We start from the raw sequence: 57,671 nt of genomic DNA, 5'->3' as shown, positions 1-57,671 counted from the left end.
CATCGAGCATATTACTATGAAAATGATGAAAATACTGGATTAATAAGTCAAAAATACCGATGGATAATACACAATATAAAATTAACTGAGAATAATGTAAAGCTTCAAAATTTACCATACGAATACTTTGAAGAGCTAATAACACCACTTTTAAACAATAAAATATACAGAGCTATAATCCCTAAAATCGAAAATATTTCTTTGAAGGATAAATTAGCTAATGTAGATGTGGTTTCATTGATACTTTTTCCGATTTTTGTGAGAAACAATTTTCATGGGTTTTTAGGATTTGATGATACCCAAAATGAACGAATATGGTCAGAAGATGAAGTTAATATTTTACAAACATTAGCCAGTAATATCGCCTCTTCTATTGAACGCCTTGCTAACGAAACAGCTATAAATGAAAGTGAAGAAAAGTTCCGATTATTAGCCAATAATATTCCCGGAACCGTTTATTTATCTAATTATGATGAAAATAACACTAAGATTTACATCAATGATGAAATTGAAAAACTAACAGGATATGCAAAATCAAATTTCCTGAATGATCAATTATCCTTTATTGACTTAATTCATCCAGAGGATAAAGCAATTACAATTGCAGCACAAAAAAATGCTATAGAAAACAAAAGAGCCATTCACTTAACGTACCGAATTATACATAAAGACAATCATATTGTTTGGGTAGAAGAGTTTGGAGATGCCATTTACAAAGATGGAAAAATTGCATTTATTGAAGGTATTTTTATTGATATTACGGAGAGAAAACAAACAGAAACCGTTGTACAGCAAAAGGAATTAGCTGAAGCTGCCAACAGAGCAAAATCAGAATTTTTGGCAAATATGAGCCACGAAATTAGAACACCTTTGAACGGAATTATTGGTTTTACTGATTTATTAATGAAAACTAATCTTGGAGTAACCCAAGAAAAATATATCACCACTGTAAATCAATCGGCACATTCTTTATTGGACATCATAAATGACATTCTGGATTTCTCAAAAATTGAAGCCGGAAAACTGGATTTATTTATAGATAAATATGATATTGGAGAAATGTTAGGTCAAATTATTGATTTAATATTATATGAATCCAATCAAAAAAAATTAAACTTAAAACTCAATATAGCCTCAGATATTCCTAAATATTTTTGGGTAGACAGCGTACGTTTAAAACAAATATTGATTAATCTGCTTGCCAATGCTGTAAAATTCACTGAAAAAGGTTCTATACATTTAGATGTAACCGTTATTGAAAAAATAGACGATTCTAATGCTAAAATTCGTTTTGCAGTAATTGACACCGGAATCGGAATTTTAGAACAAAATAAAAAGAAAATATTTCAGGCATTTTCCCAAGAAGATAGCTCAACAACCAGGAAATTTGGTGGTACAGGATTGGGATTAACCATTTCAAACCAATTATTGGGTTTAATGAACAGCCGTTTGCAACTAGAAAGCAAAATTGATTCAGGCAGTACTTTTTATTTTGATTTGAATTTAAAAACTAGCAACGAACCAGTAGAAAAAGGCAGCTTATTTGAAACTGATTTCGATACTATTAAAAATATAGTCGCTAAAAAAAACCTCAGCATCAAAAAAATCAAAATAATGATTGTTGAAGATAACAAAGTAAATATGTTACTGCTAAAAACAATCATTAAAAACTTATATATAAATCCGGTCATATCAGAAATTACAAATGGTAAAGATGCAGTTGATCAATTTGAAGCATTAAATCCAGATATTATTTTTATGGATATCCAAATGCCTATTATGAATGGGTATGAAGCGACACGATTAATCAGAACTTTAAAATCAGGACAAAATGTGCCTATTATTGCTATAACTGCGGGTACCGAAAAAGAAGAAAAAGAAAAATGTCTCAATGCGGGAATGAATGATTATATCCCAAAACCAATTATAAAAGGAATTATTGAGGAAACTATTTCTAAATGGACTACTTAACATCTTCTAAAAAAAATATTTATCCTTTAAATTATTATACTTTTATGTATATTCATTTTTTAAAAACAACTAAAAATAACACAATATGAAATGGAGTGGTAGACGTTCAAGTGAAAATTTTGAAGACCGTAGAGGAATGTCTTCTGGAGGAAAAACAATTGTAGGAGGTGGAATTATTGGTATTATTATCTTGTTATTGAATGTTTTTGGTGGAGAAAATGCCCAAATGCTAACTCCAATTCTTGAACAAATGAATCAAGGAAAAAGTGCTCCCACTGAACAAAGAGCCTTAACTGCAGCCGAAATTGAAGAAGGCAAATTCATAGAATCCATATTAGTAGATACTGAAGATGTATGGGGAAAAATATTTCAAGAAAACAACATGCAATATGAAAGACCAAATTTAGTATTGTTTACTGATGCCGTAGAAACGGAGTGCGGTAATGCCACATCTGCTTCCGGACCTTTTTATTGTCCTGGTGACCAAAAAGTGTATATGGATTTAGCATTTTTTGAAGAACTAAAAACTAAATTTGGTACTCAAGGAGGTGATTTTGCAACTGCTTATGTTATTGCCCACGAGATTGGTCATCATGTGCAAACCTTGTTAGGAACTTCCGCAAAAATGAGACAGATGCAAAAAGGAAAAAGTCAGGCTGAAGCTAATAAATTATCGGTTGCCCTAGAATTGCAAGCTGATTTTTATGCTGGCGTTTGGACACATTACAATCAAAAAATGAATAATTTCTTGGAAGAAGGCGATATTGATGAAGCTTTAAGTGCGGCCCATGCTGTCGGTGATGATGCAATTCAAGCAAAAATACAAGGACATATTGTTCCCGAATCCTTTACTCACGGAACTTCCGCACAACGTAAAGCTTGGTTTATGAAAGGATACAAAACGGGAGACATCAAGCAAGGAAATACTTTTGCAGAAATAGACTAAAATTTATTTTAAAAAACATTCAGATAAAAATAGGGCTATTTGCCCTATTTTTTGTTTCTAACAGATTAAAACGAAGTACAATGATTTTATCTAAACAAAATCAAGCAATCAAAAGCACATCGAAAAATTAGCAGTACCTTTGCCCCCAATTAAAAAAGTAACCTAAATACTAGTGTTTACTTTATAAACACCATTTATGTCATTTAACTCATTAGGTTTATCTGATGCTTTACTTAAAGCTATCAGCAAAAAAGGATATACAACTCCTTCTCCAATACAACAAAAAGCAATTCCACCCATTTTAGAAGGTAAAGATGTATTAGCATCCGCACAAACGGGGACTGGAAAAACAGCCGGTTTTACACTACCTATTTTACAAATATTATCAGTAGGGCAACACTTAAGTCGCAGACCTATTCGTGCCTTAATATTGACTCCAACCAGAGAATTAGCCGCACAAATATTGGCTAATATAAAAGAATACAGTGAATTTTTAGATTTACGCAGTACCGTTATTTTTGGTGGCGTTAACCAAAATCCACAAGTGACACAATTGCGTCAGGGAATCGATATTCTTGTTGCTACTCCAGGTAGATTAATCGATTTGCAGAACCAAGGTTTAATATCACTTGCAAAAGTTGAAATCTTAGTTTTAGATGAAGCGGATCGTATGCTGGATATGGGTTTTTTACGAGACATTGAACGAATCTTGAAAGTATTGCCTTCAAAAAGACAAAACTTACTATTTTCGGCAACCTTTTCAAAAGACATCAAGAAATTGGCAATGGGCATTTTGCACAACCCAGTTCATGTTGAAGCAACTCCGGAAAACACAACTGTAGATGCCATTATCCAAAAAGTATATCCTGTTGCCAAAGAGAAAAAAACAGAACTGATCATTAAATTGATTACAGAAGGAAACTGGAAACAAATTTTGGTTTTTACCCGTACCAAACAGGGTGCCAACAAACTGACGGAAAGCATGATTAGCGCCGGAATCAAAGCAGCAGCCATTCACGGAAACAAAGGCCAAGGTGCACGGACCAAAGCACTAGCAGGTTTCAAAGACGGAAGCCTGACCGCTTTAGTGGCTACAGATATTGCAGCGCGAGGATTAGACATCCCATTATTACCCCATGTTGTTAATTTTGAATTGCCTAATATTCCTGAAGATTACGTTCACCGCATTGGTAGAACCGGCAGAGCTGGAGCAAGTGGAGAAGCGATTTCGTTATTCAGTCCGGACGAAACCGTCTTTTTACGTGATATAGAAAAATTGGTAGGTTTAAAATTGCCAATAGAAAACATCAAAGGTTTTGAGCCAGATCCTAACGCTTCAAAAGAACCTATTAAACAAGGGCAAGGCAGACAGCAACGCAATTCGACTCCTAAGAAACCAAAAACAGATACCACAAATCGTAGCAGTAACAATAGTTTTGGTCCGAGACGTCCAAGTCAAAATAATGACCGACGTTCTAATAGGTAATAACTAAAAAGATACATTTTCTTTTTTTAGGAGCAGTATGATTTCGTTTTTTAAGGAAGTCACCTCCCGCTATACACTACAATCTCCCGATGAAAAATCGGGAGGATTTTCGTTACTATCGGGGCTACAAACCACTTGTATTAATTTCAAGTAAATCCATCACCTCTCTTATATTGACAACAGTAACCAGCTATTTTTATTATCACACCCAAGAAGGAAAATAATTAAACTAGAGCATATATCAAAATTAATATCAGGTTTTGAAACACCTCAAAAAAAGCTACTTAAAAAACGATAATATATATAATTGTATTCCTGATTTACTGATAGCATTACAAAATAAAGAGGAACTGGAAAGTTTTGCTTTTGACCTAAAAAAAGATTGTATTTTACCCGCGATTATTCTATACATCATACATACAAATTAAATGATGTTTCTTCATTTTTCTTGACTCTCAAATCTCGATACTATTTTTAATAGTCCAGAGTTTTTAAAACTAACACGCCAAAAGATTAAAAAAAGGAAAAAGATATTAATGATTCTTTCTTAAGATTCATTAACAGCCTCTAGCCTATCCTTTTTGATTTATAATTTCTAGAGAAAATTAGGGTTATACTAGAGAAAGGAAAAGAGCAGAAACAGATTATTTTACGTGAAATACTCGAAAATAGTAAACAACATTGTAGTAAATAAATTATTGAACAGTATACCAAATTAAACAAATCCAAAATAAAGCTTTAAAACCAACCGTCAATGAAAATCTACTGCTAGAAATTTTGTGGATTGAAATTTTTGGTAGAGGAATTGTCTATTTACTAAAATTAAATTCAAGTGCATCTAAAGTTATATGGATCTCAGAAAAAGATGTGATAATTGATAAATACGATGGCTATGCTTTTGATTAAATGCTATATTCTACATTCATTTTCAAAAAAAGAAAATATTCATTTTAGGAGAGAGAAGCAAAGACGATGTGGAGTAATCTATTCATTAGTGAATCTAGGCAGAAGTAACATTTTAGCTTAAAATCAGTCTCTTAAACTTTATTTGAAGAAAACGTTTTCGTAAAATAGAATAATTCTCGTTTAATTTTCTATTTAATTTTTGAAAATTAATAATTATTATTAATTTTTATTTAATTTGCGAGTCAATTCAACATTCGAATAATGACTTCTATAACCAGACTTTTTGATTTTCCCTATTATCAACAAGATAAATATACTTCAATTCCAGATGCTTTAACAACTAAGCAAAATGGAGTTTGGATAAAAACTTCTACTCAAGAATACATCGCTAAAGCCAATGCTGTTTCGAGGGCGCTCTTGAAAATGAACGTTCAAAAAGACGATAAAATTGCCATTATTTCTACTAATAATAGAACCGAATGGAATATTATGGATATTGGCGTGCTGCAAACCGGCGCACAAACCGTTCCTATTTACCCAACCATTTCCGAAGATGATTATGAATATATCCTGAATCATTCCGGTGCCATATATTGTTTTGTATCGGATGCCGAAGTACTGCGCAAAGTAAATTTGATTCGAAATAAAATTCCGAATGTAAAAGAAGTCTATTCGTTCAACGAAATTGAAGGTTGCAAAAACTGGAATGAATTATTGATTCATGGTGTAGACACAGGCAATCAAAGTGAAGTTGAAGACCGTAAAAACAATGTAAAAACAGAAGATTTAGCGACTATAATTTATACTTCGGGAACCACCGGAAAACCAAAAGGAGTTATGCTTTCGCATAAAAATATTGTCTCAAATGTGCTGGACAGTGCTTCCAGAATTCCTTTTGAAGCAGGAAAAAGCCGTGCATTGAGTTTCCTTCCTATTTGCCATATTTTCGAAAGAATGATTTTGTATTTATACCAATATTACGGAGTTTCGGTATATTTTGGGGAATCAATTGATAAAATCAGTGATAATCTAAAAGAAGTTAGACCAACAGTAATTACTGCGGTTCCAAGACTTTTGGAGAAAGTGTACGATAAAATTTACGCCAAAGGTACAGAGTTAACAGGTATCAAAAAGAGTTTATTCTTTTGGGCGATAGATTTAGGATTGCGTTATGAACCTTACGGTAAAAATGGTTTTTGGTATGAGTTCCAACTCAAAATTGCCCGCAAACTTATTTTCAGCAAATGGAAAGAAGGTTTGGGTGGCAATCTTGATTTAATGGTATCTGGTAGTGCCGCTTTACAACCACGATTGGCTCGAATATTTGCTGCAGCAGAAATTCCAGTAATGGAAGGATATGGTTTAACCGAGACTTCTCCGGTAATATCCGTTAACGATATTAGAAATCATGGTTTCAAAGTGGGGACTGTGGGTAAAGTAATTGATAATGTCGAAGTGCTAATTGCAGAAGACGGCGAAATTCTTTGCAAAGGACCAAACGTAATGATGGGCTATTACAAAGATGAAAAGCTAACTAATGAAGTAATTACTGACGGCTATTTTCATACTGGCGATATCGGAATTTTTGACGAAGAAGGATTCTTGAAAATTACAGATCGTAAAAAAGAAATGTTCAAAACCTCCGGAGGAAAATACATTGCGCCACAATTAATTGAAAATACAATGAAACAATCCCGTTTCATTGAACAAATAATGGTGATTGGTGACGGACAAAAAATGCCGGCAGCTTTCATTCAACCAAGTTTTGATTTTATTAAAGAATGGGGCGTTATCCATGGAATTGATGTTGGAAAAAGCAATGAAGAAATTGTTTCAAACGAAAAAGTTATTGCCAGAATTCAAGAAGAAATAGATAGCCTAAATGAAAAATTTGGAAATTGGGAGAAGATAAAACGTTTTGAACTTACACCTGACGTGTGGTCTATTGAAGGCGGACAGCTTACTCCTACTCTAAAACTAAAACGAAAAATAGTGATGGAGAAATACATTGATTTATTCCATAAAATCTACAACTAGCCTTTGATAAAAACCGTTCCGTTATGAAACTAAAAGTCTTGATTTGCTCCGTTATAAGTGTGTTCTTTTTTTCTAATTGCCAAGAAAAACAAAAGGAAGATTCCATAAAAGCAAATTATTTAGACTTTTCCAAACGGGACGACCAGCTGACTGGCGGTATCAAAATGATTCCGATTAAAACACCAAAAGGCACCTTTAACGTTTGGACAAAACGAGTAGGCAATAATCCGAAAATAAAAGTGTTGTTGCTTCACGGTGGACCGGGATTGACGCATGAATTATACGAATCTTTTGACGGCTATTTCCCTAACGAAAGCATTGAATACATTTATTACGACCAGTTGGGTTCGTATTACAGTGACCAACCCAATGACAATAGTTTGTGGACCAATGAACGTTTTGTGGAGGAAGTGGAGCAAGTACGTATCGCATTAGGCTTGGACAGTTCTAACTTTTACTTGATGGGACAATCTTGGGGCGGAATCCTCGCAATGGAATACGCTTTGAAATACCAAAAAAACCTGAAAGGTTTGATTATCTCCAATATGATGGCGAGTGCAGCGGAATATAACGCTTACGCAAAAGACGTGCTGGCACCGCAAATGGATCCTAAAATCCTAAAACAATTACAGGATATTGAGAACAATAATGATTTTGATAATCCAAAATACAGTGAATTGCTTTTCAAACATTACTATACCGAACATATTTTGAGAATGCCACTGGAGAAATGGCCAGAATCCATCAACAGATGTTTCAAGCACATTAACCCTAATGTATATGTTTATATGCAAGGCCATAGTGAATTTGGTATCACCGGAAACGCTACACTTAAAAATTGGGATGTAAAAGCCAGACTAAAAACCCTGACAGTTCCTACCTTAAGTATTGGTTCTAAATACGACACGATGGATCCCGAACACATGAAATGGATTGCCAACGAAGTTCAAAACGGGCGTTTCTTGTTTTGCCCTAACGGAAGTCATCTTTCGCAATACGATGACCCAAAAACCTATTTTCCAGGTGTAATAAAGTTCTTGAAAGATGTGGATAGCGGGGAGTTTAAAAAAGGATAGACTTTATTCGAAATAATACAAACTCATCAATTGCTGATGAGTTTTTTTTTTTAATCTAAAACAAAAACACAATCACTCATTTCATATTCAATTGTTTTTTAACACTTTATCTGTTATTTTGTTATTTTTTAATACCTTTATTGTATTAACCAATAAAACCAAACATTATGAATGTAAAAAACTTTTTAGTTTCGGGTATTGTAGGTGGTATATTCCAATTTCTTTTAGGATGGTTGTTTTACGGAATCCTATTTAAAAACTCATTCCCTACTAATGGAAAAGAAAACATGCTATTCATATTTTTAGGATGCATGACTTTTGGATTTTTCGTCTCTTACATTTTTACGAAATGGGCTGGAATTTCGAATGTAGCGACAGGTTTAAAAGCCGGTGCCGTTATTGGATTATTCATGTCCCTATACAGTAATTTCTTTATGAATTCTATGACAGCTGAAATCAATTATCAAACTATGGGGTTAGATGTTGTAATCACTGTTATTATGGCCGCATTAGTGGGCGCAGTAATTGCTCTGGTTAATGGGAAACTAAAATAAAATATAAAAACACACCAGTAAACTCCTCATTTTATGGGGAGTTTTTTAGTTTAAATAAAAAATCACAAAAAAATATTTCAATATATTATGCATGCATAGTATTTTTTTATTATATTTGAAATCGATATAGTTACATATGAAAGATAAAACAATAGATTATATTTTACGTGCCACCTGGCAAGCAGTAGCCAGAATGTATAACGAAGAAGCTTCAAAATACGATGCGAGCATGGCAACAGGTTTTGCTTTGTTGAGTATTGATAAAGAAGGTGGGACGCCATCCACTTCTTTGGGGCCAAAAATGGGAATGGAAGCCACCAGCTTGACCAGAACCTTAAAATCTATGGAGGAAAAAGGATTAATTATCCGAAAGAAAAATCCTGAAGATGGCCGTGGCGTATTGATTTACCTGACAGATTTTGGTAAAGAAAAAAGAGAATTATCTAAAAATACGGTGCTGAAATTCAATGAAACCGTAAAACAACACATCTCTGAGGAGAAGCTGCAACATTTTATTGAAGTGGCCGAAACCATCAACGAATTAATTCTAGACAAAAATATATTTAATCACACGAACGCCAGCGAACTGGCGGAGCAAACTGAAAAAACAAATACAAACGAAGTATGAAGCGCACAATTAAAAAAGTTGCAGTAATAGGATCCGGAATTATGGGTTCAGGAATTGCCTGCCATTTTGCCAACATTGGAGTTGAAGTGTTACTGTTGGACATTGTTCCAAGAGAACTTACTGAAGCAGAAGCTAAAAAAGGCCTCACTTTAGAAAGCAAAATTGTAAGAAACCGATTGGTGAACGAGCATTTAGCCAATTCATTAAAATCGAAACCATCCCCTATTTACAATCAGAAATTTGCCAGCAGAATCACTACGGGAAATACTACTGATGATATGGCAAAAATTGCCAATGTAGATTGGATTATTGAAGTTGTGGTAGAACGTTTGGACATCAAAAAAATGGTTTTTGAGCAAATTGAAAAATTCAGAAAACCGGGAACTTTGGTAACTTCAAACACATCGGGAATTCCGATTCACTTTATGAGTGAAGGACGAAGCGACGATTTCCAAAAGCATTTCTGTGGAACTCACTTTTTTAACCCTGCGCGGTATTTAAAATTATTCGAAATCATTCCTGGTCCACAAACAGCAACGGAAGTTTTGGATTTCCTTACTGATTATGGTTCTAAGTTTTTGGGTAAAACTTCGGTCGTTGCCAAAGATACTCCGGCATTTATTGGGAACCGAATCGGGATTTACGGAATTCAAAGTTTGTTTCATTTGGTAAAAGAAATGGGATTGACAATTGAAGAAGTGGATAAATTGACCGGTCCGGTTATTGGAAGACCAAAATCAGCGACTTTTAGAACTGTAGATGTAGTTGGATTAGATACTTTGGTACATGTTGCCAATGGAATTTACGAAAACTGTCCAAATGACGAACAACACGAATTGTTTAAACTTCCAGAATTTGTAAACAAAATGATGGAGAACAAATGGTTGGGAAGCAAAACGGGTCAAGGATTTTATAAAAAAGTAGACAAAGATATTTTGTCTTTAGACTTAGATACTTTAGAATACCGTCCGGCTAAAAGAGCTTCTTTTACCACTTTGGAATTGACAAAAACGATTGATAAACCAATTGACCGTTTTAAAGTTTTGGTAAAAGGAAAAGACAAAGCGGGAGAATTCTACAGAAAAAGCTTTTCAGGAATGTTTGCTTACGTTTCGAACAGAATTCCTGAAATCTCAGATCAATTATATAAAATTGATGATGCCATGAAAGCCGGTTTTGGATGGGAAAATGGTCCTTTCGAAATTTGGGATGCCATTGGTGTTGCCAAAGGAATCGAAATCATGAAAGCCGAAGGTCTTGAACCAGCTGCTTGGGTAAATGATATGTTGGCTTCTGGAATTTCTAGTTTTTACTCTATTAAAGAAGGAGCAACTTTTTTCTACAATATCCCTACAAAATCACAAACTAAAGTTCCAGGTCAGGATTCATTTATCATCCTGAACAACATTCGCGAAAGCAAAAAAGTGTGGAGCAATAGCGGAGCGATTATACAAGATTTAGGAGACGGAATCTTGAATTTAGAATTCCAGTCTAAAATGAATACGATTGGTGGTGATGTTTTGGCCGCCATCAATAAAGCGATTGATTTATCTGAAAAAGAATACCAAGGTCTGGTTATTGGAAATCAAGCAGCGAATTTCTCTGTTGGAGCCAATATCGGAATGATTTTCATGATGGCAGTCGAGCAAGAATATGATGAGTTGAATATGGCTATCAAAATGTTCCAAGACACGATGATGCGCGTGCGTTATTCTGGAATTCCAGTTGTGGTTGCGCCACACGGAATGACTTTTGGCGGTGGTTGCGAAATGAGTTTGCATGCCGACAAAGTTGTTGCTGCAGCGGAAACGTATATGGGATTAGTGGAATTTGGTGTTGGAGTAATTCCCGGCGGTGGCGGATCGAAAGAAATGGCCTTGCGTGCAGCGGATTTATTCCATAAAAATGATGTTGAGTTGAACGTATTGCAAGAATATTTCTTGACTATTGCTATGGCAAAAGTATCTACTTCTGGTTATGAAGCTTTTGATACCGGACTTTTACAACACGGAAAAGATATTATTGTGGTAAACAAAGACCGTCAAATTGCTGAAGCGAAGAAACACGCTTTACTAATGGCCGAAGCCGGTTACACACAACCAATTCGCAGAAGCGATGTGAAAGTTCTTGGAAAGCAAGCTCTTGGAATGTTCTTAGTAGGAATGGACCAAATGGAAGCCGGAAAATACATCTCGGAACACGACAAGAAAATCGCTAACAAACTAGCGTATGTTATGGCTGGTGGTGATTTATCAGAACCAACTTTAGTAACCGAACAATATTTATTGGATTTGGAACGTGAAGCTTTCTTATCGCTTTGTACCGAAAGAAAAACATTGGAGAGAATCCAATTTATGTTAACCAAAGGGAAACCTCTAAGAAACTAAAAAAATGAAAACAGCCTATATAGTTAAAGCATACAGAACAGCCGTGGGTAAAGCCCCAAAAGGTGTGTTTAGATTTAAACGTCCTGATGAATTGGCGGCAGAAACCATTGAATTCATGATGAATGAGTTGCCTGATTTCGACAAAAAACGTATTGATGACGTAATGGTAGGAAATGCAATGCCGGAGGCGGAACAAGGGTTAAACGTGGGACGATTGATCTCTTTGATGGGATTGAAAATCGAAGATGTTCCTGGTGTAACCGTAAACCGTTATTGCGCGTCAGGATTAGAAACAATTGGTATGGCTACAGCCAAAATCCAATCTGGAATGGCGGATTGTATCATCGCTGGTGGTGCCGAAAGCATGAGTTTTATTCCAATGGGAGGTTACAAACCAACTCCGGATTATGCTGTTGCAAAAGCAGGAAACGAAGATTATTATTGGGGAATGGGACTAACTGCGGAAGCGGTTGCCAAACAATTCAATGTATCTCGTGCCGACCAAGATGAGTTTGCTTATAACTCTCATATGAAAGCCCTGAAAGCGCAAGCCGAAGGTAAATTTGACAAACAAATTGTTCCCATTACGGTAGAACAAACGTTTATCAATGAAAATGGTAAAAAAGAAACAAAATCCTATATCGTAAATAAAGATGAAGGACCTAGAGCAGGAACTTCTGTAGAAGCTTTGGCAGGTTTAAGGCCGGTTTTTGAAGCGAACGGAAGTGTAACTGCTGGAAACTCTTCTCAAATGAGTGATGGAGCAGCTTTTGTTCTAATCATGAGTGAAGAAATGGTAAAAGAATTGAACCTTACTCCTATCGCCCGTTTGGTAAACTTTGCTTCAGCAGGAGTTGAACCAAGAATCATGGGAATTGGACCAGTAAAAGCAATTCCAAAGGCTTTGAAACAAGCAGGATTAACATTGAATGATATTGATTTAATAGAACTTAACGAAGCTTTTGCGTCACAAGCATTGGCAGTTACGCGCGAATTAAACCTAAATCCGGATATCATCAATGTCAATGGTGGAGCGATTGCATTAGGTCACCCACTGGGTTGTACTGGAGCAAAATTGTCTGTTCAATTATTCGACGAAATGGAACGCAGAGGAAGCAAATACGGAATCGTAAGTATGTGTGTGGGAACTGGGCAAGGAAGTGCAGGGATTTACGAACTTTTGTAGTCATAGATTACTATCCCTTTATTGAGGATTTAGATTATAAGTAAAAAACATTAAAAAAATAAAAAAATGGCAGATATAATTGAAAAAAACGTAACCCGTGGCGGTCAGTTTTTGGTAAAAGAAACAAAATGCGAAGATATCTTCACTCCAGAAGATTTTTCGGAAGAGCAATTAATGATGCGTGACTCTGTAAAAGAGTTTGTGGACAAAGAAATTTGGCCAAATAAAAATCGTTTTGAAAGTAAAGATTATGCATTTACAGAGGAAAGTATGCGTAAAGCTGGTGAACTTGGACTTCTTGGAGTTGCTGTTCCAGAAGCTTACGGTGGATTAGGAATGGGATTTGTTTCCACAATGCTTGTGTGTGATTATATTTCGGGAGCAACGGGATCCTTCTCAACTGCTTTTGGAGCACATACCGGAATTGGAACAATGCCAATCACTTTGTACGGAACAGAAGAACAAAAACAAAAATACGTTCCTAAATTAGCATCTGGTGAATGGTTTGGTGCCTATTGTTTGACAGAACCAGGCGCAGGATCTGATGCCAATTCTGGAAAAACAAAAGCAGTTTTATCTGAAGATGGAACGCATTATAAAATCACAGGACAAAAAATGTGGATTTCGAATGCTGGATTTTGCTCTGTATTTATCGTTTTTGCTCGTATTGGTGATGATAAAAATATTACTGGTTTCATATTAGAAAACACCGCTGATAACGGAATTTCTATGGGTGAAGAAGAGCATAAATTAGGGATTCGCGCATCTTCTACGCGTCAGGTTTTCTTCAGTGAAACGAAAGTTCCTGTTGAAAACCTGCTGTCAGAAAGAGGAAACGGTTTCAAAATAGCAATGAATGCTTTGAATGTAGGTCGTATCAAATTAGCAGCAGCTTGCTTAGACGCTCAAAGAAGAGTGATTACAAGTTCTGTACAATATGCTAATGAAAGAATCCAGTTTAACACTCCAATCTCTCAGTTTGGTGCCATTCGTGCAAAATTAGCAGAAATGGCAACGAGCTGTTATGCCGGAGAAAGTGCTTCTTACAGAGCAGCAAAAGATATTGAAGATAGAATTATAGCTCGCGAAGGAGAAGGATCTTCTCATCAAGAAGCAGAGCTAAAAGGAGTTGAAGAATATGCTATTGAATGTTCTATTCTTAAAGTGGCCGTTTCTGAAGATGTTCAAAACTGTGCCGATGAAGGAATTCAAATCTTTGGTGGAATGGGATTCTCTGAAGACACTCCAATGGAAAGTGCTTGGAGAGATGCCCGAATTGCTCGTATCTACGAAGGAACAAATGAAATCAACAGAATGCTATCTGTAGGAATGTTGATTAAAAAAGCAATGAAAGGACATGTTGATTTACTTGGTCCTGCATCAAAAGTACAAGAAGAATTAATGGGAATTCCATCATTTGAAACTCCTGATTATTCTGAGTTATTTGCAGAGGAAAAAGAAATGATTGGCAAATTGAAAAAAGCATTCTTAATGGTTGCTGGTGGAGCTGTTCAAAAATACGGTCCGGATTTAGATTCACACCAACAATTATTGATGGCAGCTTCTGATATTTTGATTGAAATCTACATGGCTGAAAGTACTATTCTTAGAACTGAAAAATTAGCGAAAAAAGAAGGCGAAGCCAAAGTGCAAGAGCAAATTGCAATGGCAAAATTATACTTATACAAAGCGGTAGATATCGTTACTCAAAAAGGAAAAGAAAGTGTAATCTCTTTTGCTGAAGGTGATGAACAACGCATGATGTTAATGGGATTACGTCGTTTTACAAAATACACGAACATGCCAAATATTGTAGGATTAAGAGAAATAATCACTTCAAAATTAGTGACTGAAAATGAATATTGTTTTTAATTAGAAGATAGTTTTTAGTAATTTTATTTGTTAAAAAAACCGCCTTGTTCCTGAAAACAAGACGGTTTTTTTTATTGCTTCCGTAGTTAAACTACTTCGCTTCTATTTTCTCAATTGCTGTAATATCGCCATTATATGAAATCGTACTACGGTTATTGGAACTAATGGAAAGTGTCGCACTGCCCTCAAAGAAAACAGAAAGCAACAACGTATAGGTATCCTTCTCTCCTCTGACAACTGCTTTTATCTGATAGGATTTTTTACCTTTCTCGACGCTAAATTCTCTAGGCGTTCCTTCAAAATGTAATCCTACATCACTTCCATAACCAACTCCACTAAATGCTCTGCCAAAAAAAGGCATCTCGCTCTTGATATTATCAGGACGAAATTGTACATAATTAGGATTCGTAGTCAAATCCATCGTTCTAAACCCTTGAGGCAAAGCTGTTCTGCCAACAAAAACAAACTCTTTAGAATCAACCAAAGCCGCTATTTGTTTTTGCTTCTCTATTTTGCGCTCTTCTCTTAATTGTTTCTTACTTTTTTCTTGGCTGTAACCAGCAGCCATTATAAGTGACAAAAAAATTACTGAAATTGTTCGTTTTATTTTCATGACATTCATTTTTAATGTTTTGACGGTAATGTTTCAAAAACTAATATTAAATATATGCTAATAGGTTCTGAAAAGCAGGTTAAACTAAAACTCTAAATTTATTTTTTCTCAAAACGCATCATAGCGATATCGCCCATGATAAAATTTAAAGTTTTTCCATCTTCTGAAATGGAGTAAGAATCACTTTTCTCTAAAGTTGATAAGTACACACTTTCACCTTGACCATCAAGACACATCATTCTGGTTACCGCCATTGGCTCTTTGAAACTGATTGTACTTCCATTAACACTTAATTTTCCCGTGTAATTGTTACAACTGGTATTTCCTGAAAAACGATTTTCTTTCAAGTCAAAGATAATAGTTGGTTTTTTATTTGGGTACAATCCATTAAAAGCTATTCTTGGTCCTGTAACATAATTCAATTCCCAAGTTCCTTCAAGTGAAGCTGTTTTACCTGTGATTGTTTTAACCGAATTGCAAGAAATAAATGCTAAACATATAACCGTAAGCGACAGAATTATTTTTCTCATGTGATCCATTTTTGATTTTTATATTTTTTTCTATAGTTCAAAAACATTGCCAATGTGTCGTTTTTTTATAAAAAATTACAAAAAAAGAGTCTTACAAAACTATCTTTTAAATCCTTCAAACCTTAAAATCAGAAATCAAAATTTAACTCTTTTTCACCTCTACAACTTCTACCTTAATTGCGACAGCATACCCATTTGGAATAATTTTATTTCCATGCGCATTAGCATATACTTTAGTGAATTCAGCACCAAAATATAGGATTATTGCCGAATAATACACCCAAATTAAAATGATGATAATGGAACCCGCTGCTCCGTAAACAGTTGCAACAGTTGAACTTCCTAAATAAAATCCAATGGCAAATTTACCAAACATAAAGAAAAACGAAGTGAAACTGGAACCTATCAAAGCATCTTTCCAGTCTATATTTCCATCAGGCAACGTTTTGAAAATAATTGAAAACAGAATTGTAGTCGTTGCAAATAAAATTAATACATTGAAAATATAAAATATATAAACCGTAGTATCAGGAAAGTAAACAAGCAATCGCGTGTTAATAACATCCATCACGGTATTAACCATCAAACTCACCATCAGTAAAAAACCAACAGAAGCAATCATCGAAAATGACATTAGCCTATTTTTAATAAATTTCATCACTCCTTTATTGGGCTTTGCTTTTAAACCCCAGATAAAGTTGATGGAACTTTGTATTTCGGCAAACACACCTGATGCGCCTATAAGTAACATAATCCCTCCAAAAACAGCCGCAAATGTATTGCTATCCGACAATTCAATATTCTTAATTGTTTCTTGAATTTGGATTGCAGCTTCATTCCCAACCATCCCATTAATTTGCCCAAAGAATCTTCCTGTGACCGCTTCTCTTCCAAAGAAAAAGCTAAAAATTGACAAAATAATAATTAACAATGGAGGCAACGAAAAAATCGTATAATAGGACAATGAGGCACTTAATTTTATGGCATTGTCATCATCAAATTCCTGATAGGTACGCTTCAGTAAACTCCAACTTGTCAAGGCTATTTCTTTATGTTTCATTTTTATATTTTTAGATTCTTTCAAACGAAAAAATTTAGATATTCTGATTTTCATTTATTTACAAAAAACAGAATCCCTTTTTAAGGCTATTCGATTTGAGTATGTTCCCAAAATTACAAAGATATTTTATATAAATCTGAAATGAAATTTACATAATTCCTATACATTTATAGGTGTTTCAAATATGTAGCAAACAAAAAACTAACCAAATTTTAAGTCTTTATTAACCCATCCCTATGTTTTAATGTTTAAATTTATGTCCTACTTTAATAACCTTTTTAGGATAAATTTTCAACCTATGGAAAATAATAATACACGAAGAAATTTTTTAAAACAAACAGCAATACTTTCGACAGGAACAATCATTGGTTCTAGCTTATTTAATACTGCTTTTGCATCTGAAAACCCTTTAAAATTAGAAAATCAAATATCGGAATTAGACACTCTGGATTTTCAAGGAAACTATAGCCTTCCAAAATTACCGTACGCTTACGATGCTTTAGAGCCTCATATTGATAAAATGACCATGGAAATTCACTATAGCAAACACCATCAAGCTTATGTGACAAACTTGAACAAGGCGATTGAAACTTTGGATAAAAACTTAGTTGAACATTCTAAATCACTGGAAAGCATATTCGGAAAAATGTCGAAATTTCCAGAAGCGATTCGCAATAATGGCGGCGGACATTACAATCACAGTTTGTTTTGGAGTTTAATGAAACCAAATGGCGGTGGTACTCCAAAAGGAAAATTAGGGGAAGCAATAACTGCTACTTTTGGTTCTTTTGATGAATTTAAAAAACAATTCAGTGATGCTTCCATAAAACGATTTGGTTCCGGTTGGGCTTGGTTAGTAGTTCAAGATGGCAAATTAGTTATCGGTTCAACACCAAATCAAGACAATCCATTAATGAGTTTGCGTGGCAAAGGATTAAAAGGGAAACCTGTTTTAGCTTTAGACGTTTGGGAACATGCGTATTATCTAAAAAATCAAAACCGCAGAGCTGATTATATTGCTTCTTTTTGGAATGTAGTCAATTGGGATGCCGCTGAAGCTTTATTCAATTCTTAAATACCAATAGAAGCCCTGTTTTAATAGTAATTCAGGGCTTCTTTTATATAGACACCTTTTGTATCAAAATCCTATTTTTATTAATATCCATTGTCAATCATTGCAATGTAAATACGGCTTGATTCTGAGTGTTTTTCATCAAAAATTATAACAATTAAATTTATCTTGTTTAAAACTAAAAAAACAATACTAATTAATTGTAGTATCTGTGTTAAACTAAAAAGCACCGTTAAAACTACCGCAAAAAAGTATAGCTTTGTACCTTCAAATTAAAGCAATGATTAACCCTTCGGCATCAGGTTGGATAGATAAATTTTTTATTGAACAAAAAATTTCAGAGAAAACGGTTTCTAAAACTACGGATACATTTTATCAAAAAGTTAGAGAAACAGGATTTATTTATGGCCATATAATCACATTTGATACCGTAAATACAATTGAAACCAAAGGTTGGTTTAAAGAAGAGATTTCTAAAGTTGCACTATTAAATACTTTATACGGTGTTTTTTGCTTGACCAATGACGAAATCAGTTCCGAGAATTTCATTAAACAAACAGTTACGTTTTACAATCAAATGAATCCACAAGGTTTCAATTTGTTTAAAAAAATACTGCCTAAAAATTCCCTTTCCTTAACGCTGGAAAAAATAATTGATGAGCGTGTCCAAACGAACGATAGTATCATCAGTAAAAATTTCTCCCATCTGGTAACCAATGCGTTGCTTTTTATAGATGTTTTGGCTTTTCGCCAATACTTAATACATGGCGAAATTCCGGAAAAATACCTAAAGAAAATTGAAGAGACAATTGTAAATATTGTGACACTCGCTTTAAAAATTAAATCTAAAAAATCACAATACGATGCTTTATTGATAAAACTTTTTGAAGCTTCCATACGCTACAGTAAATTTTCCCGAATCTCTGTACAAAGTCTGGAAACACTGCAATTGGATTATTTTACGAATGAATTAGAACAATATTATTTGATAGATATTGCCGGAATGGCTTTATGGAGTGATGGCAAAATAGAGAATAATGAGGCTTACTTTTTGCATTCATTGGCTGAAACAGTATCGGTTTCAGATGATTTTGTAAAGCAAAGCATAGAGAGCACCGATGCTTTTATAACGAAACATAAAAAAGAAATACCGTATTTCAACTATTCAAATCCTGTCAAGCATTTTTACGATCAAACGACTCAAAGTGTTGTTACGCTCATAAGCCGTAATAAAAACAGATTGATAAAGGAAATTGTGCAAAGCAAAGAGTTAATGGTATTATTAGCCTATTCTACTCGAAGAGATTTGGACGAAAAAGAAAAGAAAAAAGTCAAAAAACAACTGTTGGAAATTTGTAAAACCGTTCCTTCGTTGACCATATTTTTACTTCCAGGAGGTAGTTTATTGTTGCCTATTTTAATCAAATTCATCCCTACTTTATTACCATCTGCATTTAATGAAAATCTGGATCTGGATAACGAATAAAAAAAGCCGCTAAACGCGGCTTTTTTTATTAGAATTTCAGTTGGTATACTTCGTCCAAATCTTTATCGGAACTGATGTTAACATCTAAATCCGTTACAAAACCGGAATTAAGTCCGTAAGCCCATCCGTGTAAGGTTAAATCCTGACCGTTCTTCCATGCGGACTGTACAATTGATGTTTTGGCTAAGTCAAAAACCTGCTCTTTTACATTTAATTCTACAAAAGTATTAAAACGCTCCGTTTCATCTTCGATAGAATTTAAATAGGTGCTGTGCAAACGATATACGTCTTTTATATGGCGAATCCAGTTATCAATAATTCCAATAGAATCATTCCCCATTGCTGCCTTGACACCTCCACAACCATAGTGGCCACATACCAGCACATGTTTTACTTTCAAGACATTCACGGCGTAATCCAATACGCTCAACATATTCATATCACTATGCACCACCATATTGGCAATGTTTCTATGTACAAAAACTTCTCCTGGTTTTGCTCCTACAATTTCATTGGCAGGAACCCTGCTGTCTGAACAACCTATCCATAATAATGGCGGAGTTTGACCTTTGGCAAGATCTTCAAAATAATTTGGGTCGCTCGCTAAAGAAGTTTCGACCCATTTTTTATTATTCTCTAATATTTTTTTATAAAAATCGCTCATAATTATTTTGATTGTTAATCTGATTAATTTTAAATTGTTTAGAATATACAATCAAATTCAAATATATGAAATTTTAAAATATTAATGTCTCAATTCCGCTATTGTGAAACCTAGATTTTCATCATCTTTAATGTATTGAACATCATCATAGAAAACAACTTCACCTGTTTCAATATTGTGCATAGCTCCAATTATTCCTATCTCACCATTTTCAACCATTTGCTCCAAAATAAAACTTCTTTCAATAATGTTTTTTACACTACGCTTTACGTTAATTTGAGCAACATTCTCTACAAACGAAGGGTTTTTAGCATTTCTTTCAGTTAAAGTTTCCTTTTCTTGATAAACTGCTGGTTGAATTTTTGATAACAATTCAGTAAGATTTCCCATTTCTACATGGTCGCAAGCACCTTTTACAGCACCACATTTGCTATGTCCAAGAACAACAATAAGCTTAGAACCTGCTACTTTACAGGCAAACTCCATACTTCCCAGAATATCTGTATTTACAATATTACCAGCAATTCTTACCGAAAAAACATCACCTAAACCTTGATCAAAAATGAGTTCTGCAGAAGTTCTACTATCAATACAACTTAAAATTGTTGCAAACGGCCATTGACCATCACGAGTATCATTAACTTGCTCAAGTAAATCTCTATGCGCTTTTAGATTATTTACAAATCTGTTATTTCCTTCTTTTAATATTTCTAACGCCTTTCTTGGTGTAATTGCAGATTGCAATTCTTTATTTAATGTCTTCATTTATTTAAACTTTATTTGTTATTTATGCTCAACAAAAACGTGCTTTTCTGCCTCTCCAGTATTTTCTAACTGATAGGCTTTTTTAAATCCTTTCAGTTTCACTTTTATATTATTATCTACTGCTCTCGTAGTTTTAAATTCATGGATTAAATCCAAAATATCATGCGCAATATAAACGGTATCTTTTGCATCAATTATTACCTTAGAATTTTCCGGAATATGACTTAATGTCTGTTTGATTGCGGCTTTATTCAAGAAAGAAACTTCTTGAGCCAAATCAATATGAATCACATCACCATCTGCATATTCTTCTTTTCTAAAATAGTAGGCTCTCTTCAGATTTCCTTTTAAAACAAAAATAATACTGATAACAATTCCAAGAGCTACACCTTTCAATAAATCCAAAAATACAACTGCTAATAATGTGGCAATAAAAGGCACAAATTGATACTTTCCTTTTTTCCAAAAATGTTTAAATGTAGCTGGTTTAGCCAGTTTATATCCAACCAATAACAGAATTGCCGCTAAAGTTGCCAATGGTATTTTATTCAAAATTAACGGAATAGTCAATACACTTATCAATAATAACAAGCCATGAATGATGGTAGACATTTTAGATTTGGCTCCGGCATTATTATTAGCTGAAGAACGGACAACTACGGAAGTCATCGGCAAACCACCCAAAAGTGCACTTATCATATTTCCAATTCCTTGCGCTTTTAATTCCACATTGGTATTCGTATAACGTTTTTGAGTATCCATTCTATCAGAAGCCTCTATACACAATAAAGTTTCTATCGAAGCAACAATGGCTATAGTTAACCCAACCACCCAAACTTTAGGATTCATAACCCCAGAAAAATCAGGAGTTACAATAATTGCTTTAAATTCTTCGAAAGAAGAAGGAACAGGTAAGGAAACTAAATGCTCTTTTCCAATAGCTAAAACACTTCCTGTACCAATGAAAATCTCATTCAAAATAACACCAAGAGCAACAGCTATTAAGGCTCCGGGAACTAATTTTAATTTTTTCAAAAATGGAACTTTATCCCAAGAAATCAAAATGGCCATAGATACCAATGTAATAACAATTGAACCTATTTGGATATAATCCAAAATACTAAACAGTGCAGAAAAGGTATTGCTGCCATCCATTTGTGAGAACGCTTGATCCCCTTCAAAATCATTGTCGTAACCAAAAGCGTGAGGCAATTGTTTCAGAATAATAATAATTCCAATACCCGCTAACATTCCTTCAATAACATTCGTTGGAAAATAATTAGAAATACTTCCTGCTTTAGCGAATCCTAATATTAATTGTATCAAACCTGCTATAAAAACTGCAGTTAAAAAAATATCAAAAGCACCTAAATCCGTTATTGCCGTAAGGACAATTGCGGTCAGACCCGCAGCAGGCCCAGAAACACTTATGTTAGACGTACTTAAATAGCCTACTACTATTCCTCCGATAACTCCAGAAATAATTCCTGAAAATAAAGGAGCACCAGAAGCCATTGCGATACCTAAACACAATGGTAGCGCCACCAAGAAAACCACTAAACCAGAAGCAAAATCAGATTTAAGGTTAGCAAAAAGATTAATTTTTTTTGTCATAATACCAAACTAAAAATTGAATACAAAGAACTGTTCACATGATATGTGTGAAAATTGATTTTAAAAAATAAATCAAAAATTATGTATTAAACTTCGTTTGGTGGGGGAATAAATATCGATGATGTGATATTATCGTGTTTTGATAAATTCTCAGATAGAATAGCGCTGGACGATAATTTTGATGAAGTGATAACTTCAGTAGGAGATTCTAAATAAAAAAAAGTCTTAATTTCTTTGTGTGCATGTTCTTCTTCGGAAACACTATAAAAAATGGAAATATCTGCACTTTTCTCAATCACTGTAACTATTGTTGGAGTGATGAGAAAAGCGATAAATACAATTAAAAATATTTTAGATATCATTTTCATGTGCGCAAAAATAGAATTAAGTTTATTAAATAAGCAATCGTTTCCTAAATTTAAAAAAAAATTAACATTAAATAAAACACAAATACCTCAATTCGATTTATAACACTTGTTTTAATTCTCACTTAACTATAAACTCTCTTCTAACCAAGCTTGCATCATCCAGATTGTCTTTTCTTGTTCTGAAATAAAATCACTCATCATGGAATTTGTACCTTCATCATTAATTTCTCCAGCTTTGTTAAGAATCTCTCTTTCTATTTTTAATAAATGCGACAATGAAGCAACAATTAAATGCACTGCTTTTTCATCATTTGAAATATTTTTACCTACAACTAACTGATTATTATTTATGTAATCTTCAAAAGTATGAAGTGGTGTCCCGCCAACAGTCAGAACCCTTTCGGCTATTAAATCAATTTTTATTTGAGCATCCGTATATAATTCTTCAAACTTTACATGCAAATCAAAAAAACGTTTGCCTCTGATGTTCCAATGAATTCCTCTTAGATTTTGATAATAAACCTGAAAATTTGATAACAAAATATTCAATTCACTAACAATCAATTCTGATTCTTTTACCGGTAATCCTAAAATATTTGTTTTCATGTTATCTTTTCAACAAAAATACACAAGAAAACGGTACTTTACACTATAAGTTTAATTGATTGTTTTTATATTTGCATCAGATATTATTATAAAATGACAATTACTCAATTAAAATATGTTCTTGCCGTAGCCGAACACAAAAATTTCACTCTTGCTGCCGAAAAATGTTTTGTAACTCAACCTACATTGAGCATGCAAATTCAAAAAATAGAAGAGGAATTGAGTATTCAGATATTTGACAGGACAAAAAAACCGATTCAGCTTACTGACATAGGTCAAAAAATTGTAAATCAGGCAAAAAATATCGTCAATGAGGCCGATAGAATTCAAGATATTGTAGAACAGCAAAAAGGATTTATTGGTGGTGAATTCAGATTAGGAATAATCCCAACCATTATGCCTACGCTGTTGCCAATGTTCTTGAATAATTTCATAAAAAAATATCCTAAAGTAAAACTCATAATCGAAGAGTTAAATACTGATGAAATAATAACAAAACTAAATAACGGTCATCTTGATGCCGCCATTGCCGCAACACCGCTGATGGAGGAAAAAATAAAAGAAATTGTATTGTATTACGAACCCTTTGTAGCATATATACCAGAAAGTCATCATCATTTTCAAAAGAAAGAAATAGAAGTTTCAGATTTAAACTTAGATGAAATCTTGCTACTGCAAGATGGACACTGTTTTAGAGACGGTATTTTAAATTTATGCAAAAATGTAAGTAAAAGTGAAATGAGTCGTTTCCAAATTGAAAGCGGAAGTTTTGAAACTCTTATAAAACTAGCTGATGAAGGTTTAGGGACAACATTACTTCCCTATTTACATACATTAGATTTGAAAGAAACTGACAAATTAAAATTAAGACACTTCAAGGAGCCTAAACCCGCCAGAGAGGTCAGCCTAATATTTCCAAAGAGCGAATTAAAAATACAGATAATTGATGCGCTTAGAAATACAATTGCTGGAGTTATAAAAGGTGCTATCGTATTTCAAAATGTTGAAATTATAAGTTCACTACCTAAAAAATAAAAAAAGGAACCGTTTTGCGGTTCCTTTTTTTATGAATTTACGATTAATAAACATTGTTTTAATTCCGGTTTTCCTATTGTGAAATTTAATAACCATTCTCGCAATTGCTCCATTTCGTATGGTAATAATGTTTTGATGGCCTTTTCTAATTCCTTACAAAAAAGCAATGGATCAAAACTCACTCTTTCTAAAATTGATTTTGTATAATCATACATGATTTTTGACATAATAAACGTTGATTTTAGTTAGATTTGGATTCTAATGTGTCGTAAAAATACATTTTTTTTTATTACAACATAACTATTTAACTTAGTTTTAATTTTTTTAATTTTAATTCATAGATTTTAGTTCAAAAAAATAAATCACTGAAAACAAACAACTTAAATAGCGAGCATCAACTTTTTCTAGCACGAAACATTTCTCTTTTTCCAGGTGGTCCAGCAAGTTTTTCAACAGTAAAGCCTACTTCAATCATACTCCTTTTTACAACGCCTCTGGCAGCATAAGTAACAAGTACACCATTCGCTTTAAGCGCCTTATACATCTTCTCAAAAATAGCGGTACTCCATAATTCAGGTTGTACTCTGTACCCAAAAGCGTCAAAATAAATCAAATCAAATTGATCTACATCATCAATTTCTTCAAAAAATTGCTTTCTTTTCGTAAGTGAAAAATCTTCTCTTAAATCAATTTTTTCTCCCCAATTACTTTCATGCATTTTATCGAAAGTTGCACTTTCTTGACTTGCATTCAATTCTGTGACATAATTCATTAACAAAACTTCGTCTACTGAAATTGGATAAGCTTCTACCCCAACATAATCAATCGATTGCTGCAATTTTTTTGACTCCAGTAAAGTAATAAACGCATTTAAACCGGTGCCAAATCCTATTTCCAAAATAGAGACATTTCTGTTTGGAAATAATGAAAGGCCGTTTTTAATAAATACATGCTGTGCTTCCTGTATGGCACCATGTTTAGAATGATAACATTCGTCCCATTCTGCTATATGGATGGTAGTTGAACCATCAAGTGTTTGGATTATTTCTCTTTTCAAAATCGGATTTTGAGGTTATAATGGATTAAAAGCTATAATGTTTGTCCAAAATTAATCAAAATCTAATACGTTTGCCTCTGAAAAATCTATATTTATTGTATAATCAATAGAAATGGGCATGATTTTTTTGGTTTTTTTAAAATGTAAACAAATCTTAGTTAAGTACTATAATTAATAGTTTTTTGACAAGTGTTTTGTTGATTTTTATTTAATTTTGCAAAGATTAAACTTCAACTTATAGAAATCCAGTTTTTTAAGCTCCAGTTTGTCATTTAAAAAAAATCAAAAAACAATACATTACTATGAGTACTACTCAAACCAACAAAATTGAAACAATAAAAGCTTCCTCTACAAAAATAAACGAGGTTGATTTTTCAAACTTAAGCTTTGGTTCTGTTTTTACAGATCATCTATTTGAATGTGATTATAAAAATGGAGAATGGCAAAAACCCGTCATTAAACCCTACGCACCATTTTTGTTAGATCCGTCTACAAGAGTTTTTCATTATGGTCAAGCAATTTTTGAAGGTATGAAAGCTTATAAAGATGAAAATGATGACGTTTGGCTTTTTAGACCTGATGAGAACTACAAGCGTTTTAATACATCTGCAGTTAGAATGGCTATGCCAGAAGTTCCTGAAGAGATATTTATGAGCGGTCTGAATCAATTATTACAATTAGACGAAGCATGGATTAAAAAAGGAAAAGGAAATTCTATGTACATCAGACCATTTATGATTGCAACTGGTACTGGAGTAATTGCTAATCCTTCTGATGACTATAAATTCATGATTATATTATCGCCAGTGAGTTCTTATTATTCTGGCGATGTAAAAGTACTTATTGCAGAACATTTCAGTAGAGCTGCAAATGGAGGAATAGGAGCTGCAAAAGCTGCCGGAAATTATGCCGCTCAATTTTACCCAACTAATTTAGCAAATAAAGAAGGTTTCCAACAGGTAATTTGGACTGATGATGCAACGCATACCAAACTGGAAGAAGCAGGTACTATGAATGTATTTTTTAGAATAAATGATACATTACTAACTGCTCCTGTAAGCGAAAGAATTCTTGACGGTGTGACTAGAAAAACACTTATTGATTTAGCAAAAAGTATAGGTATGAATGTAGAAATTCGTTCCGTTTTAGTATCTGAACTTGTTGAAGCTGCTAAAAATGGAACTTTGAAAGAAATTTTTGGTGCAGGAACCGCTGCTGTAGTAAGTCCAATTTCTGGATTTTCTTATCAGGATGTTTATTATGAATTGCCAAAAATTGAATTCACAATGGCTTTACAACTAAAAACTAAATTGGAAAACATTCAAAATAAATTAGAAGAAGATACTTTTGGATGGACTGTTAAAGTATAATTCTAAGGTTTTATAATATTAAAAAAAGCGATTTTCAATATGAGAATCGCTTTTTTTATGGCTTGATAATTAAATAAAACTTTAAACACTATTCTCCGTTCTCCAATATTTTAGAGAAATCAGGTTTAAAATAATTAGGCCCTTTCATGACTTTTCCATCTTCACGATAAATGGGTTTGCCATCTTGCCCTAACTTACTCATATTACTGCGTTGAATTTCGTCAAAGACTTCTTCAATTTTATGCTGCAAACCATGTTCGATAATGGTTCCGCAAAGGATATACATCATATCACCCAATGCATCCGCAATTTCTATCAAATCATTGTTTTGAACTGCCTCAAGATATTCTTCGTTTTCCTCTTTCATTAAGTTGTAACGAAGCGTGTGTTTACTTTCCCCTAAATTAGCTGTAGGAATTTCACTGTGCCCAATTTTAAAAGCCGTATGAAATTCTTTAACTGAGTTTATCTGTTTTTGCATCTTTTTATTTTGTTAAATGAAAAGGCAAATTAGCAACTATTTCTAAACTATTACCTAAATTTGCCGGAAATAATTTAAACTATGTTTAGTCAAGGTCAATTAGTGTTTGCAGGCTTATTTTTTGTTGCATTTGTTATTGCTGCAATTTATGCCTATCGAAAAGATTTAAAAATCCATAAAGAGTTTTACAAGGGGAATTACAAGATTCTAATAGGATTTGGAATTTTTATTGGAATTTTATTTTTGATAAAAGTATTTTTCAAACGTTAGTTTTTTTAAACCAAACAAATGATGTCCACTATTTAGTGGACTTTTTTATTTAATTTAAAACACTAAACAACAGATGCTTAACAAATAAAATCACTATCCTTATTTAGTTTTTTATTCGAAAAAGAATCCGTTGAAAAGAATCGAAAATTGTAAATTCTACTTAAAATTCAAACCAAAAACAAACAGACAAACATCCCTTGTTTAGAAAATAATCCATATTTATTTAACACTTTCGATGACTTGTAAATAAAATCTTTAACTTTACAAAAATTAACAAACCTGTATATTATGAGGATTTTAAAATACTTATTTCTTTTACTATTGCTAAGTTTTGTGGCGCTATCCATTTTTGTGGCAACTCAAAAAGGAGATTTTACCGTAGACAGAAGTCAAATCATAAATTCTCCAAAATCCACCGTATTTAATTTTGTTAATGATTATAGAAACTGGGAAGATTTTAGTTCCTGGATTGTTGAAGATCCTGAAATGCAAATTACCTATCCTAAAAAAACAATTGGCCCCGGAGCTTCCTTTTCATGGGAAGGAAAAGAAGGCACAGGTAATATGTTGACCCTTTTTGTAAAAGAAAATGACAGTATTTCTCAAAAAATGAATTATGATGGAACTTCATCATCTGTTTTTTGGAGTTTTAAAGATACAATCGGAGGAACAAAAGTAACATGGAAAACTACCGGAAAAATGAGTTTTACCATGAAAGTTTATACGGCTTTTAATGGAGGTCTAAATAAAATTATAGGGGAAACATATGAAAAGAGTTTAGCCAACTTAGACAAAACTCTTGATTTTGAAATAAATACTTATGCCGTAAAAGTAAACGGATTGGTAAAAAAACTTGGAACGTTTTATTTGAGACAAACCTTTACCAGTGAAATTTCAAAAGTCATTAAAAATGCTCAAATCGTATTCCCAAAAATGATTGCTTTTTGCGAACAAAATAATGTCGAATTAAACGGAAAACCATTTATAATTTATCACACTTATGATCCCGTAAAAGGATTGACTAAATTATCGTTTTGTGTACCTATAAAAACCCAAATCTTAACGAGTTCAGGAAGTGATATTTTAACTGGAAAACTGGAACCATTCGAAGCCATTAAAACTACTTTAACCGGAGATTATTCGCATACGAAAAAAGCTTTGGATAAAGCAACAACACACATTAACACCAATCGAATTGTTCTTGACCCTACATTTTCTCACTTAGAGAATTTTACCATCAGCAAAACAGAAATTAAAAACCCTTCAAAATGGGTTACAGAAATTTACTATCCAATAAAACCCAAAGTAATTCCTGTAACTACTTTTACTCCTGCTGCTGTCAAGAAAGAAGAGGCCGTAAAAACGCCTACACCAGTAATAAATAAAGAAGAAGAACAATCTGAATTTTAATCTTTTATAAATAGATTAAACCTTTTTGATAAATTCTATTCTAACTCTTAAATAATCACTTTGCAAGAAGAACAGGAATTTATAAATCAATTGTTAAACTCTAAAACGCAAAATCAAGCGTTTCAGCAGTTATTACAAGATTATCAAAGACCGTTATACAATCATATTCGTAACATCGTTTTGAATCACGATGATGCTGATGATGTATTGCAAAATACTTTTATAAAAATATTTCAAAATCTGAAAAATTTCAAAGGAGAAAGCAAACTTTTTTCATGGATCTATCGCATAGCAACTAATGAATCCTTGACATTTTTGAAACAAAAATCAAAAACGAGTGGCATTTCATCAGAAACTTTACAAAACAAAACTATTGATAATCTGGAAGCCGACGTGTTTTTTGACGGAAATGAAATTCAAATAAAATTACAAAAAGCGATTGCATTATTGCCTGAAAAGCAACAATTGGTTTTTAAAATGAAATATTTTCAAGAACTGAAATACGAAGAAATCTCAGAAATTCTGGGAACCACTGTTGGTGGATTAAAGGCATCTTATCATCTTGCCGTAAAAAAAATTGAAGCTTTTGTTTCGACAAATTAAACCTTTTAGCTGTAACACTGTCTAAAGCATATTATGAAAACATTTAAATTAGAGAACGAACCTAAAATTGAAACTGGATTTAAAACTCCAGACCATTATTTTGAAAATTTTTCAATCAAAATGATGGAGCAATTACCTAAAAACGAGCCAAAAGTAATTTCTATTTTCCAAAAAAGAAAAACTTTAATTATGATGGCAGCAGCAATTTTAGTACTTGCTTTGATGATTCCAATTTTAAGTCCTTCTTCGACAAACACAAAAGAATTAGACGCTGCGGCTTTAGAAAATTACATTACGTATCAATCTAATGTAAACCAATATGACTTGATAAGTGTACTAGAAACTGAAGATATTAATAACATAAAAACCGGTATTGTTTTAGGAGATGATGCGATTGAAGATCATTTGTCAACAAATTCAAACTTAGAAAATCTTATTTTAGAATAAACTAGACTGTAAAGCTTTCGTTTAAAGCCATAATTAAATAAATACGAAATGAACATAAAAAAATTATTACCAATACTATTACTATTCGTTTCTTTTAACTTTTACGCTCAAGGCGAAAGTATGAAAGAGAAAAAAGAACAAATAAAAGCTTTAAAAGTAGCTTTTTTTACGACTGAATTAGACTTAACAACTAATGAAGCCGAAAGATTCTGGCCAATATACAATACATTTGATGACAAACAGTTTGAACTGAGACATCAAAAAATGAAAACGTATATGAGAAGAATGAATGATGGCTCGCTGGATAAAATAACTGAAAAAGAAGCAAATACCTTTTTGGCCCAAATTGAAGATACTGAAGAAGAGTTATTTTTATTACGAAAAAAATTCATGCAAAATGTGAGAACAATTTTACCAGCCGTAAAAATAGTTAAACTAAAAAAAGCTGAAGAAGATTTCAATAGAAAATTGCTACAACAATACCGTAACAAAGGTCAAAAAAAATAATCTTTTTTATTTTTATTAGTTCAAAAAAAACACCCTAAACTCTGATTATATTAGACTTAGGGTGTTTTTCATTATTTAAAACTGATGCGAATCATTTTATTTTGTCCCGCTGCAATTGCTGTGTGGTTATCTATAAACCTTATTGTATTAAGAGTAGAATCGGTAGAAAATTGTTTCCATGAAGTACCACCATCCGAGGAATAGTATATTCCTGAGAAACCAACTGTTACCAGCCCTTTACCGTTACTTTCAGGAACATATTGCACACAAGAAGCATATCCAAAACCTTGATTTTCTGCTATTAGCTTCCATGTTTTTCCACCATCAGCAGTGATTGCTTTATTAGAAAAATTTTGATTTCGCACTTCATAATCTCCTCCGGCAACAAATCCAGTTTGAGCATCATAAAAATCTGCCGTAAAAATTCCGGTCATTGATTTCCCCTGAACTATTGGAGTATCATACACTTTCCATGAATTTCCTTTGTCAGGAGAATAAAAAACTCTAGATTTTTTTCCACCGGAAACAATCCAAGTATGATTTCCTTTGATTATAATATTAGTGTTGCTTGCCGCAAAAGCTGCTTCTCCATCCATCACTTTTGGTAATTTATCCGATGAAACTTTATTCCATGAATTTCCGCCATCACGAGTAATAATTACGTTCAGACAATCAGCAATTGGATCTCCCATCGCTATCCCTTCTTTATCATTCCAAAACTGCATACTATCAAAAAACACTTTCTCGTGATTTTCCTGATACACTAATTTTGTTTCTTTTCCGTCTTTTGAAATTTGATATAACAAAGCTGGATTCCCAACATTTAGAATAAAAATATGCTTTTTTGTTTTGGCATTACTTCTAAACTCAAGCTTCAAGGAATCTTTGATAATCTTGCTTTCAAATTTTTGATTATTATCCAAATTAAAAAAACCAAATCTCCCTTTATCAGCTGCAAACCAAATTTTATTTGCATCAATTAAAACAGCCCTGATACTTATTTTATCCTGAAATAATGTATCTACCACAATAGACTTAAATTCAGCATTAGCATCATTTTTTATAGCAAAATCAGCTGTTTTACAGGATATCAAAACAATTGAAATCAATAGAATCAAAAAAGAAGTTCTCATTTTCTTATACATTTTAGGGCTAATTTACAATTAATAATAAGAATAGTAAACATGGTTTAAATTAATTGGCACAGTAATTGGATAATCAAAAATAAGGATAAACTTAATTCAATTAATTATGAAAACGAAACTACTACTATTGAGTTTATTGACTACTGTTTTCGCAACACAAATACAGGCGCAAGATAGAACATCAGTAAATGCAATGAATAATGAAATCAGTGACAATCTTGATCTGAGAGCTGTTGCTTCTATTTTTGGTGACTCTAGAAATCTACAAGATTTTGAAAGACGCCTGAATGACCCTGAACTACAAATATCAAATTTAGATTTAAATGATGACAATGAAGTTGATTATTTGAGAGTTATTGAAACTGTCGAAAATCGGACTCACGTAATCATCATTCAATCTGTTATAGATACGGATGTATATCAAGATGTAGCTACAATTGACGTTGAAAAAGACAGAAATAACAACATTCACGTTCAAGTTGTAGGAGATGTGTACATGTATGGTCAAAATTACATTTATGAGCCTGTGTATTATAGTACTCCACTAATTTATGCTTCATTCTGGTCTCCTAATTACCGTCCTTATTATTCTACATGGAATTGGGGGTATTATCCTTCTTATTATTATGCATGGAATCCATTTCCAATATTCAGATACAGAAATAACATCAACATTAGCTTGAACATTAACAATAATTACAATTATGTTAATTACAGAAGAAGTGAGCGCGCAATCGTTTTACACAGCTCTAGACGTTCAAATGGTTATGAAAGACAACACCCGAATTATTCCTTCTCCAGAAGAAATGCTAATGTAACTAACCGTTATGAATTAGATCAAAGAAGAGGTTCAAGAAACGAGGTTGGTTACTCTAACAGAAGAACAGGAAATCAAAGAGATTATTCTCAAAACAGAACTGGTTCATCAAGAGAAACAACTCCACAAAGGTCAGGTTCATCAAGAGATTACTCTCAAAATAGAACTAATCCTTCGAGAGAAGTAGGTCCACAAAGAGGAAATTCTCAAAGAGATTATTCTCAAAACAGAACTAATCCTTCTAGTCAGGCAACGCCACAAAGAGGAAATTCTCAAAGAGATTACTCTCAAAACAGAACCAGTCCTTCAACTCAGGCAGCGCCACAAAGAGGAAATTCTCAAAGAGATTATTCTCAAAACAGAACTAGTCCTTCTACTCAGGCTGCGCCACAAAGAGGAAATTCTCAAAGAGACTATTCTGAAAACAGAACCAGCCCTTCTACTCAGGCAGCGCCACAAAGAGGGAATTCTCAAAGAGACTATTCTCAAAACAGAACTAGTCCTTCTACTCAGGCTGCGCCACAAAGAGGAAATTCTCAAAGAGATTACTCTCAAAACAGAACTAGTCCTTCTACTCAGGCTGCGCCACAAAGAGCAGAGTCACAAAACAGAGGTAATTCCTCAAGAGAATCAGCTCCACAAAGAAGTGAATCTCAAAGAGGAAATTCTTCAAGAGAGAACAATAGAAGATCTTAAAAAACTTCAATAGAAAACTTTAAAAACACGGCTCATAACGCCGTGTTTTTTTTTATTGTATAAAAAGCGTTAATTTATTTTAAAAGTGTAAATTTGACCAGTTTTTTAAAAAAAAATTTCATGAGCACTTCACACAAAGACCTCCATAGTAAATGGACATTAGGTGGGTTATTAATTTCATTAGGAATAATTTACGGAGATATTGGAACTTCACCATTATACGTAATGAAAGCCATACTTGGGGATCATGTTATTAATGCTGATATTGTTTTAGGCGGAATTTCATGTGTTTTTTGGACACTTACTTTACAAACCACTATAAAATATGTCATCATTACACTAAGTGCTGACAATCATGGAGAAGGTGGAATTTTTGCTTTATACGCTTTAGTCAAGAAAACAAAAATCCAATGGCTAATAGTCCCCGCAATAATCGGTGGAAGTGCATTACTTGCTGATGGAATTATCACTCCTCCTATCTCAGTATCATCCGCAGTTGAGGGAATCAGAACCTATTACCCTGAAATTAATACAATCCCAATTGTTATAGGCATCCTATTTGTGCTTTTTACCATTCAACAATTTGGAACCAAATTAGTCGGTAAGTTTTTTGCCCCAATGATGATGATTTGGTTTGCAATGCTTGCAGTACTTGGGATCGCACAGATTTCTCAAAATACAGAGGTTTTAAAAGCTATCAATCCTTATTATGCCTATCATTTATTAACTATTCATCCAGAAGGCTTTTTTGTTTTAGGCTTTGTATTCCTTTGTACTACCGGTGCCGAAGCTTTATACTCAGATATGGGACATTGCGGACGAAAAAACATCAGAATCAGTTGGATTTTTGTAAAAATCGCTTTAGTGCTTAATTATTTTGGGCAAGCTGCCTATTTGACACACCACGAAGGAGAAACATTGCAAAGTTTGGGTGGAAAAAATGGAAATCCATTTTATCTAATAATGCCTGACTGGTTTCAACCTATTGGAATCGTAATAGCTACGCTTGCTGCTGTAATTGCTTCACAAGCATTAATCAGTGGATCATTTACATTGATAAATGAGGCGATGCGATTAAATTTTTGGCCTAAAGTAAAAATCAAATATCCTACTGAATTAAAAGGTCAATTGTACATTCCTTCGATAAACTGGTTATTGTTTTTTGGTTGTGTCGGAATCGTATTGCACTTTGAAGAATCCAGTAATATGGAGCATGCTTATGGTTTAGCCATCATTTTATGCATGATAATGACCACTATTTTACTTAATTTTTATTTGATAATGAAAAGAGTAAAATTATATTTCATTGTACCACTGATTACCATTTACTTAATAATCGAATTCAGTTTTCTGGCAGCAAATATCACTAAGTTCGCTGATGGAGGTTATGTAACTCTTTTTATAGCTATTGCATTGATATCAGTAATGACTATTTGGTATTTGGCAAAGAAAATCAACAAGAGTTATACTAAAATTGTTAAAATTGAAGATTATAAAAAAGTACTTGTTGAATTAAGTGTTGATTTATCGATCCCAAAATATGCCACACATTTAGTCTATATGACCAATGCAGGAAGAGTGGATGAGATAGAAGAAAAAGTGATGTATTCTATTTTACAAAAAAGACCTAAAAGAGCTGATATTTATTGGTTTGTCCATGTGAATATATTGACTGAACCCTATAAAACCGAATATAAAGTAACCGAAATTGTTAAAGATGACTTGTATCGTGTAGACTTTAATTTAGGATTTAGAGAGCCTACAAAAATTAACTTGATGTTTAAGGAAGTTATCAAGGACATGGTGCAAAAAGGAGAAATGGATATTACCAGCAGATACGAATCTTTGAATAAAAACAACATCATAGGTGATTTCAAATTTGTATTGTCTGAAAAATTCCTTTCTAATGATAGTGACCTAAGATGGCATGAAAAAATAATTATGAACTCTTATTTCTTAATTAAAAAATTGAGCTTATCAGAAGAAAGGGCGTTTGGTTTAGACAGTAGCTCTGTAAAAATAGAGAAATTCCCAATGGTGCTTCATGCACCTGAAAAGATAGGTTTGACAAGAGTAAAATAAATATCTTTTCATTTAAAAATATAAAAAAACACTGTTTTGAGAACAGTGTTTTTTTTTCAAAAAAATTAAAAAACAACATTCATTATTAAAAATATAACATTCAATCAATTAATAGTACCTTTGCACCTCAATTATTTAAAATGAGATTACACAGAAATTTAGTTTACACAACAATAGATGCATTAAATGCCATTTTTAATGAAGGCGAATATGCTGATAAAGTGGTAGCAAGATCCTTAAAAAAAGACAAACGTTGGGGAAGCTCTGACAGAAAGTTTGTTGCCGAAACCATCTACGAAATTGTACGTTGGAAAAGATTATACGCAGAAATCGCGGAAGTAAAAGAACCATTTGACAGAGATAATCTTTGGAGAATGTTTTCTGTTTGGGCAGTATTAAGAGGTTATCCTATTCCTGATTGGCGTCAGCTGGAAGGAACTCCGGAACGAAAAATAAAAGGACGTTTTGACGAACTTTCTAAAGTGAGAGCTTTAAAAGAATCTATTCCAGACTGGATGGATGAATTGGGAGTTAAAGAATTAGGCGAGAAAGTTTGGGCAACTGAAATAGCAGCTCAAAACCAACCGGCAAGAGTAATTTTAAGGGTAAATACACTTAAGACTACAAGAGAAGCGCTACGTGCTATTTTGATGGATTTAAACATTGAAACTGAAACATTAAAGAATCAACCTGACGCTTTAGTGTTAAAAGAAAGAGCCAATGTTTTCTTGACTGATGCTTTCAAACAAGGTTTCTTTGAAGTACAAGATGCCAACTCACAATTAGTGGCGGCTTTCCTTGATGTAAAACCAGGAATGCGTGTTGTTGATACGTGTGCAGGTGCAGGTGGAAAAACACTTCACATTGCTTCTTTGATGGAAAACAAAGGGCAATTAATCGCTATGGATTTGTATGAAAGCAAATTGAAGCAATTAAAAATCAGAGCCAAAAGAGACGGTGCTTTCAATATTGAATACCGCATTATTGACTCAACAAAAATTATCAAAAAACTACACGAAAAAGCAGACCGCGTTCTAATTGATGCGCCATGTAGCGGTTTAGGAGTTCTAAAAAGAAACCCAGATGCAAAGTGGAAATTGAAACCGGAATTTATCGATAACATCCGTAAAGTACAATCAGAAGTTTTAGAAAGTTATTCTAAAATTGTAAAACCTGGTGGAAAATTAGTTTACGCTACTTGTTCTATATTACCATCCGAAAATCAAGAGCAAATTGCTCGTTTCTTAACTACTGACATTGGTAAACAATTCAAATTTATTAAAGACCAAAAAATCTTGGCTTCAGAGTCAGGTTTTGACGGATTCTATATGGCTTTGTTAGAACGTAAAGAAAACTCCGAACAGAAAGAAAAAAGAGTACAAAAAGAAATAGAATAGATTTTAGTCTCTATAATTCACAAAAAAGTCCTCGAAAATCGAGGACTTTTTTTATATCATTATTTTTTCAGCTCAATCTTTTTCCAATTTTAAACCTTAAACTAAAAAAACTCTACAATTTTTAATTAATCATTCATTGAGATTAAAAATTCTTCATTATTCTTCGTTTTCTTGAAACGATCATTAATGAAATCCATCGCTTCCACTGGATTCATATCCGAAAGGTATTTTCTCATAATCCACATTCTTTGCAATGTTTTTTGATCCAATAACATATCGTCACGTCTTGTACTTGAAGAAGTCAAATCGATAGCCGGGAAAATACGTTTGTTAGCAATTTTTCTATCTAATTGCAATTCCATATTACCAGTTCCTTTAAATTCTTCGAAAATAACTTCGTCCATTTTCGAACCAGTTTCAGTCAATGCAGTAGCGATAATACTTAATGAACCACCATTTTCTACATTACGGGCAGCTCCAAAGAAACGTTTTGGTTTTTGCAATGCATTTGCATCCACACCACCACTTAATACTTTACCTGAAGCTGGCTGAACTGTATTATATGCTCTGGCTAAACGCGTAATGGAATCCAATAGAATCACTACATCGTGACCACATTCTACCAATCGTTTAGCTTTTTCAAGAACGATATTGGCAATTTTCACATGCTCTTGTGGTTCTCTGTCAAAAGTAGAAGCGATTACCTCACCACGCACACTACGCTGCATATCGGTAACCTCTTCCGGACGTTCATCAATCAATAAAACGATTAAATACACTTCAGGATGATTTGCCGCTATTGCATTGGCAATTTCTTTAAGCAACATCGTTTTACCCGTTTTGGGTTGCGCAACAATCATTCCACGTTGTCCTTTTCCTATTGGTGAAAACAAATCGATAATTCGTGTTGAAATAGTGCTTTGCTTTTCGGCTAATTTAAATTTTTCTGAAGGAAAAACAGGCGTTAAATGTTCGAATGAAACTCTATCACGAACTACTTGAGGATCGTGTCCGTTTATTTTTAAAACGCGTACTAATGGGAAAAATTTCTCTCCTTCTTTTGGTGGACGAACCACACCTTTTACAGTATCCCCGGTTTTAAGACCGAATAATCTGATTTGGGAAGTTGATAAATAAATATCATCTGGCGAAGCTAAATAATTATAATCTGAAGAACGCAAGAAACCATATCCATCCGGCATCATTTCTAGAACACCTTCACTTTCAATAATTCCATCAAATTCAAAATCGGAAGCAGCGAAATTGCTTTTTTTATTTTTAAAATTTGGATTCCCGTTTCCATTACCGTTTTGATTTGGGTTTTGGTTCGGATTCTGATTTGGATTCTGCTTATGTAATTGGTTTGGATTTATCTTTTTTACTGGAGAAACAGGAGCTTCTGTTTTCTCTTCAGTTGCTGTATCAGCAACTATCACATTCTCAGTGCTTGCTTCTTTTACTTCTTCTTTATCCTTTTTTAAAGCAATTTTCTTCTCGTAAGCTGATTTATTAAATTTAATAATTTTACCTACTTTTTTCTCATTCCCTTCAGATTCTGGCTTTGGAGCCGATTCTTCTTCTTTTGAAACAACTTCAATTGGAAGATTATTTTCAACTGGAGTATTTATTTCAGCTACAACTTCTTCTTTTTCAAAAAGAGAATTTGGTACCGCTTTTTGAATTGCCGCTTTTTTTACAGGAACTATTCTAACTCTTTTAGGTTTATCGTCATCAAGGTTATTTTCTTTTTTTGTATCTGATGCTGAATCAACATTTACCACTTGATGCTCTAATATTTGACTAATTAATGTCTCTTTTTTTACACCGTTAAATTTTATGGTTTTAGCTAATTTAGCTATTTCTTGAAGCTCAGAAAGCTTCATTTCTTTTAATGCAGAAATATCAAACATGAATGTTCTATGAGTTTAATTAATTTTTGGAAAAAATGTAAAAGATAGGTAGTGAACTTTATTTTGAATCAACCGCAGTATGAAGTGCTTACGGTATTATGATGCAATAATACGAATAAAATTTAATCAGACAATAGTATTTATTAAAAAGAAAATATATTTTTGTAAAAGATATTTAACAAATGATACAAAGAATTCAGACCATATATTTACTACTTGCTTTTGTTGTTACAGGCATCTTACTATTTTTTATTCCGTTATGGACAATGAAAGATGGAAAAGACTTTTATTTCATGCAAAGTCAAATATATACCATAATACTGGGATTGAGTACTACACTGACTTTGTTAAGTATTGTTTCCTATAAAAAAAGACAAAATCAATTTGTTATTGGCAGATTGAATATCATATTAAATTTGATTTTATTAGGATTGTTTGTATATCGTTCACTAAATCTATCTGGAGAAACACCTGCTGTTTCAGAGAAAGGTATTGGGATGTTTCTACCTGTAGTTGCTATCGTGTTATTAGTCTTGGCTAATAAAGCTATCAAAAAGGATGAAGATCTTGTAAAATCTGTGGACAGATTGAGGTAAACCTATAAACTTTAGTTTATTAGTGCGAAGAGAACCCGAATGTAACAATTCGGGTTTTTTTGTGTCTAATCTTTTTTATTTGGATTAAAAAAAGAATAAAAATCTTATAAAATGATATTCTCCTATTTTTTTTATAAATTTGAAAATAGTAATTACGATATGTTACAAAAAATTAGAATTCACCTTGCTGATGACCATCAAATACTTATTGATGGTATTCGTACGTTGCTGCATACCCTTCCTGATTTTGAAGTAGTTGGATTCTCTCTCAATGGAGACACCATTTTCAATGAGGTTACCGAAAATAAAGCCGACATTCTTATTTTAGATATTAATATGCCTAAAAAAGATGGAATTGAAGTCATTAAGGAATTTGCCGAAAAAGGATTTCCCTGTAAAATTATTGTTTTATCCAGTTATGATGATTTAAGAATAATAAAGGAAGTCATGAAACTGGGCAGCAGTGGTTATTTGACAAAAAAATGTGCCGGTGAAAACATTGTTGAAGCAATTCAGGCCGTATCCAGAGGCGAAGAATATTTTTGTAAATCAGTACGGGAAAAAATCTTTAGTACCGTTACAAAAGACAATGTGAAATTAATTAAAAATGAGTCTGCCGTAAGTTCTATTTTAACGGATCGTGAGTTAGAAATTATCACCTTAATATCACTTGAATACAGCGGTAAAGAAATTAGTGACCAACTGTTTATCAGTGTGAATACTGTTGAAACCCACCGCAAAAATATAATGAAAAAACTGGACGCAAAAAACTCAATAAGTCTGGTTAAATATGCCATTAAAAACAAATTAATTAAATCCTGATTTGTGAATCACAAATGCGATTTACTTTTAATTAAAAACAACCATAAACAGAAAAATCAAATTATCTATGCCGTACAAACAAATTGTTATAGTATTGATTTTACTACTTAATTTCTCTGGAATTACTGTTTTTGCACATAAAAAATTACCCCAAAAGAAAGAAGTTACACAACTTGCAAAAGAAGCCAATGAGCTTATGAAAGCGGGTAATTTTGAAAAATCATTAGTAAAATCAAGACATGCCCTAACACATGCTATTGCTTTAAAAGACGACAATCTAATTGCTGCAACCTACAACACAATTGCAGCAAATTTTGACCAATTATCTGAATATGAAAAAGCTTTTTTTTATTACAATAAAGGATTAATCTACGCCAATAAAACAAATAATGATGTTTTAAAAAACTGGTTAAATAATAACTTGGGAAACATTTATTGCTTTGACAAAAAACAATATGAAAAAGGAATTTACTACTACAAAAAATCGTTGCAATACAGCACAAAAATTCATGATTCAGCTCAAATAGTTTTTACTAAACTTAATATTACCTGGGCGTATTTTGACATTGGACGCTATGAAGAGGGTCTTCCCTATTTAAAATACATCAATAAACACCACAAAAAACATGGTGATGAATCAACCATTGTTGCACTGAACATGCTAAATGGAATGTATTATAGCTATAAAAATGACACTCAAAAAGCGTCGTTTTTTTTTCAGAATGCCATCAGATTAGGAAATGAAGGAAATGAAAAATCAGACTTGTCGTATTCACATCATGAGTTTTCTAAATTTTTATTAAAAAATGGAGATTATGAAAATGCATATAAGAATTTGGCACTTTACAATGACCTTACTATTAAATTAAATAACGAGGAAAAGCTAAACAAAGCAAATGTTGCCGGAATAAATCTTGAGATTGATGAGTATAAAAGAGAAATCGACAAAATTGGAAACGAGTACAAAACCAAAGAGTATTTACTTATACAAGAGCAATCCAGAAACAAAAAAATTGTAATTGTAATAATTGTCCTTTTATTATTTTTCTTTTTCCTTTTTTACATTTTCTCAGAAAACTCAAAGCTTAAGCAAAAAAACAGAATTAAAGACATACAAAGTCAACTGCAACAAAATACAATCAACGCATCTATCAACGGACAAGAATTAGAACGAAAAAAAATTGCTTCGTTTTTGCATGATAACATCAGCGCCTTATTATCCTCAGCAGGATTACACCTCAATGCATTTACCTCTCAAAACCATACTAATGCCGAAGAAATTATAAAAACTAAAGCCATATTAGAAGAAGCACACGATCAAATAAGAGATTTATCCCATGAATTGATGCCGACACTTTTAGCACGATTTGGTTTATTTTACGCATTAGAAGATTTATGCGAGAAAAATTCAAACTCCGTAATTCAATTTAATTACTCTATTGTTGTACCAACAAAAACACGTTACAATGAGGATTTTGAAATGAAAATGTATTTTATAATAATGGAACTACTCAACAATATCATAAAACACAGTCTTGCCACTCAGGCTAACCTGACTATTCAAGAAAACAATAAATCACTCCAAATCAAAATCGAGGATAACGGTCGAGGATTTGACTCCGATAAATTTTATATCCTGGAAGGTTTTGGAATCAACCAGATTAAAGCCCGAATAAATAATCTAAAAGGGACTATCACAATACATTCAAAGATTGATTCCGGAACAACTGTGGCTATTGAAGTGCCTATTTCCTATCAAAAAAAAACAACTACACCCGTTTTTCCATCTCAATAATTTCCATATCCTTGATTTTATCTCCCTCAATCACAAAACGCAACATCGTGCGCACTTGGTGAAAGCCACTTTTTCCAGCTGCACCGGGATTCATGTGCAATAAATTATGTTTTTTATCAAAAATGACTTTCAGGATGTGCGAATGTCCACAAATAAATAATTTTGGTGGATTCGATTCCATCTTTGCTCTAATATTGGGATTGTATTTCCCCGGATACCCGCCAATATGCGTAATCCAAACATCGACTCCTTCACACATAAAACGATTGTGCAACGGAAATTCTAATCGGGCTTTTGCATCGTCAATATTACCATAAACACAACGCAACGGTTTTAGCTTTTTAATCGCATCGGTTACAGCCAAATCACCAATATCGCCAGCATGCCACACTTCATCAGCCTGAGCAACATATTTCAAAATCGTATCATCAATATGGCTGTGCGTATCAGAAAGGAGTAGTATTTTTTTCATATTTATGGTATCATTACGAGGTACGAAGGAATCTGGAGCAATTTACTTCGTCAGTTCGCTTCGCTCGTGCCAGCTATCCGTTACAATCTTTATTATTTTTGGCAGCAAAAACAATAAAGGATTTTCACTTCTATCAGGGCTAGGATTTTGTGGTAAAATTAGACATTCAAATTCCAAATAAAAAATCAAATTGAAACTTAACAAACTTTGCGCCTTAGCGACTTCGTGGCAAAAAAATTAATAAGTATCTTTGTGGCTTCAAAAAAATTCACTTGAGATATTTCATCAAATTAGCATACAACGGAATCCATTATCACGGCTGGCAATACCAACCCAATGCTGCTTCCGTTCAGGAAACGATGAACAAAGCGTTTTCGGTGCTATTGAATACAACTATCAATCTTATGGGAGCCGGAAGAACGGATACCGGCGTTCACGCCAAAGAAATGTATGCTCATTTTGATTTTGAAACACTATTTGATATTCCAAGTTTAGTGCATAAACTCAACTCTTATCTTCCTAAAGATATTGTGATTTATGCAATTATTCCGGTTCATGATGAAGCGCACACCCGTTTTGATGCCACAAAAAGAACCTACGAATATCATATCAATACGTTCAAAGATGTTTTCTCGCAAGAGCAAAGTTGGTATTTCCATCAAAAGTTAGATATCGATTTGATGAATGAAGCGGCGCAACTACTATTCAATCACACTGATTTTCAATGTTTTTCAAAAGTAAATACTGATGTAAACACATTTGACTGTACGGTTTTTGAAGCCTATTGGAAGCTACAAAACGGCAATCTGATTTTTACCATTTCGGCCAATCGTTTTTTACGCAATATGGTGCGTGCCATTGTAGGAACATTGGTAAACATAGGATTACACAAGATTACACTGGCTGATTTTAATGCCATAATAGAAAGTAAAAACCGAGATAAAGCTGGTTTTTCGGTTCCGGCGCATGGTTTGTATTTAACCAAAATAGAATACGATTACATTACGCAATAGCCCTGATAGCAGTGAAAATCCTTTTATGTTTTTGTTGCCAAAAACATAAAAGATTGCAACGAATAGCAGGAATAGCTCCAAAAAACATGAAAGCAAAAGCATTTGATACCAGATTATTCAAACGAATATTAAAATTCACCAAACCCTATCAATGGCGTTTTAACGGTGTGATTATTTTTGCCGTTTCACTGTCGATTTTTGCGGCATTACGTCCGTATTTATTGAAACAAACCGTAGATGGTTACATCGCAACCCAAGACCAAAAGGGCTTATTATTGTATGTAATCCTGATGGGAATTGTACTTTTACTGGAAGTATTCTCGCAGTTCTACTTTGTGTATTGGGCGAACTGGCTCGGTCAGGATATTGTGAAAGACATTCGAACAAAATTATTTCGCCATATTTTAAGTTTCCGAATGAAATATTTTGATCACGTTCCTGTGGGACAACTAGTGACACGTTCGGTTTCAGATATTGAATCCATTGCCCGAATTTTTAGTCAGGGATTGTTTATGATTATAAGTGACTTGATGAAGATGGTTGTGGTACTGGCTTTTATGTTTTACATGAACTGGAAACTGACATGGATTGTGATTGTGGCGATGCCTATTCTAGTTTATTTCACTCGAATTTTCCAAAAGAAAATGCAAATCGCCTTTGAGGAAGTACGTACCCAAATTGCCAATATGAATTCCTTTGTACAGGAACGCGTGACGGGAATGAAGATTGTCCAACTCTTTAATCGGGAAGAAATTGAATACGAAAAATTCAAAAGCATCAACGACAAGCACAAAAAAGCATGGATAAAAACCATTCTTTATAACTCCATATTTTTTCCTATTGCCGATATTATTTCATCCTTAACCCTTGGTTTTATTGTCTTGTATGGTGGAATCAAGATATTAAACGGAGATAATTTCACCACTTTTGGAGATTTATTTTCGTACACGATGTTCATCGGGATGTTATTCAATCCATTGCGTCAAATTGCGGATAAATTCAACGAGATGCAACTGGGAATGATTGCCGCGAACCGTGTTTTTGATATTTTAGATACCGAAGATCAAATTCAAGATACTGGAGTTATCGAAGCGCCAATCTTTAAGGGAGACATCAAATTTAAAAAGGTACGTTTTGGATATATTTCGGATGAAGAAGTGATAAAAGGAATTGATTTAGAGGTTAGTGCCGGGCAAACTATTGCGATTGTAGGCTCTACAGGTGCCGGAAAATCTACAATTATTAATTTGCTGAATCGTTTTTACGAAATCAACAGCGGTTCAATTTATATAGACAATCACAATATTGAGAATTACACATTGAGTTCCTTACGAAAACAAATTGCAGTAGTATTGCAGGATGTTTTCCTTTTTGCCGATACTATTTTCAACAATATTACCTTGAACAATCCTGAAATTAGTCGCGAACAGGTTTTGGCTGCAGCCAAAAAAATTGGCGTCCATGAATTCATCATGAGTTTGCCGGATAATTATGATTTTGATGTGAAGGAACGGGGCGTTATGCTTTCTTCGGGTCAGCGCCAATTGATTGCTTTTTTGAGAGCGTATGTCAGTAATCCGAGTATTTTGATTCTGGACGAAGCCACTTCATCGATAGATACATATTCTGAAGAATTGATTCAGCGTGCTACAGAAACGATTACCAAAGGCAGAACATCCATTGTGATTGCACATCGTTTAGCAACGATTGTCAACGCAGATAAAATTGTGGTAATGGACAAAGGATTGATAGTAGAACAAGGAACGCATCAGGAATTAATAAACCGTGAAAGTGGGTATTACAAAAACTTGTATGATTCTCAGTTTTCGGTAGCGAATTAGTTTTTTTCACAAAGCGACAAAGGCTAAAAAAACACAAATTTGATTTTTACCTTGTAGCAGTTTGTTTAAAACCAAGGTCTTTTTCTGAAAATTTGTTAGTTTGCTACTTTATTACTTTGAAACTTTCTCAAAACAGAATAAATCCTTAAATTCGCCCAATCAATTAAACAAGAAAAACACACAAAATGAAATGAATTTTTACGAATTCATTTTACCAATAAAAAACAAATAAAAAACTTTGAAATGAAATACGATATTATAGTTTTAGGAAGTGGTCCAGGTGGTTATGTTACAGCTATTAGAGCATCACAATTAGGCTTTAAAGTAGCCGTAATAGAAAAAGAAAACTTAGGTGGTGTATGCTTGAACTGGGGTTGTATTCCAACTAAAGCATTACTAAAATCAGCTCAGGTTTTTGATTATCTAAAACACGCTTCTGATTATGGATTGACTGTTTCATCATTTGATAAAGACTTCCCTGCTGTGGTACAACGCAGCCGTTCAGTAGCTGATGGAATGAGCAAAGGTGTTCAATTCTTGATGAAAAAAAATAAAATCGACGTGATTGATGGTTTTGGAAAATTAAAACCAGGAAAGAAAGTTGATGTTACTGACAAAGACAATAAAGTTACTGAATACAGTGCAGATCATATCATTGTAGCGACTGGAGCACGTTCTCGCGAGTTACCAAACTTGCCTCAAGATGGAGTAAAAGTAATTGGTTACAGACAAGCAATGACATTACCAACGCAACCAAAATCGATGATTATTGTTGGTTCCGGAGCGATTGGAATTGAATTTGCACATTTCTACAACTCTATGGGAACTGATGTAACCATCGTAGAATTTATGCCAAATGTAGTTCCTGTTGAAGACGAAGACATTTCGAAACAAATGGAACGTTCTTTGAAAAAAGCAGGGATCAAAATCATGACTAACTCATCTGTTGAGAGAATTGATACTACTGGAGCAGGTGTTAAAGCATTTGTAAAAACGGCTAAAGGAGAAGAAGTATTAGAAGCTGAAATTTTACTTTCGGCTGTTGGAATCAAAACTAACATTGAAAACATTGGATTAGAAGAAGTAGGAATTGCTACTGACAAAGATAAAATTTTGGTGAATGCTTACAACCAAACCAACATTCCGGGTTATTACGCCATTGGTGATGTTACGCCAGGACAAGCATTAGCTCACGTAGCTTCTGCTGAAGGAATCAACTGTGTGGAAAAAATTGCAGGATTACATGTAGAACCTATCGATTATGGAAACGTTCCGGGTTGTACGTATGCAACTCCAGAAATTGCCTCTGTAGGTTTGACTGAAAAACAAGCTAAAGAAAAAGGATACGAATTGAAAATTGGTAAATTCCCGTTCTCAGCTTCAGGAAAAGCAAAAGCTGCCGGAACACCGGATGGTTTTGTAAAAGTAATTTTTGATGCTAAATACGGAGAATGGTTAGGATGTCACATGATTGGAGCCGGAGTTACTGATATGATTGCTGAGGCAGTTGTAGCGCGTAAACTGGAAACTACAGGACATGAAATCCTAAAATCAATTCACCCACACCCTACTATGAGTGAGGCTGTTATGGAAGCTGTGGCTGATGCGTATGGTGAGGTAATCCACTTATAGATTTAAGAATTTAAAATTAAGATTTCAGATTATATAGTAATCCGATTTGTGAAAGCAAATCGGATTTTTTTATGGAATTATTTCCAACACAAAACATCCATTTTGTGGGAATTTAACATATTAACATTTATTTACAAAGCAGCGTTATGAACCTATTCAATTCTGCTTTATATTTGTATTTCAAGCGATTTTACTAAATTCAATTCCGATTTTATTCCATCATAAATGAATACTGAAACCATCCGTTTTTCGAATACACTGCATGAAAACCAAAATAAAAATTGGGTAAGAGCCATCGATTCTACCAAAATTATCAATTGGATTGATGATTTATTCAAAATATTATTTCCCGAGAAAGTTTTGGAAACCATACAAATCGAATTGCTTTTGGACCAAAACAAAGCCAACTTTATTGCTATCCTTTCGGAGATTGTAAAAGATAAGACAGCCAATGAAATTCTGGATGACGCCGAATCTTTTTACACCGTACTTCCTGACCTTTACGGATTCATGCAAAAAGATGCACAAGCTATATTAGATACGGATCCCGCTGCCGATTGCATTCAGGAAATCATCAATTCCTATCCCGGTTTTTTTGCCATAGAAGTCTATCGCATTGCCAATGCCATTGCTTCCCGTACCTCTTGCCTGCTACCGCGAATTCTTACCGAATATGCGCATAGCAAAACCGGAATTGACATTCACCCAAGTGCCACCATCGACGTTCCGTTTATGATTGACCATGGAACCGGAATTGTCATTGGCGAGACCACAACCATAGGAAAACATGTGAGTATTTATCAAGGAGTTACTTTGGGAGCGTTGCAAGTCGAGAAAAACATGCAGGAAAAAAAACGCCATCCTACCGTAGAGGACCATGTTATTATTTATGCCAATGCCACCATTTTGGGCGGAAGCACCATCATAGGAAACCACAGTATTATAGGCGGAAATACGTTTATAACGAAGAGTGTGAATCCGTATTCATTTGTCATGCAATCCAATAAAAATACTGTTTTGAATCAACAGGAAACAAAAGATATTAATTTTTTCTCCATATAAATTATGACAAAATACAACAACATACTCGAAACAATAGGCAACACGCCACACGTAAAAATCAATCGTTTGTTTGGTGCCAACCATAATGTTTGGATAAAACTGGAACGTGCCAATCCCGGAGCTAGTATCAAGGACAGAATCGCTCTTGCGATGATTGAAGATGCCGAAGCAAAAGGATTATTGGCCGCAGGCGGTACTATTATTGAAGCCACTTCTGGAAATACGGGAATTGGTCTCGCCATGGTTGCTGCTGTAAAAGGCTATAAATTAATACTGGTCATGCCAGAATCCATGTCGATAGAAAGACGCCGACTCATGAGTCTTTATGGTGCCGAATTTGTCTTGACACCCCGTGAAAAAGGAATGAAAGGCGCACTGGAAAAAGCACAGGAACTAGTAAACGAAATTCCTAATGCTTGGTCGCCGCTACAATTTGAGAATCCTGCCAATATCGAAATTCACAAAACAACCACCGCTCAGGAAATCATAAAAGCATTCCCTGACGGACTGGATTATTTGATAACCGGCGTAGGAACCGGCGGTCACATCACTGGTTGTGCCGAAATATTAAAGCAACATTTCCCCAACCTAAAAGTCTACGCCGTAGAACCCGAAGCTTCACCAGTTATCAGCGGAGGCGCACCGGCTCCCCACCCTATTCAAGGAATTGGAGCAGGATTCATCCCCACCAACCTGCATACTGATTTACTGGACGGAACCATTCAAGTGAGCAAAGACGAAGCATTTACTTATGCCCAAAGAGCCGCCAAAGAAGAAGGCATGTTCGTAGGAATATCCTCTGGAGCATCGCTCGCAGCAGTGGCCAAAAAACTGCATGAAATCCCTGAAAATGCCAAAGTCTTGACTTTTTGTTACGACACCGGAGAACATTATTTAAGCATCGAAGGCTTATTTGTATAAACGGAAATCCCCTTTAAATACGAACCGATTTGTGAAAACAAGTCGGTTTTTTTTGTGGCTTTTTTTGGGCGTGTCCTTGTTGCAGTACTATTGCATACATTACTTTGTATAGTTTGGCAACACGGTCAGGCTGTACGTTACAAACAAAGTTCACTGAACTCCGCTAAAAATTAAAAACATTGTGAAGTAATCTTTTATTGCGCTCCGCTTCATAAAAGGATTTCCACTGCCGTACTTCATTCAAAACCGGACTAGTTAAAAGCCACTGTTCTTAAGAAGAGCATCAAACAAATAAAAAATGCTTTTAAGAACTTGTAAGAAAATTTTAATATATTTGAAAACAGATAAAGCAAAATAATCCTTCACTACTCCAACTGTTTATGAATGTAAATTCGAAAGTTTGTTTTTGTATCATGAGAGTTAGCAACAATAAGCTAAGAGAATAAAAATAGAATTCAATAATTTATAAACAATTAAAATCTTTAAAGTACTAAATTTTATGAAGACTCTTTTGTTGGCAATTTGTATCTTTTTTTTCACGCTTCCGAATTTTGCTCAAAACGAAGCTTCAAATTGGTATTTTGGAAGATTTGCTGGTTTAGATTTTAGAAATGGATCTCCAATGCTTTTGACCGATGGTAAAATCCAAACAAATGAAGGATGCTCTTCCATTTCAGATTCGGATGGAAATTTATTATTTTATACGAACGGTGTAAAAGTCTGGAACAAGAATCATAATATAATGGTAAATGGCGATGGTCTGAAGGGGCATTGGTCAAGTTCAAATTCTTCAGTTGTAATACCAAAACCAAATTCAAAGAACATTTATTATTTAGTAACTCTAGATGAGCCAAATGACTTGACAGCTGCATATTATCCCAATTCGGATCCAAATCCAAGAAATTTAGATCCATTTGATCTAACTACTGATTCAGACGACGGACTCAATAACGGCTTAAATTACTCCATAATTGACATGAGTTTGAATGGCGGAGAAGGAGAAGTTGTTTCAAAAAACATTCACTTAATCACTTACAATCCATCAGATACTGAACAAAAAAAATATAAGTGTTCAGAAAAACTAACTGCGGTATATAATAGTGATGGCACGGCAATTTGGTTTTTAACGCATTTTATTGATAAATTTTATGTTTTTAAGATCGATAACACAGGAATAAATACAACTCCAGTAATATCGCCTTCAATTTTTACTATACCTATAAATGGCTATTTAAATAATGCAATAGGATGTATCAAGTTTTCTCCAGATGGCAATAAATTGGCAATTGCGAATACTTATATAGGTACTGATTCTAAAACACAATATCCCGGAAATGCATATCTATTTAATTTTGATAATAATACGGGATCAGTGTCTAGTGGAATCAAGATAATGGATGGTGATCATCCTTATGGTTTAGAGTTTTCTCCAAGCAGTCAGGTTTTATACATAAATACCAATAAATATAATTCGTTAACTAGTGACTTATATCAATTTGATCTAACAGCATCCGATATAAGCAACTCGAAATACAGGGCATGGGGAGCTATTGGCGCTGGAGCTTTACAACTTGGAATTGATGGAGAAATTTATATTTCTATGCCTGACAGTTCATCTCTATCTCAAGTACTAAATCCTAATACTTATGGCAGCAATGTTGATATTACATGGTACAATATTGATTTAGAAGGATTTAATCCCCCTTACAGAAAAAGTTTTTTTGGTCTACCCACATTTATACAATCTAATTTTGAACAAAATATAACTTTTGAAGATCTTTGTCTGGGAAGCGACGCTAAATTTAATTTAATTAATTATTCAAGCGTAGATTCAGTTACTTGGAGTTTTGGGGATGAAATCTCTGGAGCGGCCAATCAATCAACTGATTTAAAACCAGTATATGTATTTGTCACCGCAGGTACTTATGAAATCACCGCATCTGTAAAAAGTACAACAGGAACAACACGAATTATAAAAAGAAAACTCGAAATAACAGAACTGCCAACTGCTCACCCTATAAGTGACATTTATGTTTGTGCAGAAGATAATAGTAGTTACTCAAATTGGGTGTCTTCTTTTCCTACATCACATCTTGAAAAAGAAGTTTTGAGAGATCAAAAAAATATGATTATCACTTATTACGGAGCATATGGATCACCAATCTATAATATAAGTAATACTTCAGTGTTTGGTCAAGAAACAATAAAAGTACGTGTTGCAAGTAAAAATAACCCAACGTGTTTTAGTGAAACAATTTTTAAAGTAATAGTAGTTGATGGAGCAAAAGCTTTTCCAATTGATGACATTTATGCTTGCGATAATGACGGAGATGGTTTTGCAGAATTTGATTTAAGTAAGGTCAAAGGAATGATAGCTGGAAGCCAAACAAACATGACAGTTACTATTTTTGACGAAAATAATAATTTAATAAACTTATCCGCAACAGGGACTTATATTAACACAGTTCCGCTAAAACAGATACTCAAGGCACGAATAAGTGATGAAAATGCAAATTGTTATCAAGAAAAGAACTTTAATCTCTTAACTAGTCCCCAGCCTATCGCCCATTCGTTAACTACTTTAATCGGCTGTGATGACAACAACGACGGTATTTCGGAATATTTTGATACATCAAATATAGAGTCCGATGTTTTAGGAAATCAAACAGGAATGAAGATAACTTATTTTGATTCTACAGGAAACCAATTAGCAAATCCACTGCCTAATCCATATACAAACTCCATAGCAAATCAAGAAACTATAACTGTAAGAGTTACAAATCCCCAAACAAATTGTTATACGGAAACATTTCTAAATTTAGTAACCTCAGCAAAACCAATGATTAATCAACCTAAAACGTTATATGGTTGCGATGAGGGTAATGGTTTTGGAAATTTTGATACTTCAACAATTGAAAATCAATTGATAGGAAATCAAGAGAGTTTACTTATTTCATATTCTGATCAAAATGGAAATATATTACCAAGTCCTTTACCTTTAAGCTTTAAGAATACAATAGGATGGTCACAAATCATTAAAGTAAGGGTAGAAAGTAAATTAAATCCATTATGTTATTCTGAAACTAGTTTTAATTTAATTGTAAATGAACTTCCTAAAATAAATATTAAAGACGAATATAATTTATGTGATTTAGAACCCTTCCTTTATCTTGCTACAGATTCAAATTTTGATTCTTGGAAATGGACTTTTGAAAATGGCACCGTTATTTCTAATTCCTTCGAGGCAAATTTAATAGATTCAGGAATTTATACTCTTCGGGTTTCTAAAATAAGTAATGGCATATCCTGTGAAAATTCATTTTCATTTAATTTAATTCGTTCAATTCTGCCTAAAATTAGCGAAGTCAAAACACAAGATTTATCAGACAATAATTACATTGAAATTATAACCGCTGGTAACGGCGATTTTGAATACAGTATTGATGGATTTAATTTTCAAGATAACAACACTTTTTACAACATATTAGGAGGAGTTTATGATGTTCAGGTTAGAGATAAAAAAGGTTGTGGCGGTGATAAACGAGAAATTGTGCTGGTAGATTATCCTAAATTTTTCACACCAAATAATGATGGATATAATGAATATTGGCACATCCTAGCAATAGAAAAGTTTCCAAATTCAGTTACAACTATTTTTGACCGATATGGAAAATTAGTAAAAAGGCTAATGTATAATGATATTGGGTGGAACGGCACTTTTAATGGAGAAAAATTGTTGGCTTCAGATTATTGGTTTACCGTTGAACTAGGAAATGGCAAAAATTTTAAAGGCCATTTTTCATTAAAAAGGTGATTGTTTTTACGATATAATCTTAAAAGTAATTTGCTAACATATGCTATCGGTGATTAAGGCAATTTAAGAATTAGTTTCTATTTGTAAGAATTTAATTATTCAGAAAATCAGACTTAATTTAGTCACAAACCCGTGTAGTACCAAGAACATTGGCGAACAGTTTGAGAGAACCAAAAACATATGAATATATTTAACTTTTATACAAGTAAAAGGCATTTAAAACAATTTGAAATGAAAATTGCAGAATTGTTAAATAATGAATTTCCGGAATTTAAAAAAGTAATTGAAACATCTAAACTTTACGGCATCCACTTTACAGTAAAACCACAAGGAATTTATTTGAATAGATGTTATAGCCCTAAAGTATTTGAAGAAATAAAAAGAAATCATAATACATCTTTCGATTTAAATGGAATTCTTGTTTTTGAAAAAAAATCCAAAAAGCATATTCCTTTAAAGCTACATTATTTTCATAATTCTTTGACAATTATACACATTAATGACCCCAAAAAGTTTCATAGAAATTTTGACTTAAATAATATAAAAGTTGAAGAAATTGAAATCAAACATTTAAACTTACAAAATCCAGATAAAGAAATTGTCTTGAAAGTTCTTAAGAGCATTGATGAACAAAAATTAAACCTTTTGGATATTGAAAACACTTTTAAAATTGAAATAGACAAGAAACTTTTTTATACTATTTTAGATATGGAAGACGGAAACTATATTGCAATTGATAAGCAAGGAAAAATCTATCGATTAAACCACGACAACAAAGAAAGAGTAAAAAAAATAGCAGAAAATCCAATTGGGTTTTTCAAAATATATAGTGGCCTAAAATCTGAATTGGAGAATATGATGAACGTATAAAACCGAACCGCAAACAGCTACTACAACGGATTTGGGCAATTGGCTTAATTTAATCCAAAATTATCTAAATTAGTCTTCCTACAAACTATCAAATAAAAATAAATAATAAACATTTTATACATGAAAAGAATTACTGTGTTCTGTGGATCCAGTTTTGGAAACGAAAAAAATTATGAAATTCAAGCTTTCAAACTGGGACAAATAATGGCCGAAAATAATTATGAACTCGTTTATGGCGGTGCAAAAGTAGGTCTTATGGGAAGTGTTGCAGATGGAGTTTTAAATCATAACGGAAAAGTATTTGGTGTTTTGCCAAGTTTTCTGATGACTAAAGAAATCGCACACGATAGATTGACCGAATTATTCATCGTGGAAAGTATGCATGAAAGAAAGACCAAAATGAATGAACTTAGTGATGGCATAATTGCTTTGCCTGGCGGATTTGGAACCTTGGAAGAATTTTTCGAAATGCTGACTTGGGCGCAACTTGGACTGCATAAAAAGCCAATCGGAATTTTGAATGTCGATGGTTTTTATGATTTACTGCTGGAATTTGTTGCAAACATGGTCGATAAAGGTTTTCTAAAACCAACCAATCAGCAAATGATACTGGTGAGCGATAATGCCGCAGATTTGCTTGACAAAATGGAAAATTATGTCGCTCCCGAAGTTGGAAAATGGATTAAAAAAGGAAATGAATAAGTAAGAGAATCAAGACTTTAATTCAACAAATGAATAACAATCAAAACGCGGTTATCGCATTATTAGCTGAATATAAAAAAGCGATTATTGAATTGCAGCACGTAATTCATGATATTTCAGAGGAGGACTTAACATTTACAGTTGATCATGCGACGACAAATTCGGATTGCAAATCCATCCAAACGATACTTTCGCATGTGGTGAGTTCCGGATATTCTTATTGTGTTTACATTCAGAATTTTAAAAACAAGAATACTGTACGTCCCGAAAAAGTAAATCGGAGTTCCATTGCTGACTATATAAATGATTTAGATAACGTTCTAAAATTCACACAGGAAACATTTGCAACTATTGAGGATGATGTGCTTGAAGAATTAGAGGCTTCAAAAAAAATTAGGACTTCTTGGGGACAACTTTATGATATAGAACAATTAATGGAACATGCTATAGTTCATATTTTACATACAGAAGACAAATTGAGACATTTAAAACCACAATTAAACAACTGAATTAAGCCGCAAACAACTGAGCATTAGTTTGTTTTTATGGCATAAAACAATATATTTACTTAAATTAGCATTAAAACGAGCAAGACAATTATTTCAAACCAAAAAAACACGAACAATATGAAGTGGACAGCATCTTTTTTTCTTATCCTAATTATCAACATGGCAAGTTACAGCCAGAAGATTGATGAATCTGAAATTATAAAAAAACTACTTGAAAAAGAGTCCGCAACATGGAGAGCTGGTGATAGTAAAGGTCATACGGAGTGCTGGCACATTCAACCCTACAGCCGAATATTAATTTCTACTGCTGATGGAGTTACACTTGATATTCCGCCAACAGCTATGATTAACACCAATCCTAGTGCCATGGGAAATGGCGGTTTTTCTGTAAATACAAATTATAAAATGAGTATTAATGGGAATAGTGCCTGGGTAAGCCATGACGAAGAATCTACAGCTAAGGATGGCAAAAAAACGTTTTCCTATGAAATTCGATTACTAGAAAAAATAAAAGGACAATGGAAATTAGTGGGGCAATCCATTCACTTATATAATCCAAAATAATTTTTAAATCTTTATCTTTATTATATTTACTAATTACAGTACAACAATACAATCTCTGTTTTGATCGATTTTAAAAAAATTTAATTTTACTCAAAAAAAGAAGCATTATTTATAGATTTTGTTCTTTTAGATTATTTCTACAGACAAACTAATAAATAATAGTAATACTTTGAATCAACAAATCACTAATTATTTATCAATTCTATTAAATAAACGTTTATAAACCAATATTAAATGTTAATAATTTTAACAATTTGTTAATAGTATTCAGTAAATAAGAAAAGTAATATTTATAGTTTTACAGTCCAACAAATTATTAAAACAATTATGAAGCAATTTTACTTAAAGACACAGTTCTTTCTTGTAGCTGTATTTATTTTTTTAAGTTTTATTTCCAATGCTCAAGTTCCTGCTTATTATAACGGAACTAACATTAGCCAAACAGGAAATGTCTTAAAAACAAGCCTGTCAAATTTAATCATTTCAACCCATTCTACTTATTTGACTTATACCCCTGGAGTTTGGGATGCTCTGAAACAAACTGATTTAGACCCTAACGATCCCTCGAAAGTTTTACTGATTTATGGTTATAATGACAGTGATGCTGATTTAACAAATGACCGAACCCGCTCCAAAGATAAAAATGGTGGAAACCAAGGGGACTGGAATAGAGAACATGTATTTCCTAGATCATTAGGAAATCCTAATTTAGGAAGTGAAGGTCCAGGAAGTGATGCACATCATTTAAGAGCCTCAGATGTAAATTTTAATGCAACTAGAAACAATTATCCTTTTGGTGCCGGGTCTGGAAATGCTAAATTAGTTAACAATATCTTCTACCCTGGCGATGAATGGAAAGGTGATGTTGCCCGTATGATTATGTACATGTATTTGCATTATGGTACACAATGTCTTCCTAGTGTAGTTACTGTAAGTTCACAGAACTACAGTACTGATATGACCGATATTCTACTAGAATGGAGTGCAGAAGATCCAGTTTCCCAAGTAGAAATTAATAGAAATACAATATTAGAAGGAGTTCAAGGAAATAGAAACCCTTTTATTGATAATCCTGCTTTTGCGACAGCAATTTGGGGTGGGCCACAAGCTCAAAATAGATTTGATGGCAGTATTCAATTGGATACAGAAATTCCGTCTGTACCCGCTAACTTGGTTGCCACAAATACAACGGCATCAGAAACTACATTAACATGGGTTCAGGCTACAGATAATGTGGGCGTTTTAGGATACCGAATTTATAACGGAACAGTACAAATTGCTTCTTCTTCAACCCCTAGTTATATTTTATCTGGATTAACAGCTAATACAAATTATACTTTATCCATAAAAGCATTTGATGCGGCTGGAAACATTTCAAACGCTAGTAATAACGTAGCTGTAAAAACTCTAGCTGGAACACCACTACCAACTCCAACTACTTCTGTTGTTTTCATGAACGAAATTCATTATGATAATGCAGGTACTGATGTAGGTGAAGGTGTTGAAATTGCTGGAACAGCTGGAACCGATTTAACAGGTTGGAGCATTATTCCTTATAACGGGAATGGTGGTGCATCTTATACTCCTGCAGGAAGTTTATCAGGTATAATTCCGAATCAGTCTAATGGATTTGGAACTGTTTTTGTATCTATAAATGGATTACAAAATGGAGCGCCTGATGGCCTTGCATTAGTAAACAACTTAGGAAATGTAATTCAATTTTTAAGCTATGAAGGAATTTTTGCTGCTACTAATGGTCCAGCAAGCGGAATGACAAGTACGAATATTGGTGTTTCTGAAATTGGAACCGAAGCAGTAGGCTTATCATTACAGTTGAAAGGGTCTGGAAAACAATACAGTGATTTTACATGGCAAACATCAGTTGCAAGCACGTATGGAAACATCAATAACGGACAATCATTCGCAATGGTTGCCGAGCCTCTTACTCCACCAACAAATTTAGTGGCAACTAATCTTACTGCAACTACTTCAACTTTATCTTGG

Annotated in this window: 49 protein-coding genes (2 of these 49 running past the window's edge); 35 read left to right on the top strand and 14 right to left on the bottom strand. The window is 33.5% G+C overall.

Translation table 11 applies throughout. The features are described 5' to 3' along the window. From QLS65_RS06845 to QLS65_RS06800, 10 genes are all read left to right on the top strand, one after another. Positions 1-1,971 carry the 3' portion of a PAS domain S-box protein gene (locus tag QLS65_RS06845; protein WP_282716148.1) on the top strand. It extends 1,965 nt beyond the left edge of the window, so 1,971 of the gene's 3,936 nt are visible here — the last part of the coding sequence; its start codon lies off the left edge, out of view; it ends in the stop codon at positions 1,969-1,971. 85 nt (positions 1,972-2,056) lie between these two features. Further along, positions 2,057-2,917 carry a KPN_02809 family neutral zinc metallopeptidase gene (gene ypfJ, locus QLS65_RS06840; RefSeq protein WP_282716147.1) on the top strand — a complete coding sequence of 287 codons (861 nt, stop codon included), beginning with the start codon at positions 2,057-2,059 and terminating at the stop codon, positions 2,915-2,917. Between the two features lie 196 nt (positions 2,918-3,113). Further along, the gene (locus tag QLS65_RS06835) at positions 3,114-4,403 is read left to right on the top strand and encodes a DEAD/DEAH box helicase (protein WP_282716145.1); all 1,290 of its coding nucleotides are present in this window, start codon (positions 3,114-3,116) and stop codon (positions 4,401-4,403) included. Between the two features lie 1,167 nt (positions 4,404-5,570). After that, positions 5,571-7,346, top strand: coding sequence for an AMP-dependent synthetase/ligase (locus QLS65_RS06830; RefSeq protein WP_282716143.1), 1,776 nt, complete (start codon positions 5,571-5,573; stop codon positions 7,344-7,346). Positions 7,347-7,369: 23 nt separating this feature from the next. After that, positions 7,370-8,422 (top strand): proline iminopeptidase-family hydrolase, encoded by a 1,053-nt coding sequence (locus QLS65_RS06825; RefSeq protein ID WP_282716141.1) that lies wholly within the window; start codon positions 7,370-7,372, stop codon positions 8,420-8,422. Between the two features lie 167 nt (positions 8,423-8,589). Then, entirely contained in the window at positions 8,590-8,976 is a 387-nt protein-coding gene (locus tag QLS65_RS06820; protein ID WP_282716139.1) for a hypothetical protein, read from the top strand. 136 nt (positions 8,977-9,112) lie between these two features. Continuing rightward, on the top strand, positions 9,113-9,604 hold the full coding sequence (locus QLS65_RS06815) for a MarR family winged helix-turn-helix transcriptional regulator (protein ID WP_099714882.1): 492 nt from the start codon (positions 9,113-9,115) through the stop codon (positions 9,602-9,604). Continuing rightward, positions 9,601-11,991: a 3-hydroxyacyl-CoA dehydrogenase/enoyl-CoA hydratase family protein gene (locus tag QLS65_RS06810; protein WP_282716137.1), complete on the top strand. Its 2,391-nt coding sequence runs from the start codon at positions 9,601-9,603 to the stop codon at positions 11,989-11,991. The genes QLS65_RS06815 and QLS65_RS06810 overlap by 4 nt, the downstream gene beginning before the upstream one ends. A gap of 4 nt (positions 11,992-11,995) precedes the next feature. Next, a complete protein-coding gene (locus tag QLS65_RS06805) occupies positions 11,996-13,177 on the top strand; it encodes an acetyl-CoA C-acyltransferase (RefSeq protein ID WP_282712509.1) in 1,182 nt (393 codons plus the stop codon). Positions 13,178-13,243: 66 nt separating this feature from the next. Beyond that, on the top strand, positions 13,244-15,049 hold the full coding sequence (locus QLS65_RS06800; RefSeq protein WP_282716135.1) for an acyl-CoA dehydrogenase family protein: 1,806 nt from the start codon (positions 13,244-13,246) through the stop codon (positions 15,047-15,049). Positions 15,050-15,140: 91 nt separating this feature from the next. Here QLS65_RS06800 and QLS65_RS06795 read toward each other — a convergent pair whose 3' ends face one another. From QLS65_RS06795 to QLS65_RS06785, 3 genes are all read right to left on the bottom strand, one after another. Then, positions 15,141-15,662, bottom strand: coding sequence for a DUF4251 domain-containing protein (locus QLS65_RS06795; RefSeq protein ID WP_282712505.1), 522 nt, complete (start codon positions 15,660-15,662; stop codon positions 15,141-15,143). Between the two features lie 98 nt (positions 15,663-15,760). Further along, positions 15,761-16,192 carry an META domain-containing protein gene (locus QLS65_RS06790; RefSeq protein ID WP_282716133.1) on the bottom strand — a complete coding sequence of 144 codons (432 nt, stop codon included), beginning with the start codon at positions 16,190-16,192 and terminating at the stop codon, positions 15,761-15,763. A 142-nt stretch (positions 16,193-16,334) separates the two neighbouring features. Further along, complete coding sequence (locus QLS65_RS06785) at positions 16,335-17,252, bottom strand: YihY/virulence factor BrkB family protein (RefSeq protein WP_099716301.1); 918 nt, start codon at positions 17,250-17,252, stop codon at positions 16,335-16,337. A 445-nt stretch (positions 17,253-17,697) separates the two neighbouring features. Here QLS65_RS06785 and QLS65_RS06780 point away from each other — a divergent pair, with 445 nt between their 5' ends. Together QLS65_RS06780 and QLS65_RS06775 are read left to right on the top strand one after the other, a co-directional pair. After that, on the top strand, positions 17,698-18,327 hold the full coding sequence (locus tag QLS65_RS06780) for a superoxide dismutase (protein ID WP_282716481.1): 630 nt from the start codon (positions 17,698-17,700) through the stop codon (positions 18,325-18,327). A gap of 277 nt (positions 18,328-18,604) precedes the next feature. Continuing rightward, the gene (locus QLS65_RS06775; protein WP_282716130.1) at positions 18,605-19,810 is read left to right on the top strand and encodes an LETM1-related biofilm-associated protein; all 1,206 of its coding nucleotides are present in this window, start codon (positions 18,605-18,607) and stop codon (positions 19,808-19,810) included. A 28-nt stretch (positions 19,811-19,838) separates the two neighbouring features. Here QLS65_RS06775 and can read toward each other — a convergent pair whose 3' ends face one another. From can to QLS65_RS06750, 5 genes are all read right to left on the bottom strand, one after another. Continuing rightward, a complete protein-coding gene (gene can, locus QLS65_RS06770; protein ID WP_282712502.1) occupies positions 19,839-20,474 on the bottom strand; it encodes a carbonate dehydratase in 636 nt (211 codons plus the stop codon). Positions 20,475-20,555: 81 nt separating this feature from the next. Continuing rightward, complete coding sequence (locus QLS65_RS06765) at positions 20,556-21,239, bottom strand: carbonic anhydrase family protein (protein ID WP_099714866.1); 684 nt, start codon at positions 21,237-21,239, stop codon at positions 20,556-20,558. An 18-nt stretch (positions 21,240-21,257) separates the two neighbouring features. Continuing rightward, positions 21,258-22,853, bottom strand: a complete 1,596-nt coding sequence (locus QLS65_RS06760) for a SulP family inorganic anion transporter (RefSeq protein ID WP_282716127.1) — start codon at positions 22,851-22,853, stop codon at positions 21,258-21,260. Between the two features lie 86 nt (positions 22,854-22,939). After that, positions 22,940-23,221, bottom strand: a complete 282-nt coding sequence (locus QLS65_RS06755) for a hypothetical protein (protein WP_282712499.1) — start codon at positions 23,219-23,221, stop codon at positions 22,940-22,942. 126 nt (positions 23,222-23,347) lie between these two features. Next, positions 23,348-23,827, bottom strand: a complete 480-nt coding sequence (locus tag QLS65_RS06750; RefSeq protein WP_282712498.1) for a Dps family protein — start codon at positions 23,825-23,827, stop codon at positions 23,348-23,350. A 93-nt stretch (positions 23,828-23,920) separates the two neighbouring features. On the opposite strand from QLS65_RS06750, the gene QLS65_RS06745 reads away from it, so the two are divergent. Next, the gene (locus QLS65_RS06745; RefSeq protein ID WP_282712497.1) at positions 23,921-24,862 is read left to right on the top strand and encodes a LysR substrate-binding domain-containing protein; all 942 of its coding nucleotides are present in this window, start codon (positions 23,921-23,923) and stop codon (positions 24,860-24,862) included. A 29-nt stretch (positions 24,863-24,891) separates the two neighbouring features. Here the strand turns inward: QLS65_RS06745 and QLS65_RS06740 are convergent, their stop codons facing one another. Next, a complete protein-coding gene (locus QLS65_RS06740) occupies positions 24,892-25,089 on the bottom strand; it encodes a hypothetical protein (RefSeq protein ID WP_099716298.1) in 198 nt (65 codons plus the stop codon). A gap of 167 nt (positions 25,090-25,256) precedes the next feature. Further along, on the bottom strand, positions 25,257-25,919 hold the full coding sequence (mnmC2, locus tag QLS65_RS06735; protein ID WP_282716124.1) for a tRNA (5-methylaminomethyl-2-thiouridine)(34)-methyltransferase MnmC2: 663 nt from the start codon (positions 25,917-25,919) through the stop codon (positions 25,257-25,259). A 302-nt stretch (positions 25,920-26,221) separates the two neighbouring features. Between mnmC2 and QLS65_RS06730 the strand changes: the two genes are divergently transcribed. Beyond that, positions 26,222-27,289, top strand: coding sequence for a branched-chain amino acid aminotransferase (locus tag QLS65_RS06730; protein WP_282716122.1), 1,068 nt, complete (start codon positions 26,222-26,224; stop codon positions 27,287-27,289). An 88-nt stretch (positions 27,290-27,377) separates the two neighbouring features. Here the strand turns inward: QLS65_RS06730 and QLS65_RS06725 are convergent, their stop codons facing one another. Further along, the gene (locus QLS65_RS06725) at positions 27,378-27,770 is read right to left on the bottom strand and encodes a pyrophosphohydrolase domain-containing protein (protein ID WP_282716120.1); all 393 of its coding nucleotides are present in this window, start codon (positions 27,768-27,770) and stop codon (positions 27,378-27,380) included. Positions 27,771-28,328: 558 nt separating this feature from the next. Here QLS65_RS06725 and QLS65_RS06715 point away from each other — a divergent pair. The 4 genes from QLS65_RS06715 to QLS65_RS06700 are packed head-to-tail and all read left to right on the top strand — an operon-like array spanning position 28,329 to position 31,007. Then, positions 28,329-29,450 (top strand): SRPBCC family protein, encoded by a 1,122-nt coding sequence (locus QLS65_RS06715; RefSeq protein ID WP_282716118.1) that lies wholly within the window; start codon positions 28,329-28,331, stop codon positions 29,448-29,450. 60 nt (positions 29,451-29,510) lie between these two features. Further along, complete coding sequence (locus tag QLS65_RS06710; RefSeq protein WP_282716116.1) at positions 29,511-30,053, top strand: RNA polymerase sigma factor; 543 nt, start codon at positions 29,511-29,513, stop codon at positions 30,051-30,053. Between the two features lie 33 nt (positions 30,054-30,086). Continuing rightward, on the top strand, positions 30,087-30,500 hold the full coding sequence (locus tag QLS65_RS06705) for a hypothetical protein (protein WP_282712488.1): 414 nt from the start codon (positions 30,087-30,089) through the stop codon (positions 30,498-30,500). Positions 30,501-30,548: 48 nt separating this feature from the next. Then, entirely contained in the window at positions 30,549-31,007 is a 459-nt protein-coding gene (locus tag QLS65_RS06700) for a sensor of ECF-type sigma factor (RefSeq protein ID WP_099714854.1), read from the top strand. 71 nt (positions 31,008-31,078) lie between these two features. Here QLS65_RS06700 and QLS65_RS06695 read toward each other — a convergent pair whose 3' ends face one another. Beyond that, positions 31,079-32,140 carry a sialidase family protein gene (locus QLS65_RS06695; RefSeq protein WP_282716114.1) on the bottom strand — a complete coding sequence of 354 codons (1,062 nt, stop codon included), beginning with the start codon at positions 32,138-32,140 and terminating at the stop codon, positions 31,079-31,081. A 118-nt stretch (positions 32,141-32,258) separates the two neighbouring features. Between QLS65_RS06695 and QLS65_RS06690 the strand changes: the two genes are divergently transcribed. The 3 genes from QLS65_RS06690 (at position 32,259) to QLS65_RS06680 (ending at position 37,144) form a co-directional block, all read left to right on the top strand. Continuing rightward, a complete protein-coding gene (locus tag QLS65_RS06690; RefSeq protein WP_282716112.1) occupies positions 32,259-33,665 on the top strand; it encodes a hypothetical protein in 1,407 nt (468 codons plus the stop codon). Positions 33,666-33,785: 120 nt separating this feature from the next. Continuing rightward, positions 33,786-35,747: a KUP/HAK/KT family potassium transporter gene (locus QLS65_RS06685; protein ID WP_282712484.1), complete on the top strand. Its 1,962-nt coding sequence runs from the start codon at positions 33,786-33,788 to the stop codon at positions 35,745-35,747. Positions 35,748-35,887: 140 nt separating this feature from the next. Beyond that, on the top strand, positions 35,888-37,144 hold the full coding sequence (locus tag QLS65_RS06680; RefSeq protein WP_282712483.1) for an RsmB/NOP family class I SAM-dependent RNA methyltransferase: 1,257 nt from the start codon (positions 35,888-35,890) through the stop codon (positions 37,142-37,144). Between the two features lie 125 nt (positions 37,145-37,269). Here the strand turns inward: QLS65_RS06680 and rho are convergent, their stop codons facing one another. Continuing rightward, on the bottom strand, positions 37,270-39,054 hold the full coding sequence (gene rho / locus QLS65_RS06675; RefSeq protein ID WP_282716110.1) for a transcription termination factor Rho: 1,785 nt from the start codon (positions 39,052-39,054) through the stop codon (positions 37,270-37,272). Positions 39,055-39,236: 182 nt separating this feature from the next. Between rho and QLS65_RS06670 the strand changes: the two genes are divergently transcribed. From QLS65_RS06670 to QLS65_RS06660, 3 genes are all read left to right on the top strand, one after another. Then, a complete protein-coding gene (locus tag QLS65_RS06670) occupies positions 39,237-39,650 on the top strand; it encodes a DUF4293 family protein (RefSeq protein WP_282712480.1) in 414 nt (137 codons plus the stop codon). A gap of 159 nt (positions 39,651-39,809) precedes the next feature. Further along, positions 39,810-40,472 (top strand): response regulator, encoded by a 663-nt coding sequence (locus QLS65_RS06665; RefSeq protein ID WP_099714846.1) that lies wholly within the window; start codon positions 39,810-39,812, stop codon positions 40,470-40,472. A gap of 67 nt (positions 40,473-40,539) precedes the next feature. Continuing rightward, positions 40,540-42,267, top strand: coding sequence for a tetratricopeptide repeat-containing sensor histidine kinase (locus tag QLS65_RS06660; protein WP_282712479.1), 1,728 nt, complete (start codon positions 40,540-40,542; stop codon positions 42,265-42,267). On the opposite strand, the gene QLS65_RS06655 is transcribed toward QLS65_RS06660, so the two are convergent. Next, on the bottom strand, positions 42,242-42,739 hold the full coding sequence (locus tag QLS65_RS06655) for a metallophosphoesterase family protein (protein ID WP_282716108.1): 498 nt from the start codon (positions 42,737-42,739) through the stop codon (positions 42,242-42,244). The genes QLS65_RS06660 and QLS65_RS06655 overlap by 26 nt on opposite strands. Before the next feature lie 272 nt (positions 42,740-43,011). On the opposite strand from QLS65_RS06655, the gene truA reads away from it, so the two are divergent. The 11 genes from truA to QLS65_RS06600 form a co-directional block, all read left to right on the top strand. Next, the gene (gene truA / locus QLS65_RS06650; RefSeq protein ID WP_282716106.1) at positions 43,012-43,752 is read left to right on the top strand and encodes a tRNA pseudouridine(38-40) synthase TruA; all 741 of its coding nucleotides are present in this window, start codon (positions 43,012-43,014) and stop codon (positions 43,750-43,752) included. Positions 43,753-43,838: 86 nt separating this feature from the next. Continuing rightward, positions 43,839-45,593, top strand: a complete 1,755-nt coding sequence (locus QLS65_RS06645; RefSeq protein ID WP_282716480.1) for an ABC transporter ATP-binding protein — start codon at positions 43,839-43,841, stop codon at positions 45,591-45,593. 243 nt (positions 45,594-45,836) lie between these two features. Beyond that, on the top strand, positions 45,837-47,225 hold the full coding sequence (gene lpdA / locus QLS65_RS06640; protein ID WP_099714842.1) for a dihydrolipoyl dehydrogenase: 1,389 nt from the start codon (positions 45,837-45,839) through the stop codon (positions 47,223-47,225). Positions 47,226-47,450: 225 nt separating this feature from the next. After that, a complete protein-coding gene (locus QLS65_RS06635; RefSeq protein WP_121342478.1) occupies positions 47,451-48,287 on the top strand; it encodes a serine O-acetyltransferase in 837 nt (278 codons plus the stop codon). Between the two features lie 3 nt (positions 48,288-48,290). Next, on the top strand, positions 48,291-49,208 hold the full coding sequence (gene cysK, locus QLS65_RS06630) for a cysteine synthase A (protein ID WP_282716104.1): 918 nt from the start codon (positions 48,291-48,293) through the stop codon (positions 49,206-49,208). Positions 49,209-49,707: 499 nt separating this feature from the next. Then, complete coding sequence (locus QLS65_RS06625) at positions 49,708-53,022, top strand: T9SS type B sorting domain-containing protein (protein ID WP_282716103.1); 3,315 nt, start codon at positions 49,708-49,710, stop codon at positions 53,020-53,022. Positions 53,023-53,253: 231 nt separating this feature from the next. Beyond that, positions 53,254-53,892, top strand: coding sequence for a hypothetical protein (locus QLS65_RS06620; RefSeq protein WP_282716101.1), 639 nt, complete (start codon positions 53,254-53,256; stop codon positions 53,890-53,892). Between the two features lie 120 nt (positions 53,893-54,012). Continuing rightward, a complete protein-coding gene (locus QLS65_RS06615) occupies positions 54,013-54,594 on the top strand; it encodes an LOG family protein (RefSeq protein WP_282716099.1) in 582 nt (193 codons plus the stop codon). Positions 54,595-54,623: 29 nt separating this feature from the next. Continuing rightward, positions 54,624-55,103, top strand: coding sequence for a DinB family protein (locus tag QLS65_RS06610; protein ID WP_282716097.1), 480 nt, complete (start codon positions 54,624-54,626; stop codon positions 55,101-55,103). Between the two features lie 117 nt (positions 55,104-55,220). Continuing rightward, on the top strand, positions 55,221-55,667 hold the full coding sequence (locus QLS65_RS06605) for an endo-arabinase (protein ID WP_282712466.1): 447 nt from the start codon (positions 55,221-55,223) through the stop codon (positions 55,665-55,667). A 327-nt stretch (positions 55,668-55,994) separates the two neighbouring features. Then, positions 55,995-57,671, top strand: partial view of an endonuclease gene (locus tag QLS65_RS06600; RefSeq protein WP_282716095.1) — the 5' end (the start) only. The gene runs 3,579 nt beyond the window's last position; 1,677 of the gene's 5,256 nt are visible here — the first part of the coding sequence; it begins with the start codon at positions 55,995-55,997; its stop codon lies beyond the right edge, outside the window.

Source organism: Flavobacterium algoritolerans (genome assembly GCF_030010385.1).
GTDB classification, from domain to species: Bacteria; Bacteroidota; Bacteroidia; order Flavobacteriales; family Flavobacteriaceae; genus Flavobacterium; species Flavobacterium algoritolerans.
Note: the sequence above shows the minus strand (reverse complement) of the source record. Positions and strands in the feature narration are given on the sequence as shown.

Bases quoted from the DNA above. Each gene is read 5' to 3' on its own strand.
- QLS65_RS06820 (WP_282716139.1), top strand. From the start codon at position 8,590: ATGAATGTAAAAAACTTTTTAGTTTCGGGTATTGTAGGTGGTATATTC.
- QLS65_RS06605 (WP_282712466.1), top strand. From the start codon at position 55,221: ATGAAGTGGACAGCATCTTTTTTTCTTATCCTAATTATCAACATGGCA.
- QLS65_RS06660 (WP_282712479.1), top strand. From the start codon at position 40,540: ATGCCGTACAAACAAATTGTTATAGTATTGATTTTACTACTTAATTTC.
- QLS65_RS06740 (WP_099716298.1), bottom strand. From the start codon at position 25,089: ATGTCAAAAATCATGTATGATTATACAAAATCAATTTTAGAAAGAGTG.
- QLS65_RS06730 (WP_282716122.1), top strand. From the start codon at position 26,222: ATGAGTACTACTCAAACCAACAAAATTGAAACAATAAAAGCTTCCTCT.
- QLS65_RS06645 (WP_282716480.1), top strand. From the start codon at position 43,839: ATGAAAGCAAAAGCATTTGATACCAGATTATTCAAACGAATATTAAAA.
- QLS65_RS06610 (WP_282716097.1), top strand. From the start codon at position 54,624: ATGAATAACAATCAAAACGCGGTTATCGCATTATTAGCTGAATATAAA.
- QLS65_RS06745 (WP_282712497.1), top strand. From the start codon at position 23,921: ATGACAATTACTCAATTAAAATATGTTCTTGCCGTAGCCGAACACAAA.
- QLS65_RS06830 (WP_282716143.1), top strand. From the start codon at position 5,571: ATGACTTCTATAACCAGACTTTTTGATTTTCCCTATTATCAACAAGAT.
- QLS65_RS06680 (WP_282712483.1), top strand. From the start codon at position 35,888: ATGAGATTACACAGAAATTTAGTTTACACAACAATAGATGCATTAAAT.
- QLS65_RS06755 (WP_282712499.1), bottom strand. From the start codon at position 23,221: ATGAAAATGATATCTAAAATATTTTTAATTGTATTTATCGCTTTTCTC.
- QLS65_RS06765 (WP_099714866.1), bottom strand. From the start codon at position 21,239: ATGAAGACATTAAATAAAGAATTGCAATCTGCAATTACACCAAGAAAG.
- QLS65_RS06835 (WP_282716145.1), top strand. From the start codon at position 3,114: ATGTCATTTAACTCATTAGGTTTATCTGATGCTTTACTTAAAGCTATC.
- QLS65_RS06690 (WP_282716112.1), top strand. From the start codon at position 32,259: ATGAAAACGAAACTACTACTATTGAGTTTATTGACTACTGTTTTCGCA.
- lpdA (WP_099714842.1), top strand. From the start codon at position 45,837: ATGAAATACGATATTATAGTTTTAGGAAGTGGTCCAGGTGGTTATGTT.
- QLS65_RS06655 (WP_282716108.1), bottom strand. From the start codon at position 42,739: ATGAAAAAAATACTACTCCTTTCTGATACGCACAGCCATATTGATGAT.
- QLS65_RS06795 (WP_282712505.1), bottom strand. From the start codon at position 15,662: ATGAAAATAAAACGAACAATTTCAGTAATTTTTTTGTCACTTATAATG.
- QLS65_RS06750 (WP_282712498.1), bottom strand. From the start codon at position 23,827: ATGAAAACAAATATTTTAGGATTACCGGTAAAAGAATCAGAATTGATT.
- QLS65_RS06700 (WP_099714854.1), top strand. From the start codon at position 30,549: ATGAACATAAAAAAATTATTACCAATACTATTACTATTCGTTTCTTTT.
- QLS65_RS06815 (WP_099714882.1), top strand. From the start codon at position 9,113: ATGAAAGATAAAACAATAGATTATATTTTACGTGCCACCTGGCAAGCA.
- QLS65_RS06810 (WP_282716137.1), top strand. From the start codon at position 9,601: ATGAAGCGCACAATTAAAAAAGTTGCAGTAATAGGATCCGGAATTATG.
- QLS65_RS06785 (WP_099716301.1), bottom strand. From the start codon at position 17,252: ATGAAACATAAAGAAATAGCCTTGACAAGTTGGAGTTTACTGAAGCGT.
- cysK (WP_282716104.1), top strand. From the start codon at position 48,291: ATGACAAAATACAACAACATACTCGAAACAATAGGCAACACGCCACAC.
- QLS65_RS06715 (WP_282716118.1), top strand. From the start codon at position 28,329: ATGAGGATTTTAAAATACTTATTTCTTTTACTATTGCTAAGTTTTGTG.
- QLS65_RS06805 (WP_282712509.1), top strand. From the start codon at position 11,996: ATGAAAACAGCCTATATAGTTAAAGCATACAGAACAGCCGTGGGTAAA.
- QLS65_RS06760 (WP_282716127.1), bottom strand. From the start codon at position 22,853: ATGACAAAAAAAATTAATCTTTTTGCTAACCTTAAATCTGATTTTGCT.
- QLS65_RS06705 (WP_282712488.1), top strand. From the start codon at position 30,087: ATGAAAACATTTAAATTAGAGAACGAACCTAAAATTGAAACTGGATTT.
- QLS65_RS06665 (WP_099714846.1), top strand. From the start codon at position 39,810: ATGTTACAAAAAATTAGAATTCACCTTGCTGATGACCATCAAATACTT.
- rho (WP_282716110.1), bottom strand. From the start codon at position 39,054: ATGTTTGATATTTCTGCATTAAAAGAAATGAAGCTTTCTGAGCTTCAA.
- ypfJ (WP_282716147.1), top strand. From the start codon at position 2,057: ATGAAATGGAGTGGTAGACGTTCAAGTGAAAATTTTGAAGACCGTAGA.
- QLS65_RS06625 (WP_282716103.1), top strand. From the start codon at position 49,708: ATGAAGACTCTTTTGTTGGCAATTTGTATCTTTTTTTTCACGCTTCCG.
- QLS65_RS06725 (WP_282716120.1), bottom strand. From the start codon at position 27,770: ATGCAAAAACAGATAAACTCAGTTAAAGAATTTCATACGGCTTTTAAA.
- QLS65_RS06670 (WP_282712480.1), top strand. From the start codon at position 39,237: ATGATACAAAGAATTCAGACCATATATTTACTACTTGCTTTTGTTGTT.
- QLS65_RS06775 (WP_282716130.1), top strand. From the start codon at position 18,605: ATGATTAACCCTTCGGCATCAGGTTGGATAGATAAATTTTTTATTGAA.
- QLS65_RS06800 (WP_282716135.1), top strand. From the start codon at position 13,244: ATGGCAGATATAATTGAAAAAAACGTAACCCGTGGCGGTCAGTTTTTG.
- can (WP_282712502.1), bottom strand. From the start codon at position 20,474: ATGAGCGATTTTTATAAAAAAATATTAGAGAATAATAAAAAATGGGTC.
- QLS65_RS06790 (WP_282716133.1), bottom strand. From the start codon at position 16,192: ATGAGAAAAATAATTCTGTCGCTTACGGTTATATGTTTAGCATTTATT.
- QLS65_RS06685 (WP_282712484.1), top strand. From the start codon at position 33,786: ATGAGCACTTCACACAAAGACCTCCATAGTAAATGGACATTAGGTGGG.
- QLS65_RS06615 (WP_282716099.1), top strand. From the start codon at position 54,013: ATGAAAAGAATTACTGTGTTCTGTGGATCCAGTTTTGGAAACGAAAAA.
- QLS65_RS06635 (WP_121342478.1), top strand. From the start codon at position 47,451: ATGAATACTGAAACCATCCGTTTTTCGAATACACTGCATGAAAACCAA.
- QLS65_RS06825 (WP_282716141.1), top strand. From the start codon at position 7,370: ATGAAACTAAAAGTCTTGATTTGCTCCGTTATAAGTGTGTTCTTTTTT.
- QLS65_RS06695 (WP_282716114.1), bottom strand. From the start codon at position 32,140: ATGAGAACTTCTTTTTTGATTCTATTGATTTCAATTGTTTTGATATCC.
- QLS65_RS06620 (WP_282716101.1), top strand. From the start codon at position 53,254: ATGAAAATTGCAGAATTGTTAAATAATGAATTTCCGGAATTTAAAAAA.